This window comes from Actinoplanes rectilineatus, from assembly GCF_000962825.1.
GTDB lineage: Bacteria > Actinomycetota > Actinomycetes > Mycobacteriales > Micromonosporaceae > Actinoplanes > Actinoplanes rectilineatus.
In genome coordinates this window covers 1-57,671 of record NZ_JZKF01000048.1, presented here as the reverse complement: position 1 = coordinate 57,671, position 57,671 = coordinate 1, and the positions used below count along the sequence as shown (strand labels likewise).

The window sequence follows — 57,671 nt, the reverse complement described above, 5'->3', positions numbered from 1 at the left end:
CCCGGGTGGTCGCGGACGCCTCCGGCACCCCGGTGGTCTTCTCCACGGTCACCGACCCGCAGCTGTCCCGCGAGGTCACCGCGTTCGCCGGCGACCTGCGCGACTCCGGCATCCGGCACGTCGTCCTGGAGACGTCGCTCGGCGGCGGCCAGGTCGACCGGCAGATGCTCGGCTCGCCGTGGGGTGCGGACGCACACCGCGAGGCGGGCAAGCCGGTCCCGGTGTTCCTGCAGCGCTCGGCGGACGGCACCGGCTTCTCGATCAGTTCCCCGGACGGCACCCCCCGCGTCGTCCAGCCCCGGGACCTGGCCCGGCACCTGAACGCCGACCCCGCTTTCCGGTCGCTGGACCGGTCCGGGTTCAACCGGCCGCTGGTGCTGGTGGTGCTCGGCCCGAACGGCGGTCTCACCCAGGCCGAGGCCGACGCGGTCCTCGAGGGTCAGATCGAGGCCGGCGGCTACCGGCGGATCTTCTACCCGCGCGGCGCCGGCGTCGCGGTACGCGTCGGCGTCCGGCCGTCACACGGCACCGTCCTGACCGTCAGCGAGGGCGCGTTCGGCCTGGCCCGCCCACCGCTGCTGAGCGACGTCGAGGTGTCCGGCCTGCCCGGCGACCGCGGTGTGCGGCTGCCGAGCGGGCAGCCCGGCGACACCACGGCCGACGCCGCCGTCCACACCGGAGCCCGCGACGGCAAGGACTTCGGCATCGCAGTCGACGGCGACGGCACCCGGGTGCGGGTCAAGCCGCCGGGCGGCCGCACGGTCGAACTGACCGGTTCCGAACTGGGCCTGATGCTGGCCGACCACCCCGCGGTCAGCCGGGTGGTGGCGACCGAACCGGATACCGGGTTCGTCCTGCTCTCCCCCGACGCCGGCCGCGTCGACCTGCCCGGCAACGTGGGACGTGACCTGGCCGACGCCCTGCCGATCGACCCGGAGATCCGTGCCGTCTGGGCGATCCCCGGCGACGTGCGGTGGCCTGCCAGCGGCCGGCTCGACGTCTCCGGTGCCGGCCGCCCGGTCCGGATGGCCGCCGGACGGTTCGGCGGCGACAGCGGCACCACCGACTTCGACGCCCGGCCGTCGTACTCGGCGCCGCCGCCACCGGTCGCCCCGCAGCCCGCCGCTCCCGCCGTGACCCCGGTCGTCCCGTTCGAGGCCCGTCAGCTGCGCGACCGGGACGGCACCACGGTCGCGTACTCGGCGGTCACCGGTGACCGGCACGCCGAGGTCGCCGCGTTCACCCGCAGCCAGCGGGCCGGTGGGCTGAACTCGTACCTTCGCGACAACCGGCTCGTCGGCGCAGCCTGGTCGCTGAACGCCGACCGACCGGGTGGACGGCCGATCACCGTCTTCGTGGAACGCTCCGCGGACGGCCGGGACTTCCTGGTCCCCGATCCGGACGGGAACACCCGGCGGGTCGCGGCGGCCGACCTGATGCGGACCCTGCACCGGGAGACCGGGCTGCCCGCGATCGACGACGCGGCCTGGGCCAGCCCGATCGTGCTGGTCGTGCTCGGCTCCCCGGCCGGGCTCACCGACCGCGAGATCACCGACATCACCGCCGGCCAGTCCGAGGAGGGTTACCGCCCGATCTACGCGCCGACCGGCGACCGTGCCCGGATCACCCTGACATCCGGCTCCTCGATGCAGCTGACCGGCGGCGAGTTCACCCTGCTGGCCGAGCCGGCCCGGCCGGACCTGGTGATGCATCCGCTGCCCGGCGGGCGTGGTCTCGCCATGCCGCTGCACCGGCACGTCGGCGACATGGTCCCGATGGCCATGGTGTCCGGCACCGACCGGGGCAACGCGCCGTTCTCCATCGCGGTGAACGGTGACGGTGTCCGGGTCTGGGTGATGACCCACGGCAACCGCAAGCTGGAGATGACCGGTTCCGACTTCGGTCAGCTCCTCGCCCAGCACCCGGCGCTGCGCAAGGCCCTCCGGAACGACCCGTCCCTGCGGGTCCTGCTCGCCTCGCCGGAGTCGTCGCGGACCGGGCTGGGCCGGCACTTCGCCCAGGGTCTGGGCCTGGCCCCGTCCCATCAGGTCCTCGGCCTGCCCGGACCGGTCTTCTGGGACGAGAACGGTCACCTGGACGACGACCCGGAACTGGCGCCCGTCCCGGTCGACGGCAGCACCGCAACGCCTACACCGCCCCGCCCGGCGACCCCGCCGGCGCCCGCTCCGGCGCCGACCGTCGACACCGTGCCGTCGCCGGAGCCGGACTCGGTTCCGTTCTCCGGGGACAGCCAGGACCTGCTCCCGCCGCTCGAACTGCGCGACTCCACCGGGCGCGTCTTCGGCATCAGCTACGCGCAGAGCCGGACAGTCCGCGACCAGGTCGCGGCCTGGGCCCGCAGCCAACCGGTCGAAGCCCTCGGCAAGGTCGACACGTACGACGCGGAGATCGGCGCGGGCACCCCGTCGCGGCACACCGCCGGCTGGGCGCCGAGCCGCGGGCGACGGCCGTTCGTCGTCCACTTCGACCAGTCGGACGGCGTCGAGGCGTACGCCCCGACCGTCGGCGGCGACAGCCGGACGCTCTCCGCCGACGACATCATCACCAGGATCAACGACACCGGGCTGTTCGACGTCCGGGGTGCCGGCACGGACGCGTCACTGGTGCTGCTGTCGCCGTTCCCCGGCTCGCACACCACCCCGGGCAACCTGGGCCACGACCTGATGGCCGCCGCCCAGCGCCGCTACGGCTACCGCGGTGATCTGTACGCCCCGCAGACCGCCCCGTCGTTCACCGGCGGCAAGCTCGCGCTCGACTTCGGCGGCGACTTCGCGCACTTCTTCGCGGGCCCGGCCGGGATGTCGTTCGACGACGACGCCTCGGACAGCGACTCGGCGGCGCCCGCCCCGGCACCGAAGCCCGACCCGGAACCCGAACAGGCCGACGAGGAGGCGGAACTCCGCGCGAGCCGGGAGATGCACGACGAGGAAGTCATGTTCGACCCGCCGTTGCGCACCCCGGCGGACTTCCAGGACCCGCTGCAGGGCAAGCCCCCGGCGCCGCCGAAGTCCAGGATCGCCGAGGCCCGGCCGGTTCTCGACCCGCTCGGTGAGGTCTTCGGCATCTCCCTGCTGTCCAAGAGCGAGGACCGGGACCGGCTGCGCCAGTTCGCCGAGGACACCAGCTATTTCGCACTGGACATGGTGCACTCCACCGTGGACGGCAAGGACAAGGCCCGAGCCGCGCCGTGGGCCCGGGACTCGAAGCGCGAGGGCGGCCGTCCGCTCTTCGTCTTCGCCCGCAACGGCTTCAACAGCCAGGAGATCGAACTGCCCCGGCGGGACGGCACCGACGACCGGATCCACCCCCGGGACCTGGCTCGTGAACTGGCCAGGAACCCGGACTGGCAGAAGGTCGACAGCGGGCCGTTCAACCGGCCGATCGTCCTGGTCCTCATCGGCGCGATGGGCGCTCCCGTGCCGAAGCAGGTCGCCGAGGACGTCCTGGACGGCATGATCGCCACCAGCGGTTACCGCAAGGTCTACTACGCGGCCGGGCAGTCGTGGCTGCCGAAGAACAAGACGGCCAGCTATCTCTATCTGGACAACGGCAACTACGAGCTGGTCCGTGGCCCCCGGGCGTCGGATCTCACCGTCGAGGCGCTGCCGGACGGCCGGGGTGTCGTGCTGCCGTTGCCCGGCGACGCCGCCGACGTGGCCCCGGCGGTGCGGTCCTCCTCGGCCACCGCGCACGGCGGGACCTTCCTCGTCGGCGTGGCCGGTGACGGCCACCGGATCTGGGCGGCCACCGGCAACGGCGGCCGCCGGGTCGAGCTCGACGGCGACACCTTCGCCAAGGCGCTCGCCCAGCACCCCGACGTCAGCCCGGCCCTGGCCAAGCCACCCGCCGGTGGCATCAAGCTCGTCTCGCCGCTGGCCGGGGCGCGCAACGAGGCCGACTCCGCCGGGTACGACTTCGCCAACGGTCTGGGCGTGGACACCAGTGATGTCCGGGTCACCGCGACCGTCGGTGTTCTGCCGGCCAGTGGGCCGTCACAGCGGATGGCCGAGGTCAAGTTCGAGGACGTTCGGGCCATCAGCCTCACCAGCAAGCAGTCCTACACCGGGCCGGTCGGCGCCTTCTTCCCGTCCCCGAACGACTACCAGTACATCCTGCCGACCGAGACCGATCAGTGGCTGGAGCGCGTCAGCGACTACAGCATGGAATCGTGGGCGGACGAGAGCGGTTTCGTCTCCGACAAGAAGACGCCGTGGGGCACCGCCCTGCCCGCAGTCCTCAAGCTCGGCTCGACCGACAACCAGACCATCGCGCTGCGCGACGAGAACGACAGCGAACGGAAGATCACCATCGCGCCCGGTGACGTGGGGCGGCTGGCCCTGGCCTCCAAGGCATTCCTCGAAGCCGCCGCCGAGGACAACGGTCACCTGATCACCAGTGCCTCGGCGACCGGCGCGAACCTCCGCGAGATCCTGGTGCTGCTGCCGGCCGGGTTCTCCGAGACCGCCGCCGCACAGGTGGCCGACAGCGTGCGCGACGACATGCGGCGGCACGGGTTCTACCGGACGGTGCACACCGCCGTCGGCACCCGGATGACCGAGTTCGGCCGGCTCACTCTGCCGACCTGGATGCGCACCGACCGGCCGAGCCCGCTGACACCGCGGGACGTCGAAATGCGCCCGCTCTACTACGCCGACCGGCAGCTTGCCGGTGTCTCCCTGCCCGCCAGCCTGGACGACCCCGGCCTGGACCGGCAGTTCGTCTTCAACACCCTCCCCGGCGGCCCGCTGAAGTACACCAGTTACATCGGCGAGAGTTCGTCCGGCGCACCCGAGTACGACCTGCGCCGCAAGGACGAGAAGTGGGACGCACTGATCCTGACCCACGGCATGAAGGCCGCGTTCTGGATCCGGATGCGCAACGGCAACCGCCCGGACCGGTTCGGGGTGAACGGTGACGTCCTCGCCGACCTGCTGAACAACGGCCGTTACCTGGCCAAGTTCACGCCGGACAAGTTCCGCGGCTACCTCGGCGTGGTCTGCCACATCGGCAACGAGCCCTGGCCGGACGGACCGGCCTCGGCCTTCGGGCGGCGGCTGCACGAACTCGGCGACAAACGCGGCATCACCGCCGGCAGCGACACCGTGTCGATGGGCTTCGTCCACGGCACCCTGGGTGTCTACCGGTCCGGCGTCTACACGGCGTTCCCGCCGGCCGGGGTGGTGCACCCGACCGACCCGTCCGGGCCGGGCATCCTGCCGTCGCTGCCGCCCACCACCCGGACCGGGCCGGCACCGGACAACCAGAACGGCACCGCACCGGCGCCCGAACCCGAGACGCCGGCCGTGCGGTGGCGCGACGGCCTCAAGATGTCCGAACTGCGGGTCGTCGCGTACGTCGACGCCACCGGGCGCATCAACGGGTACGGCTTCCCGATCGGCGACGACATGGCCCAGCGGTTCCGGAGCAACGCCCGGGGCGCGGAGGCGACGACGTACGAGTCGTACTCCGGCGGCTTCGGGGTAGGACGGGTGCAGACCCGGCAGGTGCCGTGGGCCGGGCAACAGCCGCACTTCTCGCTCTTCGTGCCGCCGACCCGCAACGACGCCGGTGTCCGGGTGATGCACCGCAAGGACGGGATCATCGAGATCCCCCGGGAACAGCTCAGCGCGATCATGGTCCGGGGCGGCCTGTTCAAGCTGCCCGGCGTCACCAGGTACACGCCGATCGTGGTGTGGACCTCCGCGGCGAACGCCGACCCGTCCGCCGGGCCGGTCCAGGAGATCGGCGACGCGCTGCGCACGCTGGGCCACCGGGGCCAGGTCTTCGGTCCGACGACGGACCTGCGGATGAGCCGGACCGGCGCGGCGCTCAGCGGTGGTGGGCGGATGCGGGCGTACGGCGACGCCCCGGGCGACGACGCGATCAACGGACCGGAATCGGTCATCATGCCGCAGGTGACCGCGACGGACGACGACACGGAGCAGGTCTACCCGTGGCGCGAGGACGCCGCATTCCGGCCGACGCCGGAACCCACTCCGGAGCCTTCGCCGGAGACGACGCCGGAACCCACGCCGGTGGCGACCCCGGTGCAGTCCGACGACGAGTCCGACAGCGACGACGACGCGGGCCACACCGGTCCCCAGGCCGACGAATCGGACAGCGATTCCGATGACGACGCTGGTGACGACGACGCGGCCGAGGAGAGCGACAGCGACGACGACCAGCCCACCTATCAGGACGAACCGCCCGCGCAGTCGATCAACTACAACCCGCCGCGCCCGCAGACGCCCCCGCAGGACGACAGCGACGACAGCGACGACGAGTCCGACGACTCCGGCAGTGAGAGCGACGACGAGAGCGACGACGACCAGCCCACGCCTCAGCCTGCCGCCCAGCCCGTCTACCAGGACGAACCGCCCGCACAGTCGATCAACTACAACCCGCCACGTCCGCAGACACCCCCGCAGGACGACAGCGACGACAGCAGCGAGAGCGAAAGCGAAAGCGACGAGAGCGAGGACGAGGCCACGCCTCAGCCCGCCGCCCAACCGGTCTACCAGGACGAACCGCCGGCCCAGTCGGTCAACTACAACCCGCTGCCGTCGCAGGCGCCCACCCCCGACGAGGACGACGTCATCGTCGTCATCGAGGAGAGCGAGAGCGAACCGGAGCCCGAACCCGAGCCGGAACCCGCTCCCGAGCCCGAGCCGGTGGTCACGCAGGTCCCGTACAGCATCGTGACCCTCGTCGACCGGCACGGCCGCACCTTCGGCTTCGGCATGCCGTACGCCGGTCGCACCAACGACGACGTCCAGGCGGACGTCAGCCGGATCAACAGCGGGAAGCACAGTTCCTACGCCCGCCTCGACCGGCACGGCCAGATGACCACCAGCAAGACGACCCCGTGGGGTGGCCGGGACATGGCCCGGCCGTTCTGGGTCGACACCCGGAACCTGCTGCGCGACAGCGACCCGGATCTGAACGTGGTGGCCAACTCGGCGAGCGGGGCGAAGGTCGCCGACCTGCTGATCAACACCGTTCCGGAATTGACCGGTGCCGATCAGCGCAAGCCGATGGTTCTGCTGGTCGGGAACATGGGCCACAAGGACGACGACCCCACGGCTCCGGCCCGGCGGTTCATCCGGCGGCTGCGGGAGCTGGGCTATCTCGGCACGGTCTACGGCCCCACCGGCGACCTGCGGTTCAAGCCGGAGTCCCGGTACGCGGAGAACTGGCTGCGCATCCAGGACGGCAGGTTCGTCCGTCTCGAGAAGGAACCGGCCCCGCCGCGCAGGACGAGAAGGTAGGAATCCGTGAAGGACGGGCAAGTGCCCCCGGCGTCCGGCCGTCCGGCCGCCGCGGTGTGGTCGAATACTTCCGGACGGAGCCGGGCGGGAGCGGGGGGAACGGTGAACGACGACGACGCCGTGGCGCGGTCGCACCGGATGCTCCTCGGGCTGGCCGGCCGGGTGCCGGACGACGTCCTGGCCGCCGCCCGTCTGCGGCTCGCCGACGGGATCCGGACGTCCCTGGCCGACCCGGTGGATCGGGCGCACTCGTTCTCCGCCTCCACCGATCCGGACGGCCCCGCCCTGCTGGACCTGACCGGGACCGAGCAGCCGGATCCGGTCGACCGTGTCGCCGTCGAGACCGTCGCCCGAGCATCCGGGGCGCGGGCCCTGTGGCGTTCGTGGCGGGCTCCGGCGCCCTGGGAACCGGCCGGGACCGCGCCGACCCGGGTCTACCTGCTCGAGGCGGCACTCGACGGCGCCCCGCTGGCCCGGCTGACCGCCGCCGCGATGCGGGTCCTCGTCACCGCGGGCCTGGAGTCGCCGCAGTTCGAGGCGTACCCCATCGGCTTTGATCTGGGCTCCTATCACCGTCTGGCCCGCAGCTCCTCCGCGCTGCTCTGGGCCCACGGTGATCGGCGGCCGCTGCGGCTGGCGCGGGTCTTCGATCGTGGCGGCGCGGCCGGCGTGGGTTTCGACGACAACCACGAGATCCTGTCCGCGACCGAGACCGATCAGATCGCGGGTTATCTGGAGGGCGGCGAGCCGATCCTGGTCACCACCCGGACCGCCGGCGATGTCCTCGCGCCGGACCGCGGGCCGGTCGTGCCCCTGAGTTTCCGCACCGACGGCCAGTGGATCTGGACCGAGACCGTTACCTACTACCTGCGGGAATACTCGCTGGCCCCGGACCGTGAGCTGCTCGGCCACATCCGGGCCAACGGGTACGCCGCCGTCGACGTCGACGCCGCCGCGGAGCACCGTGCGCTGGCCGTGCTGCTGACCCGTGCCTGATCGGAGAATCATGACTGACCAGCCGGACGAGACCTATCTCCTGCTGATGGACCCGGAGTGGCAGCGCCGCGAGGGGGACGAGACGCCGCCGATGCGGTCCGTGGTCGGCCTGTGGCCGTTGTCCGCGGACGGCGTGATGGGCCGGTTCCGCAGCAACCCGGAATACATCCCGCTGCGCCCGGAGTCGCCGACCGACCCGATCGACGCACTGCTGCGGCTGGCCATGCGCGGCGACGCGACGATGGAGCAGGTGCAGCTGGTCCTCCGGGACACCCTGCTCGACCTGGCGATGAACGGCGACGGCCGCCCGCTGGTGGTGCGTTCCCCCGACGACGTGCCGTGCGTGGTGGTGGCGACCTCGGCACAGCATCAGGCCCGCACGTTCGCGCCGGAGTGGCACCGGATCGAGCTGGACACGCTGATCGAGCGGCTCGCCGACGGCATCGACGTCATGATCAATCCGAACGGCCCGGCCTCGGTCCGGTTGACCGGCGACTTCCTGCGGCACACCGCCACCCTCAGCGCAGAGGAGGTCGCCGCGTTGCAGGCGACGTTCCGTGGCGAGGAGAGCGTGACGGTCGTGCCGTGGGAGATGGGCGCCCGATGACCACCGAGAACTACCTGCTGCTGATGGACCCGGACTGGCCGTCGGACGAACTCGCCATGAGTGCCGTCGTCGGCATCTGGCCGGTCGGCGCGGACGGGGTGGTCGGCGCGTTCCGCACCAACCCGGACTACCGTGCCCGCGACGCGGACGCGGTCGCCGACCCGGTCGACGCGCTGTTCCGGCTGGCCCTGCGCGGGCAGGTGCAGGCCGAGCAGATCCAGCTGGTGCTGCGCGACTCGCTCTTCGAGGTGGCCCTCAACGGTGACGGCCGTCCGCTGGTCATGCGCTCGCCGGACGACGTGCCGTGCATGGTGATCGCCACCAGTCAGCCGCGCCGGGAGCAGGCCAGCGCGCCGCAGTGGCGCCGCATCGACCTCACCGAGCTGGTGTCGCTGCTTCCGGACCGGGTGGACGTGCTGTTCAACCCGGGCAGCCCGGCGCCGTTCCGGCTGATCGGCGACTTCATCCGGGAGACGCTGATGATGAGCGACGAGGAGATCACCGAGGCGTACGAGGTGGTCCGCGAGTCCCTCGGTGAGCGGCAGCTCGAGGTCGTGCCGTGGACGCTGTGAACGACGATTTCCTGCTGCTGATCGACCCGGCCTGGGCGGACGAGGACGGTGATCCGCCGTTCGAGGCGGTGATCGGTATGTGGCCGGTCGAGGCGGACGGTGCGATGGGCCGGTTCCGCAGCAACCCGGAGTACTTCCCGCGGTTCGAGGACTCGCCGTCAGACCCGGTCGACGCGCTGCTGCGGCTGGCGCTGGACGGCGAGGTGGAGATGGCGCAGCTGCGCACGGTCCTGCGCGACTCGACGTTCGACCTGGCGATGAACGGGGACGGTAACCCGCTGGTGGACCGTTCGCCCGACGACGTGCGCTGCGTGATCGTCGCGACCAGCGCGCCGCACCGGCAGCGGGTGGCCGCACCGGACTGGCGCCTGGTGGACCTGGACCAGCTGCTGGTGATCACCGCGGACGAGGGTTACGACGCCCTGGTCAACCCGGGTGGCCCGGCACCGGTCCGGCTGGCCGCCGACTTCCTCCGGCAGACCGCGCGATCATGAGCGCCGGTCTGCTCCACCTGCTCTGTCTGCGTGCCGCCGGCCGGATCCCGGACGAGGAGCTGGCCGAGCTGCGATCGCTGGTCGCCGCCGGTGACGGGACTGCCTGCGCGGCGCGTCTGCTCGGCGCGTTCCCGCAGGCCGAGGAGGAGATCGCGGCACTGGCGACGCTGCTGCCGCCGGGCACGCCGCTGCCCGCGCCGGCCCCCGACGACGCGGTGGACGCGCCACCCACCACGCCGTTCATCCCGTTCCCCCCGGCTGACCTGCCGTTCTACGGCAAGAGCTCGCCCCTGGTGGTGGACGAGACGGTGGGCGGGATCGTCGACGTGTTCGACCAGGCGCTGCTCGGCACGCTCGACCAGCGGCGGACCACCGGGGTGTGGCGCAGCTGGCGGATCGACCTCGGCCCCGGCGACCAGGCGACCGCGGTCCGGGTCTACCTGGTCGAGACGATGCTGCCCAACGACGAGCTTCCGCAGGCCGCCGAGCGGGGGCACCGCGCGCTCGCGGCGGCCGGGCACGCGGGCCTGGTCGAGGTGTTCCTGCCCGGTCTGCCGCTGCCGGCGTTCCAGCGGGCGGCGTTGTCGCGGTCCGCGCTGATCTGGGCGCCATGGCCGGCCGGGGAGGTGCGGACGGCCGCCGGCGGTCCGGCCACCGCGGTCCTGGACGACGACGAGATCCTGCCGGTGGTCACCTATCTGCGGTCGGCCCAGCCGATGACCGCCGACCTGCGGACCGACGGCGCCTGGGTGTGGCCGTCGACGCTCGCCGACCGGGTGCTCGAGGAGGGCGCGATGACCGATTCCGATCTGCTGCGTCACGTGCGGGCGCGGCTGCTCGATCCGGAGGACCCGGCGGACACCGTCGCCGTCCACCGCGCACTCGCCTCTCTGGTACGCGCCGGAGCACTCCCGTGACCGCCACCCCGGTCCTTCCCCGCCTGCACGTGCTGCTGCTCCGGATGGCGGGCTGGACGCCCGACGACGTCGTCTGCCGGTTGCGTGCCCAGCTGGCCGAGGGCCGGCTGTCCGAGGTGGCCCGTTCGATCGTCGACGTCGTGCACCGGGAACGGGTGCCGGTCCACCCCGACGACGCCGGTCTCCTGGCCGCCGTCCTGTCCGGCGCCCCGGAGATCGCCCTGCTCGGCGGGGCCGTTCCGGCGTCCGGTGGGGTGCGACCCGCGCACGCCTTCACGGCCGGGCCCGCGTCCCCGTACGATGCGATCGCCGTGAATGCCCTCGAGCAGATCGACCGTCCGCTGGGTCTCTGGCGGTCGTGGCGTTCGACGGTCCCGGTCTACCTGCTGCACACCGGTGCGGAACCGGCCGCCCTGCCCGGCGCGACCGACTGGCTGCAGGGTGAACTGGCCCGTGCCGGTCTCGCCGAGCCGCAAGTCGAGGTGTGGGCGCCCGGCATCGCACTGCCGGACTACCAGGGTCTGGCCCTGGACCACGCCACCCTGCTGTGGGCCGCCGAGCCGGAACACCCGGTCACCGTGGCCCGGGTCTTCGACGGGTGGGATCCGGTGCAGGGCGGCCGGTTCGACGCCGACCATCCGGTGCTGTCGGCCGGCGACGAACTGGCCCGGGTGCTGCGCTACCTCGAACAGGGCCGGGTGCTGATGAGCACCCCGGTCCGGGAACCGGACGTCTTCGACCCGGACGCCGGCGGCCTGATCCCGATGACCTTCCGCACCGACGGCCGCTGGATCTGGACCGACGCGGTCATGCACTACCTGAGCATGTACGCGCTGAGCCCCGACCAGGAACTCCTCGACCACATCCGCGGCCGGGAGCACACCTTCACCGAGCCGTCCGAGGTGGCCACACACCGGGCTCTCCGCTCCTTGATATCCGTGCCCTCATGACGCGCCTTCATGAACGGGTAGGAAGATCGGTCCGTTGGGGCAGGAGACCCCCCGCGGTCTCTCTCCTCGATCACCGGCATGGTCGAATGCGGGGATGACCGACCAGGACCAGCTGCACACCGCCCTGTTGAACCTCGGCGGCCGGGTCCCCGACGCGATGCTGGCCGAGGCACGGCTGACGCTCGCCGACACCGGCACGGTGACGCTTCCCGCGCCGGAGAGCACGATCGAGCTGGCGTTCACCTTCACCGCCGCCAAGCCGGGCGAGCGGGCCTTCAGCAAGCAGGCGCCGCCGCTGACCGACCTGACCGGCCTGGACGGCCTGATGGACGAACCCGACCGGGTCGCCGCGGCCACCACCGCGCAGCTGACCGGCACGGTCGCCCTGTGGCGCAGCTGGCGGATCGCCCCCGAATGGGCGGCGCAGGTCATCCCGCCGGCCCCGCTGTACGTACTGGAGACGAACGGTCCGAAGGCGCAGGCCGCAGCCGCGGTGATGCGGGCACTGGCCGCGGCCGGGATCACCGCCCCGCTGGTCGAGGTGTACTCGTCCGGCGAGAAGCTTCCGGCGTACACCGCCGCGGCCCGCAACTCCAGCGCCCTGATCTGGACAGACCGGGACACCGGCCCGATCCGGCTGGCCCGGGTCTTCGACGTGGTCGACGCGGCCGGCGCCCGGTTCACCCCCGACCACGAACGCCTGACCGGCGACGACCTCGCGCAGGTCGCGGCCTACCTGGACGCCGGTTCGCCGGTGCTGGCCACCACGTCCCGGGTCGCCGACGTGGTCGAACCGGTCCGCGGTGACGTCGTCCCGATCTCGTACCGCACCGACGGCCACTGGCTCTGGCCCGAATCGGTCGGCTACTACCTGCAGGAGTACGGCCTGGCGCCGGAACCGGAATTCACCGCCCACATCCGGTCCAAGGGCAGGCTGTTCCCGTTCACCGACCCGGCCGACGAGCACCGCGCCATCGCCGTCCTCTTCCAGTCGCACGCGGTCTTCCCGGTCGCATGACGATCTTCGTGGCGATCGCGTCGTACCGCGACCGGGAACTCGTCCCGACGGTCCTGGACTGCCTCGCCAAAGCCGCGAAACCGGAGGAACTTCGGATCGCGGTCTGCTGGCAGCACCTCGGTGACGAGGACGTGTCGGCGATCCGGGACCTGCCGCAGGTCGACATCTACGAGTACGACGCCCGGGAGAGCCGGGGCGCCTGCTGGGCCCGGGACAAGACGTTCCAGCAGTACGGTGGCGAGGAGTGGCTGCTCCAGGTCGACAGCCACACCCGCTTCGCCCCGGACTGGGACGTCCGGCTGATCCGGATGGCCGCGGAGACCGGCGTGGAGAAGCCGATCCTCACCGCGTACCCGGCAAGCTACGAACCGGACCAGGAGTTCACCGGCGAAGGCGAACCCGCCGAGATCACCGTCAACACGTGGACCGACTTCGGGGTTCCCATCTTCGGCCAGCGCCTCATCGAAGGCGCGGAACCGGGCGTACCACCCAAACCGGCGATCTTCCTGGCCGCCGGTTTCCTCTTCGCACCCGGCTCGTTCGCGGTCGAAGTCCCCTACGACCCGAACATCTACTTCCACGGCGAGGAGATCACCCTCGCCCTGCGCGCCTTCACCTGGGGCTACGACCTGTTCCACCCGACCGAGGTGCTGACCTGGCACTATTACATCCGCGAGGACAAGCCCCGGCACTGGAGCGACCACGCGGCCGAGGACTGGGCCCGGCTCGAGGAACTGAGCCGCCGCCGCGTCCTCTACATGCTGCACAGCCCGCCGGTCGACCGGCTCGGCATCGGCCCGGTCCGCACCCTGCGCGAGTTCCTCGAACACTCGGGCTGCAATTTCGCCCGCCGTTCCTGGACCGACACCCTGGCCCAGGAACTCGTCCCGCTCTGACCCGTCACGGACCTGCGACGCACTCCGGCGCCCCGGAGAGGGCTCATCCACCGAGCCCGAAGTCATCAGCAATCGCGGCGTTGGTTTCCGGGGAGCCTCCGGTCACAGTTGTTTCGGATACAGCTGGAGCTGGAGGACGAGATGGCGCGTTCGAGCGTTTTGAGCGAAGCGACCCGCGTTGAGCCCACCTCCGACGATCGTGATCGTGCCGCCGAGATCAACCGCGCCGGGGCGGAACTCTCCCAGGCGATCCTCCGGCTCCCCAGCGGGCAGGAGATCGCGCTGTCCGAGTCCTTGGTGGCCGTGCTGATCGCGTCCGCAGGTCAGCTGTCGCAAGGGCATGGTGTCACCGTGCTCGCCACCGAAGTCTGCCTGACCCCCGCCGAGGCGGGCGAGCTGCTCGGATTGTCCCGCCCGTTCGTGGCCAGGCTGCTGGACGCCGGCGAGATCCCGTCGGAGCACCTTCCCGACAGTAAGCATCGCCTGGTGCGCCTGGTGGACGTGTTGGAGTTCCAAGCACGCAGAGAACGCCGACGGGCAGGCCGCCGACGCCTTGCCGACGCGGTTCAGGCCGCGGACCTTCCCCACTGAGCGCGGCGACCTCGACGGCCAGGGTCTTCTTTCTCAAGGACCAGACGCCTGAGCCGATCCTGGACACGCTCCGCTGGCTGTGCGGCATCGAAGCCAACCCTGCGGAGGTGGATGATGAGGCATCGCCTGGTGCTGAGCCATCCAGTTCCGACGACATCCCGGATGAGGACGAAGATTTTCCTTACCAGACGCTGCGGCCCGATCCCGACAGCTACCTGGCCGGCGGTGACGTCGCTCGGCTGCAACGCCAGGTCCGCGGCTTCAACCATGCTGGCGAGATCCGCGAGTGGGGTTCTACGCCCGTACCTTCATGCTCGATGACGACATGGGCGAGATCTACCGGATCCTCGAACTCATCGCGCCATACGTCTCCGACGACGGCTACGGCGGCCATGAGCGGGAGGAACATGACACCGAGCAGCTGTCCCTGTACCTCTTCAGCGGCGGCACAGTCTCGATCCGGCGATAGACGAGGCTGCTACTCGTTACCAACACCACGACCCAGGGCGCGTCCTGGTTTCGTTGGATTGGGTCCTGCGCTCGTCTTGGGGGTAGGTGTCCTCGCTTGCCCTTGCGGGAAGTAGTCTCCACAGGTCGGTAGCATGTGTGTAGAGTTTTTCCCGTGTCGGCGTGGAATGCTTCTGACGGTGGCGCCCTTCGAGGGCTTCCGGCCACGTTCACGTACTCGCAAGCGCGTGCGGGCGGACTGTCGAAGCGACAGATCTACCGGCTACGTGATGACGGGTTCATCGAGGCCATCAGCCGTGGCCTGTTCCGACGTATGGACACGGACGAGCTCGCCGACCCTGACCTGCTGGACATCGCCCGGCGAGCGCCTCTGGCCACGCTGTGCCTGACCAGCGCGCTGGCCCGGCATGGGCTGACTGACGAGATTCCCGCCACGATTGATGTCGCCCTACCCCGGGATAAGTATCGCCCCGCTGTCCAGGCACCCGTGACCTGGCATCACTTCGATCCTGACACCTTCGGGACCGGCCGGACCACAGTGCCGGTCGATAGCGAGACCTCCATCGGCCTGTACACCGCACCACGGTGCATCATCGATGTGGCCCGGCTTCGTTACCGGGAAGGCAACGAACTCTTCTACGGCGCACTGCGCCGTTGGCTGAGTCGCCGCGAGTCCTCGCCATCGGAACTGCTCGCGATGGCCCGGCTCTTCCCGCCGGCCGAACGGCCACTACGAGAGGCCATGGAGATCCTGCTGTGAACGATCGGCCGACCCGCGCCACCGTCGCCGGCCGGGCATATCTGGACCTACAGAATCTGGCACGCCGAACCAAACGTCCCACTGACGAACTGCATCAGCTCTACGCGCTGGAGGGCTTCCTAGCGCGGTTGGCCGAGTCCGAACATGCCGACCGACTCGTACTCAAAGGCGGGGTTCTGCTTGCCGCTCTTGATGTGCGACGTCCCACCCGCGATGTCGACTTCCAGGGCCAGCAGCTGTCCAACGAGGTCGAACACGTGCTTGCGACGGTGCAGAGCATCGCTAACACCACGATCGACGACGGCCTGGTCATGGACGCCGATGGAGCCACCGCGGAGATCATCCGCGATCAGGACGAGTACAGCGGTGTTCGGGTCACGCTCACCGCCCAACTGGCGGTGGCACGCCTGACCTTTCACGTCGACATCAACGTCGGCGATCCGATCTGGCCGGAACCCCAGGTGGTAGCGCTTCCTCGCCTGCTCGACGGCGTCATCCGGGTCACCGGCTACCCGCTCGCCATGGTGCACGCCGAGAAGCTGGTCACCGCTCTCCAACGCGGCGCCGCGAACACACGCTGGCGTGACTTCGTCGATATTTACACCCTCTCCCGGCGCCACGACATCGCCGGCGGCAAGCTGACAACAGCGGTCAGGACGGTAGCCGAGCATCGTGACGCGCGGCTCACGTCCTTGGCTGAGGCGCTGGGTGACTACGCGCTCCGGGCCCAATCGCGCTGGTCCGCCTGGCTACGCAAACAGCGCCTCACCGACGAAGTCCCCAGCGACTTCAGTCTGCTCCTCGACGCCATCGGTGAATTCGCCGACCCCGTCTTGCTGGGCAACGCAACCGGTTGGATCTGGGATGCGGCAACCTGCACCTGGATCCCTTCGAGGCACTGACCGAGTCCGCCGAACAGACGTCGCCCTCCGGAGCGAAAGCGCAGGTTCGAATCCTGCCGGGGGCACCCAAAAGATCTACGCCGGTGGCCAGGCGCTGCTGGTGACCGCTACCTACCCCCTGGGTTCGAGCGGTTGAGCGGTTCGCTGACACGGCTGTCGATCGCGGCTTACAGGTTCACGCCGTCGAGCGTTTGGATGAAAGTCGGCCGCCGGGCGTGCCGGACCCGAAGATTATTTACGCACTCGATGAAGGCATCCCGCTGACCTGCCGCCTGGTAGGCATCACGGAGAGCGGGAAGCAGTGCGATCAACAAGCGAACGGCTTCGCTGGTAGAGCTATGTGCCCCCGGCAGGAATCGGACCTGCGACCTGCGGTTTAGGAATGGGTGAGCCCAGGAAGCTTCTACCGGCCGCTCACCTGCGAGAAGTTCCAGTCAGCTCGGCTCTCCCACCCTCCCCTTTGCACTTCCTCTGCATCGTGTGGGAAGACCGGGCGGCTCGGCATGACCCCGGACCTACGGAGTCCTGCCGCCCGCTCACGGCGACCACCCAATCCAGTGGCAAGCCGCGAAGCGGCGCGGCAGCGATCGCCGGAAGCACGATGTACAGCAACCACCCACAGCGATCGTCACGATAGCGACCGCTGGGGATCGCCTAGTTAGATTGTTGGAGCCTGACTACGTCCTTGGTCAGTCAGCTTCCTTCGCGAACGTCGCCGTGCCCACATCTCTCGGATCCAATGAGGAAGACGCCGGAGCGTCCACTGATACCAAGGCAGCCAGTTGCGGGGATAGGCGTTCCGGCCTGGGCTGTACCAACGAACCCGACGGGTGGGGTGTCCCGGCCGAACGACCCATCGTTGTCCAGCGTTGTCCGAGACGAGTGCCCAGCGAATCTTGTAGCTCGCTCCGTCGATGATGTCGATTGCCGCCGCGTTAGGCGGTGCGAGATGGGCAATGTTCACTCGCTGTGGCTCAGCCTCGTCGGACCACGTCTCACCTGGAACGACTCGTAGCGGCCCGGCGTAGAAGCGCATCCGATCGGTCCCTGGGACGGACCCATACACGGGAAGATCGGGTCTCCACTGTTCGGGGTGCGGGACCATCCAACAGGTCTGTACGTCGTAGGCAATCTGCACGACATCGATAGGAAGCTCGCTGCCGTTGCGGACGAAGCGGGCGAGCGTGATCTCGTGGGCAAGTCCTTCACCAGGCATCTTTATATCCCAGGTCGGCTTCATCCAAAGCCCGAGAAGATTGACTTGCTGACGCTGCGTCGTAGTCCTGTCGCGTAGGAAGATCTTGAAGGCTAGGACGAAGGACACCGCGCCGACCCAAGCAGGGACGCTGCCCCAGTCGAGGTCTCGTAGCCAGTCTGCTGCGTCACTCATGGACATGCCGCGATTGTCCTTCACCAGCGCCAATGTGCGTTAAGAAAGGATTCTCATGGGGCACTGCGACCTTGGTCTCCGAAGGTAGCCAGCACGCCGGCCGATGCCGGCCGGAGGCCGCCAGCAGGCCGAGCGGGCTGGCTGCGACGCGCTTGCGCGGCGCCTTGATCCAGAAGAGACCAATTCAGCAATCCTCCACGTAGCATCTGCTGCCATCTAGTTGATGGCCAGAAATGAATGGTAGGCGGGATGGATTTGGAGCTGCTGCTTACCGGCATCAGGTTGGAGGCGTTTCGCTAGCGCTATGGCTCGACGTACATTTGGGCCGACGTCTGTATGGGTGAAAGAGCCCGGCGAAGTCTCCAGGCCAAAGAACGATGCGTCGATGAGCTTTTGGATAACTGCGTGAGCGCGATTGTCGGTAAATCCCGCCTCGGAAAGCAAAAGATTAGCCTTGCTTCGCGTGATTACTGAGTCAGCGCCAAGGAGTCCAAATAGTGCATCCTCTAGCTCGGGAATAGTGACACCGTTTTCCACGAGTAGTGCCTGATGTGCCTGCGTGGAATAAGTTTCAAGCGCTGCGGTGAAGTCTTCCGCTTCGACCCGATTATGTCGTCGGTTGATGGCTCTACCGACCGCTTCATTGCAGTAGAATACGATGTCGCGCGGTCTGGGGAGAACGTATCTGGAAATAAAATCTTTTGTGCTTAATCCTTGAACTTCTTGGCAGAAGTATCTATTCCAGAGGTCGTTGCGCGACCGATTCTCTGTGGCTCCAGTGACGAATCTTTCCTCGATTAGCGAATACAGTGTCTCCTTGTCTTGCCAGTCGATACTGGAGATTGGAAGCTTGTCTGGCTCCCTCGCCTCCTCGTGGAGATAGCGATAGATGTCGCTGCGAAGAAATATTGCCATGGTCAATTTTACCTTGTGTCGCCACCAGTCATGACGTTCGAACTCTCGGATAACCCGGCCCTTAGCAGATAGCAAGCCAAGGATTAGGCGAGCTATGAGCTTGAAATCGGCGCCCTTCTGCCAGCCCTTGTCAAGGTTGTCAACGAATATCGCAACACGTTTTTTCCCGTTGAGGATTTTTCCGAGTTCCGCGCGAAGGTCGCTCAAGTGGCGATCGTGGAATGCCTCGTTAATTAGGCTTCTGCTTTTATCAGCAGTTGTTGCGTTGTCAACAGAGGCAATCAGGTTATCTAAGGCTTGATCTAGGCGAGTCGTTATGTCGCCTGTTATATCGAAGGGTGCTGTAGTTGCATAGGTAAGGAACTCCTGCTCCACCTTATCGAGGGGCACGCCTATTGTCCGTTTCGAGAGTTGCAGAAAAACGGACGATGCCATCTCGGTTTGAATGACAAATCGCCAGAGTGAGTCGAAAAAGTAGTCATGCTGAAATTCTGGAAGTTTTTCTATAATTGCCAGAAGTGCAGGAAACTCAAAGCCGGGCGGCTTTATTAAAACGCCCATGTTTGTCTTGTTGCTTGATACGGTCTCGAATGCTTGGATCGCGTTAGCGGTCTTACCGGTCCCTCGTTGGCCTACAAAAATTGTGTCACGCGCAGCGACTACATCTTCGAAAGCGGCTGTCTGAATGAAATAGTCTGAAAGCTCTTGTAGCTCATTTTCGGCTACGTGCTGTCCGAATCTTAATCCCGACAAAGGCGATCTTGTACTTGTGCTTCGGGAGGTCCACTGGAATCCGTGAAAATCGATATTGCTAAGCCATTCTTCAGCAATGCTTACGCATTGCGCGGCGCTGGAGTATTTTTTCATTACTGTTACAAGATCGAACGGCACATTGTAGTCGTCTTCGGCCAGTAAAAGAACCTGAGACTCAAGGCCGTGAGCCAGCCCTGCAATGAATGCGTTTCGCCGGTTATGTAGGCTAGCTTTTCTCCGGCTCCGTCCGGCGAAGTGAATCAGGGATCCGGCAGATCGAGCCAAGGTCGGCGCAATCCATGTTATGGGGTCTAGTGCTGACTCCCGAGGGTCGGAGACGAGTAAGCTTAGCCCGCTTTGTCGTCGTCTATCTAGAAAGCTAGAGAGCCTATTGGATGCCTCGAATGATTCGAAGGTCATGCTGTAGTAAAGTGAATCCTGATGAGGGTCATCGGGCAAATTAGGGTCAATTAGATCGTCATACACTGGAGTCAGTGTTGCTATTGGATTTTCGCTGAGAAACCTATTTCTCAGATCTTTGCTATTCGAGTATGGCACTAAGCCAATCGGGCTAAGGATGGCAAAGGAGTTGATCTTTTTTCTTGCATTTGCGACAGTTTGGTCAAACGTTAACCACAGCGGCTTGCCGCGAGCTGCGGCATAGCCGGCTTCAAAGAGGACATTTTCGTTAAGATCGGTAAGGTCAAAAACGCACATTGACGCTGAGTCGATTGCTTCAAATATGCGATTAATGATGACCGCCCCATCTACTCTCATGTCCTGCCAAAGGACAGAGTCGACGCCGATCTCGCTAGCGATTGATGAGGCAGCGGAGCGAATGGTCTCAACTCTGCCTTTGTTGTCTGACGCGTATCCGAAGAAGACTGAGAGCATGCTGCCTCCAGAGCGTTCCGCAGTAGCACGAGATACTCTAGCTTGCGCATGCGTTGATCGGCATGGCTAGTTTGTGGCTGTTCCGTGCTCGGCGTAAACGGGGCAATCGGAAGACTTCGCTTTAATGGCGACCTGAACTCGTCGCTCCAGTCGTGCCGGAAGATACTGCTCCAAGTCGCTTACGCCAACGAGGCGCCACTCGGTTATCTCGTGATCGGAGAATGAGATGGACTCTTGAGTAGCAGTGGAGAGGACTCCGCCATCGAAGACGAAGAGAATTTTGTCGCCTTCTCTCTGGGCTGGCGCCCAGTCGACGACAAGATGACTTCCGATCGAGACTATTAGGCCAAGCTCTTCTCGAATTTCACGTATGCACGCTGCTCGCGGCGACTCTCCTGGCTCGACGTAGCCGCCCGGGATGTCCCATCCCTCCTTGTAAGAGGGCTTTACCAGGAGGACTCGTCCCTCCTCGTCGAAGAAGAGGGCGCCGGCGGCGACGCGGGGAGTGGCCATGGGGGGCGTCTCGGAAGTCGTCACACCGAGCAGGGTAGAGCGAGTGGATCAGTCCAGCACGTTGAGACGCCGTGCCAAGCCGACCAGGTCGGCGGACGGCTTGCCTCGCTGCTGGCGGATCCACGTCAGGACGAGCTGCCGCCCCAGGAAGTGGTGGCACACCTGTTCGGGTGCCATCTGTTCTGCGTCCAGCAGAGTTGAGAGCGCTTCGTCCTGGCGGTTCCATGAGCTGTACGCCCGCGACACCTCCAGTGCGTGCCGCACCCGTCGCTCCATCGGCAGCGCGGCGGTGTTCACGCGCGGGCCGAGGTCGACCGCCACTTGGACGTTTCCGAGTTCGCCGGCCGTCGCGACCCGGTGGATGGCGACGTTTGTCGGGCCGAAAGCGGTCCATAGGTGGTTGGCGTCTCCGCCGAGCCTCCGTGCTGCCTCGTCGGCGGAAGTCAGGAACGTCCGGGCCGTGCCAGCGTCGTTGGCGCGAGCAGCGGCGACTGATCCGCCGAGCAGAAGAGTCCCGTAGACGGATAGCAACTCCGGCCCGGCGTCGGTGAGGTGCTGGTCCAGGAAGTCGGCGGCGTCCGTGGTGAGCCGCACCGCGTCCTGATAGCGGCCGGTCGACAGGAGCGCGTGGCTGACGGACCGGAACAGGGATCCCGTGATGGCCGGGTCTCCGACGGGCCGGACGGCGGACAGGCCACGGTCGGCGGCGATCCACGCCAGATCGGTCTCGCCGAGCTTGGTGAGCTGGGTCGCCGCCAACTGATAGGTGAGCCCCAGGAGGCTCCGGGCCTCGTCCTGCTCCCGTCCGCGCAGCGAGTCGACGGCTTCCTGAGTCCGACGGAGCAGCTCAGGAAGATGTCCGGTGACGTACCCGAATCGGGATGCCTGGTAGGCGTCCCACAGCTTCCCGGTCGCCTTCCGCAGCACGCCCAGGTCCGGAGGCTCGGTGCCGGCACCCCGGACTCCGAGAGTGGTGATGGCCCGGTACTCCATGAGCGCCGACCGCAGAGCCGGCACCGTCTCCATCCCGCTGTCCGCGCTCCACTCCACCAGGGCTGGCTCCGCGAGCAGATCCCCGAGCGACACGTCCAGCACATCGGCAAGAGACTTGATGACCGACAACCGATCCAGCTCGATCCGGTTGTTCTCGATCTTTCCGAGCCAGTCCGCGGTGCGCCCGACCAACCCGGCGAGCACTTCCTGGGACAGGCCGCGTCGACGCCGGTACCAGGCGACTCGTTCGCCGATCGTCAGATTCATGGTCGTGCCGCGCATCCGCTGACCCTCCCCGTACGGAGATCGTCGACCCCGGAATGATTTTCCGGGTTCCTGGGCGGTTTTGGCCACAACCTGTCTCCATGGCCGTTCCCACCGCTCCCGCCCCGGCCGTCACCTGCCGCTCGTGTGCGGGCGTGGGCTGGAAGTACACGACCCACCGGACTGCCGTGCGAATGGTGGCGCAGTCCTGCGGAGGCGGGCGGCTGATGGCCCGCCGGTCGTGCATGGACTGCGGCGGCCGTGGCACCGCGCCCGTGACGGTCTCGTAGGCCGGCGCCGGGACGGGTGCCGGCGGTCTGGCCCGCCCGTCTCGGTGTCCTTCCAGGGGAGGGCTCGTGATTCCGCGTTCCGGTGACGTCCTGGTCGTCGACAGCCAGGCGTCGGTGCAGTTCGCCGGCTCGCGGCAGCTCGTCTTCCGGGTGATCTTCGTGCGTAAGTGGACGACCTATGACGGCTGGTTGTGGCTCCACGGATACGTCCTGGACGGCGCGGGCAACGCGTGCGAACGCAGGGAGATCTTCGTCCGTCATGAGGGCTTGCGGCTTCTCCAGCCTCGGCCTGGCGGCCCGACTGGGAGGAACAGGAAAGCCAAGTGACCGTCTTCCTGACCGCTGCGGCGCGGGAGCAGGTGGAGTACGCCCAATCCCAGCTTGACCGCCATATCGCACCCAGTGCCGACGGCCGTTGCTCGGTCTGCGGCGAAGAGGACCCGTGCAGCCTTCGACGAGTCGCGCTGCGGGTCTTCGGCCGCTACGGCATCCTTCCCCGCCGCTGGCCGGGCGCCTCACGACCGGAACAGGTCGGCGTCCCGAAGACCTGGTCCGGCTGGCTCGGTGACGTCACCCCGAGAGACTGACTCATCTTGTTCAGTCGTGCTGACAAGCCTTATCGTCCTGTAACGACATGTTGTGATCGTTCCCTGAGCCGAGTGGGTGGACCCCGATGGCGTACGAGATCCCGACGCCGAAGTACATGCGCGTCTTGAACGCGCTGCGCGGCCGTATCGAGGACGGCACCTACGCGCCCGGCGCCGGCCTGCCGTCCGAGAGTCAGCTCTGCGACGAGTTCGACGTCTCCCGCCCGACCGTGCTCAAGGCGTTGGGCATCCTCAAGCAGGACGGCTGGATCGAGTCGCAGCAGGGCAAGGGAAGCTTCGTCCGGGGCCGCCCGCCGTCCGGCCGGACCTCACCGCAGTACGCGCGGGACGCCATCGACCTGGACGAGACGGCCGAGACGGAGATCCTGCACGTCGGCCCGGTCCTGGCTGCCCCGTGGGTGTCGGCCGCGCTGGGCATCCCGGAGGGCACTCCCGTATACGAGCGCCGGCGGCGAACCGTCTCCACCTCCGGCCCGATCGACCTGATCGCGACGTTCGTACCGGTGGACATCGCGGTGGGCACCGACGTGATCAGGCCGGAGCCGATCGCCGGCGGCCTGCTGGAGCACATCAAGGCCAAGAAGCGCCTGCGCGCCGACTACGCGACCGAGCGGCTGACCGCCCGCCGCATCGACGACGCCGAGATCGCCGCTCTGGAGGTCCCCGCCGACGAGGCTGTCCTCTCCGTGGTCGTCACGGCTCACCAGTCGTCCGGCGCACCCATCATGACCTCGCTGATCGTGATGCCCGGGAGCCGGCACGAGATCGAGGACTCCTACCCGCTGTCCTGAGTGGCCGCTGCGCCATTTGAAGATCAGATATACACCCTTGCCTGTCTTTACATGCTGACCTAACTTGTAAGCATAAGCGAATGTCGTGTTGACGTTCGTGCGATCAGGAGGTCAGGCCCGGATGGTTCCGCTGACGTTGAAGGTCCCCGTCCCGTTCGACTACGTGTTCCCGGTCGGCGTGCTCTGCCTCGGCGTGGAGGCCGCGGTGGACTTCGACCACCGCCACGACCCCGACAACCAGGTCCGCGACAAGGAGACCGGCGAGCGGGTCTGGGTGGTCCGGGTGCTCGACCTCGCCGCCGGCAAGTTCGGCCGCACCACCGAGGTCAAGGTGAAGATCTGCGCGCCGCAGCAGCCGGTGCCGCCCGCCTCGGCCGTGCCGGGCTACCCGCCGGCCGTCGAGTTCGACGGGCTCACCCTCACGCCCTATGTGGACTCCCAGCGCTGCAAGAGCGCCGGCGCGTGCAAGGCCCGGATGGCGTACTCGCTGCGGGCCTCGTCGATCCGCCCGGCTGTCGTCGCTGTCTGAAGCCGTTGGTACGCGGGCGGGCCGTTTCCCCGCCAAGAGTCCCGGCCTGTCCCGCGCGGCGACCCACTCCTCACCCGAATCACCAGATGAAGGAGGGCCCGGTGCCCACCGTAGTTCAGCCTGCCCTGCCCGGCGGCGGAGCATGAACGCCCGCCGCGTCGACCACCGCCTCAGCCGTGTCTCCGTCCGGCTCGTCCTGGTACTGCGCCGGATCACCGGCCGCACCGACCTGTCCGTGGTCCGGGCCTACCTCTGCCCGTGGTGCGACCTCTGGGTCGCCCCGCGACGCTTCGACCGCGTACACATGGCCTGCCGCGAGTGCGTCCGCTCGCTCGGCCGCCCTACCCGCCTCGGCCACGGGTGGCGCGGATGCCGCTGATCAACGTCCCCGCTCCGAACGTCGCCGAGCATGCTGAGCACTCCGTAGACGTTTTGCTCAAGGTCTACGCCAAGTGCCTCGACGACGATCGGGAACGCTTCAACGCCCGGATCGAGCTTGCACTCGCGGCCTGAAATCCGAACCCTGGCCTGCGGAAACAAGGCCAAGATCCATTGCACGTATTTTGCACGACCACCGACAAACGGCCGCTTTCGGGGACGCACGGCTGCACACAGCGACACATCGAGGATCAAGCATTCGCCCAGCTCAACGGCTGTTTGAGGAGATCAAGTGGGTGCCCCCGGCAGGAATCGAACCTGCGACCTGCGGTTTAGGAAACCGTTGCTCTATCCCCTGAGCTACGAGGGCGCGAAGCCACATGTTACCCGACTCACGAGTGAGCAGCGCTGACCGGCACGGCCCGCGCGCGCCCACCGGCAGCCGGCAGGCTGACCAGCGCCGATGGGCGGCGACAAAGCGCGCGGAGCAGAGTGTCAGCGGTTGCCGGCCGCCGCGGCGATCGCGTCCAGGACCTCGGCGGCGCGGATCGCGTCGGCCAGGGTCGCGCCGTGCGGGGCTCCCGAGGTGATCGAGCGCAGGAACAGCCCCGCCTCGATCACCTTGAGGTCGTCGTAGCTCATCGCGATCCCCGCGCCCGGCTGGAACGCCGCGAAATCGCCGTGACCAGGCTCCGCGAAGACCGTCCGGCCGTTCACGATCAGTTCGCCCATGCGGCGGAAGTCCCAGCTCAGCGTGCCGCCGGTGCCGTGGATCTCGAAACCGTACGCGTTCGGCTCGCCGACCGCGACCCGGCTCGCCTCGACGGTCACGCGGGCTCCGCCGTCGAGGCGGAGCAGTGCCGTGAACCAGTCCTCGTTCTCGACCGGGCCGGGTTCGCCGGTGCCGCGTTCGTGGCCGGAGGTGGCGCCGGTGGGGCGAGGGCGGGACGGGATGAAGATCGCGGTGTCTGCCGCCACCACGTCGGTGATCTCGCCGAGCAGGTGGCGGATCATGTCGACGGCGTGGGAGCCGAGGTCGCCGAGGACCCCGTTGCCGCCGCGTTCGCGCTGGAATCGCCAGCTCAGGGCGCCGTCGGGGGCGGCCGCGTAGTCGCTGAACCAGGTGAACCGGGCATTGGTGACGGTTCCGATGCCGCCGTCGGCCAGGATCGTTCCGGCCAGCGCCACCGCCGGCGCGTGCCGGTAGTTGAAGCCGACCGTGACGTGGCCGTCGCCGGTGATCGCGCGGGCGTCGTCGGCGGTCAGCCCGACCGGCTTCTCGATCCAGATGTGTTTGCCGGCCGCGGCGAATGCGACGCCCATCTCGCGGTGCAGGAAGTTCGGTGCGGTGATGCTGACGGCGGCGATCCGCGGGTCGGTGACGAGGTCCCGCCAGTCGGTCGCCGCCGTGTGGAAGCCGTAGAGGCCGGCGGCTTCGGCGGCCCGGCCGGGTACCTCGTCGGCGACGGCGATCAGTTGCGGCGCCGGCAGGTCCGGGTAGTGCCAGCGCACCCGCGCGTACGCCTGGGTGTGTACCCGCCCCATCCAACCGAGACCTACTACCGCCACGCCTACCGAATCCGAGCTCATGACCTTGGAGCCTGCGTGATTGCGGCGAGACGACTGGGTACAACGTGATCGAAATCACCGACATGGAGGTATACCCATGACGCAAGATCTGGGGACCATCCGGAGCCTGATACCCGCTCGGATCGACCGTCTCGATTGGTCCCCGTTCCACACCCGCGTCATCCTCGCCCTCGGCACCGCCTGGGTCCTCGACGGACTCGAGATCACGGTGGCCAGCGCGGTCGGGCCGGTACTGTCCGAACAGGAGACACTGAATCTGAGTTCCGCGCAGGTCGGCCTGATCGCCACGGTCTACCTGCTCGGCGAGGTGTTCGGCGCGTTGTTCTTCGGCCGGCTCTCCGATGCCCTCGGCCGCAGGAACCTGTTCATCGTCACCCTCGGCGTCTACCTCGGCGGCAACGCGCTCACCGCGTTGACCTGGGGCAACGGAACAGCCGCGCTCGTCTTCCTCTATCTGACGAGATTCATCGCCGGCGCCGGAATCGGCGGCGAGTACGCCGCGATCAACTCGGCGATCGACGAGATGATGCCGGCGAAGTACCGCGGCCGGGTGGACATCGGCGTCAACGGCACCTACTGGGGTGGCGCGATCATCGGCACCATCGGCACGTACGTCCTGCTCAACACAGTGGACCTGAACTGGGCGTGGCGGATCGGCTTCCTGCTCGGACCGATCATCGGCCTGGCTATCTGGGGACTGCGGCGGCATCTGCCGGAGAGCCCGCGCTGGCTGATCATGCACGGCCGCCAGGCCGAGGCCGAGGAGAACATCGCCGTGATCGAGCGGGCCGCCGAGGCCCACGGTCAGACTCTGCCGCCGCTCGACGACTCGCGGGCGATCGAGATCCGGCCCACCCGCGCGCACGGCTACCTGTCCCTGCTGCGGGTGCTGTTCCGGCAGTACCCGTCCCGGTCCACGCTCGGCGCCACCCTGATGATCACGCAGTCGTTCCTGTACAACGCGATCTTCTTCACGTACACGCTGGTTCTGACGAAGTTCTACGGGGTGGAGGAGGAGGCGGCGCCGCTTTACCTGGTGGCGTTCGCGCTCGGCAATCTGATCGGTCCGCTGACCATCGGCCGGCTCTTCGACACCGTCGGGCGCCGCAAGATGATCTCCGGAACGTATCTGCTCTCCGGCCTGCTGCTGGCGATCACGGCGTTCCTGTTCGACGCGGGCGTGCTGAACGTGATCACGCAGACGATCGCGTGGAGCGTCATCTTCTTCTTCGCGTCGGCCGGGGCCAGTGCGGCGTACCTGACGGTGAGTGAGATCTTCCCGCTGGAGATCCGGGCCCAGGCGATCGCGGTGTTCTTCGCCATCGCCCAGTGTTTCGGCGCGATCGGCCCGGTCTTCTACGGCTCGCTGATCGGTGAGGGCGACGACCCGGGCAAGTTGTTCATCGGCTATCTGATCGGCGCCGCGGTGATGGCGGTCGGCGGCATCGTCGAGCTGGTGATCGGCATCGACGCTGAGGGGAAGTCCCTGGAGGATGTGGCGACACCGCTCTCCGTGGTCACGCGCTGACCATGAGAACGGCGCCGCGCCCGGGAACCCGGGGCGGCGCCGTTCTTCGACGAGAAGCGACGAGAAGAGAGGGATCAGACCAGACCGGCGCTTCCGGCGAGGGCCGCGGCCTCGGTCCGGCTGGAGACCTGCAGCTTGCGCAGCAACGAGGCGGTCAGGCGTTTCACCGTACGCTCGGAGACGTGCAGCAACCCGGCGATGTCGTTCGTCGAGGACCCGTTCGCGATCAGGCGCAGCAGGCGCCGGTCCTGCTCGCTGAGCTCGGCCGTCGCCGGGTGCTCGATGTGCCGGCGGCTCTGCTCGACCAGCGCGGTGAGCAGCGGCGTCGGCATGACCGCCCAGCCCTCCAGTGCGGCGAGCAGCGGCTTGAGCATGTCGGCCGGCTCGCCGGTCTTGGGCAGGAACCCGGCCGCGCCGGCCCGCAGCGCGTCCACCGCGACCATCGGGTCCTGGTCGCCGGACATGGCGAGGATCCGGGCCCGGGGTGCGGCCTCGCGGATCGCGGCGATCGCCTTGAGGCCGTCCGCCGGGTCCACGTGGACTTCGACCAGCACCACGTCAGGCATCGTGTCCCGGATGACGGCAACCGCGTCCGCCGTGTCGCCGGTCGTGGCGACGACGGTGGCCCGGCCGCCGCTCACCTCGGGGAGCAGATGCTCCAGTCCGCGGACGAAGGGGGTGTGATCGTCCACGACGGCTACCCGGATCCCGTTCTGCATGCAGGTCGGATGCCCCCTTCGGGCCGAGTCATGCATGTTCTCGGCAAACCCGTCGACGGTAATCGGGTTGATCCAGGTCAGCGGGGGTGTGCCGCCACGAAATCAGCGATGTACGCGTCCAGCCGGCGCTGCGGCGCCCAGCCCAGACCGGCCGCCTTGGTGGTGTCGGCCTGCCCGCGGGTGCGTTCGCCCCGCAGTTCCGGGATGAGCACGTGTTCGACGCCGAACATGCCGGCGACCTCGGCGAGCGGCCACTCCCGGCCGGTGCCGAGCAGGTATCCGTCGCCGGAACCCGAGCGGGAGACCAGCACCAGGCCACGGACGATGTCCTCGATGTGGGTGAAGTCGCGGGTCTGGGTGCCCGGGGCCACCACGGTCAGCGGCCGGCCGGCGAGGTACTGCCGTTCGAAGATGCCGATGACCGTCGCGTACTTGCCCTCGGTGATCTGTCCCGGGCCGTACACGTTGTAGAAGTAGGTGATCGCGTAGTCCAGGCCGTACCAGTTCGCGTAGTTCTTGATGTACTCGATGTTCTTGGCCTTGGTCCACGCATACGGGTTGAGGTTCTCGTCCTCGCCGTCGTTGCCGAACTTCGAGCTGGACCCGGCGTAGATCAGTTTCGCGCCGTGCCCGGCCGAGAACTTCACCACCTCCTTGGTGCCCAGCAGGTTGAAGTCCCAGGTGAGGTCGTGGTCCTCGAACGACTGGACGATCCGCGAGTACTCACCGAGGTGGAAGACGATCTCGGGGGCTCCCAGGCCGTGGTCGGCCCAGATCTTCGCGATGTCCACCGTCGAACCGTCCAGGTACGTCACCCGGGGGTCGTTGACGTGGTTCGCCGGGGTCCCGGTGAAGTAGTTGTCCAGCGAGACGACCGCCGCGTCGGGGAACTCGGTCAGCAACGCCTTGACCAGGGCGGCGCCGACGAATCCGGCACCACCGGTGACCAGCAGGGTTCGGCTCAACATACTTCCCATCTCGAGGGCTCGAAGCGCCGACCAGGCTACCAAGAGCACACGCCCCGACCAGTGCTCACGCCCGGATCGGCACGTAGGCGGGAGTATCACCGGGCGGGGGTGACTAATGTCAGCTCGTGCGCGTTGTATCCCGTCAGACCGAAACCGGCATCGAGGTCTTCGACGCCGTCGTCGAGTCGTCCCATCTGTTCCCCGCCCCCGGCATGGAGCACGGCGAGAGTTTCGCCGTGTCCGCGTCCCGTGAGTTCGTCGTCTGGACCGGCCCCGACGCGGTGGTCTGCGTCGGGCGCGACGGCGCCGAACTCTGGCGGCTGCCGGCCCCGCGGCCGCCGAAGCCCGCCGATGCCGCCGGTTCCGGGTTCTCCGGGATCGCCCTGGCGTTCTCCACCGACGACCGGACGGTCGGGGTGTTCCTCCCCGGCGATCCGGACGAGTGGCTCATGCTGGACGCCGCGACCGGGAAGCCCGAGGTCCGGTACCCGCTGCCCACCTCGGGCGCGGGCGGCCACCGGCTGTTCGCCCTCGCGGACGGCCGGATGCTGCTCGGCGTGACCACCGAGGACGACTCGCTGGTCCTGCTGCTCGGCGCGGAGGACGCCGTCGCCCATCCGGAGAACGACCGGATGCTGATCGACGTCGCGCCCGGTCTCGACGGCTTCATGACCGGTAACAACGACGACGCCGACCTGGACGACGTCACCTTCCACGCGCTGCCGGACGGCGCGGTGATCGCCCGGACCACGGCGGCCCGGCTCGCCGCCGAGGGCGAGGACGCGGAGCAGTGCATCGTGCACTGGGCCGGCGGTTACCTCGACGCCGATACCGCGATCGTGGTGGTCAGTGGCGAGCACCCCGAGCACAGCGAGGAGTGGCGGCATCACCGGGTGGACGTCCGTACCGGTGAGGTCCTCGGTGACCTGTTCGTCACCACGATCGACGAGTACGACCTGCAAGCGCTCGGTGACGGAACGTACGTGATAACCGACACCGACGGAACACTCCGGCGGATGTGATCTTGCGGTCAGCGGGCTAAAGTGGTTCCCGGCCCACCGAGAGGCGCTGCAACGGGTCCCTCCTCGATCGAGTTCTGCTCCATCGAGCGGGATCCGCCACGCTCGGCCCGGCCTCGATGCAGACAAGGGCGCCTCCTGAGAGGGAGGAGCCCTCTTTTCATGAGCGACAAACTTCGATCCGTCAATGGCCTGGACTTCGCGGTCGCCGATCTGAGCCTGGCCGAGGCCGGCCGGCACCAGCTCCGTCTCGCCGAGCACGAGATGCCCGGCCTGATGTCGCTGCGCAAGGAGTTCGGCGACACCAAGCCGCTGCGCGGCGCCCGGATCGCCGGCTCGCTGCACATGACCGTGCAGACCGCGGTGCTGATCGAGACGCTGATCGCGCTGGGCGCCGAGGTCCGCTGGGTCTCCTGCAACATCTTCTCCACCCAGGACGAGGCGGCCGCCGCGGTCGTCGTCGGCCCGACCGGCACCGTCGAGGCCCCGGCCGGCGTCCCGGTCTTCGCCTGGAAGGGCGAGTCGCTGGAGGAGTACTGGTGGGCCACCATGCGGCTCTTCGAGTTCAGTGACGGCCAGGGTCCCAACATGATCCTGGACGACGGCGGCGACGCCACCCTGCTGGTGCACAAGGGTGTCGAGTTCGAGGCGGCCGGCGCGGTCCCGCAGACCACCGCCGACGACAACCACGAATACTCGATCATCCTGGAGACCCTGCGCGGCAGCCTGGCCGCCGACAAGCAGCGGTTCACCAAGATCGCCGCGGAGATCAAGGGCGTCACCGAGGAGACCACCACCGGTGTGGCCCGGCTCTACAAGCTGGCCAAGGAGGGCACCCTCCTCTTCCCGGCGATCAACGTCAACGACGCGGTCACCAAGAGCAAGTTCGACAACAAGTACGGCATCCGGCACTCGCTGGTCGACGGCCTCAACCGGGCCACCGACGTGATGCTGGGCGGCAAGCTGGCCGTGGTCTGCGGTTACGGCGACGTCGGCAAGGGTTCCGCCGAGACGCTGCGCGGCCAGGGCGCCCGTGTCGTGGTCACCGAGGTCGACCCGATCTGCGCGCTGCAGGCGGCGATGGACGGCATGCAGGTCGTCCGCCTCGAGGACGTGGTCGGCGAGGCCGACATCTTCGTCACCACCACCGGCGGCACCGACATCATCCGGGTCGAGCACCTGACCGCGATGAAGCACAACGCGATCGTCGGCAACGTCGGTCACTTCGACGACGAGATCGACATGGCCGGGCTCGCCAACGTCCCGGGCATCGAGAAGGTCGAGATCAAGCCGCAGGTGCACGAGTGGCGCTTCCCGGACGGCCACGCGGTGATCATCCTTTCCGAGGGTCGCCTGATGAACCTGGGCAACGCCACCGGCCACCCGAGCTTCGTCATGTCGAACTCCTTCACCAACCAGGTGATGGCCCAGATCGAACTCTGGACCAAGCCCGGTGAGTACGACAAGCAGGTCTACGTCCTGCCGAAGCACCTGGACGAGAAGGTCGCCCGGCTGCACCTGGACGCGCTCGGTGTCCGCCTGACCACGCTCTCCAAGAAGCAGGCGGAGTACCTGGGCGTCGACATCGAGGGTCCGTACAAGCCGGAGCACTACCGGTACTGATCCCGGCGGTTCCACGAAAGGGGTCACCCGCACTCGGGGGTGGCCCCTTTTGCATGACCCTCTTGCCCGTTTTATGCATCTATAATGTAATTATGCCTTTACGTAGCGCTATCCTTGCTCTGGCCGTCGTCGCCGCTCTGATCGCCCCGGCGACCACGGCCACCGCCCGCCCGATCAGCCCGGACGCCGACTACCTGATCTCCGCCCACCAGGGCAATCTCACCCAGATCCTCGCCGGCCGGACCGCCGCCGGTAAGGCCCTCAAACCCGAGGTCCGCAAGATGGGCGCCACCATGGCGACCTATCACGCGAAGCTCGACCTCGAGGTCCAGCAGACCGCACGCACCCTGGACGTCAAGCTTCCCGCCCAGCCCAACTCCGAGCAGCTCGCCCTGATCGAGCAGTACCGCATCGCGCCGGCCGCCGTGTTCGACAAGCTCTACCTGGACACCCAGATCCCGGCGCACGACCACGCCCTCAAGATCACCCGAATTCTGCTGGCCACCGGCACCGACCCGGCCGTCCGCCGGATCGCCGAGACCGCGTCCCCGATCATTCAGCAACATCGTGATGCTCTGGCTGCCGTGACATCGACGATCCCTGTCAAAACGGCGAATCCGAAACGTCACACATAGTTGCCGACCTCACTGAGCCACGGAACCGAGCACCAGGAAGAATGATCGAATGCATCATCCCGAGGAGATCCTGCTTTTCGCCCTGTGTGCGGTCGCCGTGATCGTCGGAGTCCGCTGGGTCACCGAGAAGACCGGCCTCCCCGCGGCCGTGCTTCTGACCCTGGTCGGCATCCTCTATGCCTACCTGCCCGGCCCGAACGTGGAGCTGGATCCCGAGCTCATCCTCACGTTCGTACTGCCGCCCCTGCTCTACAACGCGGCACTGGACTCCTCACTGCTGGACATCCGGCGCAACATGCGTACGGTCATCAGCCTCTCGGTGGCCCTGGTGCTGGCCACCGCGCTGCTCGTCGGCTTCGGATTCTCCCTCTGGGTCACCGGCGCCACCCTCGCCGCCGGTGTCGCCCTGGGAGCGGCGGTCGCCCCGCCCGACCCGGTCGCCTCACTCGCGGTCGGCAAGAAGGCCGGCCTGCCCGGCAAGCTGATCACCCTGATCCAGGGTGAGGGCCTGCTCAACGACGCGACCGCGCTGACCATCTTCACCGTGGCGGTGGCCGCCCAGACCAACGGCGACTTCTCGTTCTCCTCCTCGATCGGCACGTTCCTGGTGATGGCGGTCGGCGGTGTGGTGGTCGGTGTCGCCGTGGCGTACGCGGTCCGCCTCCTCAAGCCGCTGCGGGGCGAGCCGCTGATGGCCAACGCCCTCTCGCTGATCACCCCGATGGCGGCGTACCTGCTGGGCGAGCACATCCACGTCTCCGGTGTCCTGGCCGTCGTGGTGGCCGGCCTGATCGTCGGCCACGACACCCCGCGCTACACCACCGGTGCCAGCCGCCTGCAGACCAGCGCCGTCTGGCACCTGGTCGACTTCCTGCTCGAGGGCGTCGTCTTCCTGCTGATCGGCCTGCAGCTCAAGAACATCCTCGAGGAGATGGACCAGTACTCGGCCGGCACGATCGCCGCCGCCCTGGCCGTCACGCTCGGCGTGGTGCTGCTGCTCCGCCCGCTCTGGCTGATCGTCACCCAGCTGCTGCCCCGCTCGCTGCACACCCGCCTGGGCGGCCAGCAGGACGACGACGACCCGGCCCAGAACACCGGCAAGGAATCGCCGCTCTCCGGCAAGGAGGTGACCGCGCTGAGCTGGGCGGGCACCCGCGGCGTCATCACCCTGGCCGCGATCTTCGCGGTGCCGGCGGACTTCCCGAACCGGGAGCTGCTGCTGCTCTGCGCCATCGCCGTGGTGCTGGTGACGCTGGTCGGCCAGGGCCTGACGTTCGCGCCGCTGGTACGGATGATGGGCCTGCGCGCCAACCAGACCGACAAGGCCCGGATGCGCAACGAGGCCCGGTCGGCTGCGGTCCGCGCCGCCCTGGACCGGCTCGACGACATCCAGGGCGAGCAGCACGACAACGTCGAGGACGCGGCCATCGAGACGATGCGCAAGCAGCTGCAGGTGCGCCTGGACCGCTACCAGCGGCGCCTCGACCTGCTGGAGCAGAACGAATCGTCCGACCTGCCGCAGTCCCCGCAGTACGAGGCGGCTCTGATGGTCCGTCAGGCGGTCATCGACGCCGAGCGTGAGGAACTGCTGCGCTGGCGGGACGCGGGCCGTCTCAGCGACGACAACCTGCGGGTCCTCAACCGGGAACTGGACCACGAAGAGCTCGTCCTGCCGAAACGCCCGGGCACCGGCGGGCACTGACGGCACGGTGAGGCGCGGACCACGGCGACGTGGTCCGCGCCTTCTCCATCTACAACGGCAGGTCCCGCCGGCGCAGGCCGGTGGTCCCCACCCCCGCGAGGACGGCGGCGACCACCGTCAGGACCGCCAGCGGCAGGACGGTGAAGTCCGCCCCCGGCAGCTGCGGCACATGGGTGAACGGCGACAGATCCATCACCCACTGGTCGAACCTGAGCAGCGGCCCGGCCAGCATCAGCAGCAGCGCCCCGCCGAGCACCGCCCAGGACAACCCGGTCAGCCGCGGCAGGAAGCCGGTGAGCAGCAGGGCCACCCCGGCCGGCACCCAGACCGCCGGCAGCTGGACCATGGTCGCCGCGAGCACCGGGCCCACGTCCCCGTGCACCAGCCCGGACGCCAGGCCCTCGGCCAGCAGCACGACGGCCGGTCCGAGCAGACCGAACAGCAGGTGGCTGCCGGCGAACGCATACCGGCTGACACCGGTGCTCAGCAGCGCCTCCGCGTGCCCGTTCTGCTCCTCGTCGCGCATCCGCAGCGTCGCCTGCACGGCGTAGCAGGCGGCGATCACCCCGCACAGTGCGGCCACGATCCCGAAGTAGCCGTCGACGATCTCGTCGGTGCCGCCCATCCGGGTGAAGATGTCGTCGACGCCGCCGGAGTCCTCGGCGATCTGCGCCACGCTGCCGGCCACCCCGCCGAAGACCAGGCCGAGCGCCGTGAACCCCAGGGTCCAGCCCAGCAGCAGACCCCGGTGCAGCCGCCAGGCGAGGGCCACGGGCGAACGCAGACCCGCGGCCGCGGTGGGCGGTCCGAGCCGTGCGGCGAGCAGGCCACCGCCCAGATCACGCTTGGTCATCAGGTACGCGGAGAGCCCGGTGACCGCCACCGCGGCCACGATCGACAGCACCGCGGGAAGGTGGTCGTTCGCTCCGTAGGGGAAGACCCGGTGCGCCCAGCCGACCGGCGACAGCCACGACAGCCAGGCCAGGTTCCCGTCGCCCATCGCCGAGATGTCCCCGCCGAGGCGCAGCACGTACGCCCCGCCGAGCACGCCGATCGCGATGCCCCGGGCACCGCGGGCGGTCTCGGTGATCTGGGCGGCGGCCGCTCCCACCGCGGCGAACACCCAGGCGTCCAGCGTGTACACCACGCCCAGTGCGATCGACCCGGCGACCGGTTCGCCCGCCGCGACGGTGGTGGCCGTGGCCAGCAGGCCCAGTAGCAGGCCACCGAGGCCGGTCAGCAGCAGGGCCGCGGCGAGCTGGGCCCAGCGGCCGACGACCGCGGCCCGGATCAGCTCGGTGCGCCCGGCCTCCTCGTCGGTGCGGGTGTGCCGGATGACGCTGAGCAGCGCGGCCAGCCCGATGAGCACGGGCTGGAAGCCGCCGCGCCAGACCGTCAGCTCGCCGAGGCTGTCGCCCTGCAGCGGGCCGTAGAGGCCGACGAACCCGACGTTGTCCGCGCTGATCCGGGCGTAGTCGATGCGTTCCTGGTCGGTGGCGAACAACGTCTGGAAGCCGGTGAGGTAGACGTACGGCAGGATGCCCAGGCAGAACACCCATAACGGCAGTACGACACGGTCGCGGCGCAGGGCGAGCCGCAGCAGGGTGCCGACGCCGGTCACCGGTCGCTCCCGCTCGCCGCGTGCTCCGGCCGTCGGTCGCCGCCGTCCTTCGCGTAGTGCCGCAGGAACAGTTCTTCAAGCGACGGCGGCTGGCTGACCAGGCTGCGCACCCCGGCCGTGACCAGTGCCTTCAGCGCCGGCTCCAGGGCTTCGGCGTCGACGTCGAAGGACACCCGGCCGTCGTCACCGGTCAGGTCGTGCACCCCGGCGATGGCGGCGAGGCCGTTGACCGGGCCGGCCAGTTCGGCCCGGATCGTGGTGCGGGTCAGGTGCCGCAGGTCGTCGAGGGTGCCGGTCTCCACCGCCCGCCCGGACCGGATGATCGTCAGACGGTCGCAGAGCGCCTCGACCTCGCTCAGGATGTGGCTGGAGAGCAGCACCGTACGGTCGCCGCGGCTCTTCTCCTGAAGGATGACCTCGCGGAAGACCTCCTCCATCAGCGGGTCGAGCCCCGAGGTCGGCTCGTCGAGGATGAGCAGTTCGACGTCGGAGGCGAGGGCCGCGATCAGCCCCACCTTCTGCCGGTTGCCCTTGGAGTAGGCCCGGCCCTTCTTGCGCGGGTCCAGCTCGAAACGCTCGATCAGGTCGTCGCGCCGGCGCCGGTCGAGTCCGCCGCGCAGCCGGCCGAGCAGGTCGATGATCTCGCCGCCGGTCAGGCTCGGCCAGAAGGTGACGTCACCGGGCACGTACGCCAGACGGCGGTGCAGCGCGGTGGCAGCGGTCCACGGGTCGCCGCCGAGGAGACAGGCGGTGCCGCCGTCGTGGCGCATCAGCCCGAGCAGGATCCGGATCGTGGTGGTCTTGCCGGCTCCGTTCGGCCCGAGGAAGCCGTGCACCTCACCGGTCCGGACGTGCAGGTCCAGCCGGTCCAGGGCGGTCACCGCACCGAATCGTTTGACCAGTCCTTCCACATCGATGGCCTCTGTCATCGACCTCTCCCGTCATGGGTTGTCGAACCGACCCAGGTATTCGGCTGCCTGGTCGGCCTGCTCAGGGGTGAGTAGCGGCTGCGAGAAGATCTCGATGGAGGCCCGGATCATGCGCTGGTAGCCCGGCTGCACGCCCACGTCGGTCCCGAGGACCTCGGAGATCTGCTCGCGCATCAGGAACATGCCCATCTTCATCGCGGCCAGGACGGCGATGTAGGCCCGGGCGTCCTCGGTCTTCACGTCGGTGGTGGCCAGCCAGCGCTCGCCGTGCGTCACGGCCTGCTCGAACATGGCCGAGCCTCGCGGTGAGCCGTCCATCAGGGTGCGGGTCAGGTATTGCTGGAGCGCGACGAGCTCCGGCCCGATCGGCCCGATCACCTGGGACTGGCTGAACTGGATCTGGTATTGCGTGATCTGCCCCATCGCGAACTCGTCGCAGGCGTCCCGCAGCCCCTCCTTGGAGCCGAAGTGGTGCCGCAACAGCCCCGAGGAGACCCCGGCGGCCTCCGCGATGTCGCGAATGGTGGCGCCGGCGACTCCCCGCTCGGTGAAGAGCGTGATGGCGGCGTCCCGGATCCGGGCTCGGGCGGTCAGGTCCTCGTTGCTACTCACGTGTGTAGCTTACTGCACAAGCGTGTAGTGGCAATGCCCGTCGATGTCGGGCACCCGACCCTTTTCAGCAAGCCCGGAGCCGGATCCCGGCAGAGCGTCCGACGGCCGGCGGGGGCTTTTCGGCGTACCCGCGCCGAGGTCCCCGTCATTGAAGAATCATGAAACGGGACCGCTGGTCGATGAGGGAGACGTGCCCAGGTCGTTTACCTGGCGGTGGTACCTGTGCGTCTGCGCGGTGATCGCCGCCGTCTACAACGTGGTGCCGTGGGATCCGGCGAAGGCGGTCATCGCGACCGTCGTGAACGGGTCGGCGGTTCCGGCGATCATCGTCGGGGTGCGGCGGTTGCGCCCGGCAGTGCGCTGGCCCTGGTACGCGCTCGCGGTACAGGTGGCACTCTTCACGGCGGGGGACATCACCTACTGGGTGCAGACCGTGGTGCTGCGGCGCGACGTGTTCCCGTCGGTGGCGGACCTCTTCTACCTGCCGTGCAACATGCTGCTGATCGCGGCGCTGCTCGGGTTCGTGCGGGCCCGGCGCCGCGGATGGGACCGGGCCGGGCTGCTCGACGCCGCGATCCTGTCGACCGGCGCGGGCATGCTGGCCTGGCTGTATCTGATCGTGCCCTACGCGCGCGAGGGCGACCTCACGCTGCTCGGCCGGGCGGTGTCGCTGGCCTATCCGCTGCTGGACCTGCTGGCCCTGGCGATGCTGCTGCGCCTGACCATCGGCTCGGGACGCAAACCACCCGCCTACCGGCTGCTGGTCGTCGGAACGGTCACGCTGCTGGTCACCGATGTCGCCTACACGCTGCTGGAACTCGCCGGCAACTACGCGGCCGGCGGCGTGATGGACGTGGGCTGGATGGTGGCGCACACCATGATGGGCGCCACCGCCCTGCACCCGACGATGGCCGGTGTCTCGCAGACCGCCGCGGCAGCACCCGCCGGGATGATCGGCACCCGCCGGATGCTGGCCCTGGCCGGGGCGAGCCTGATGGCGCCACTGGTGCTGACGATCGAATGGCTGCGCGGCGACAACCTCGACGTGCCGGTGATCGTGGGCGGCTGCGTCGTGCTGTTCCTGCTGGTGATGGCCCGCCTGCAGGGGGTGGTGCAACTACTCGCGGCGGCGCTGGACACCGCGCAGACGCAGGCCCGCACCGACCAGCTGACCGGACTGGCGAACCGGCGGCTCTTCCACAGCCGCTGGGAACGGGAACTCGGCGACGAGGGTGGCCCGACGGCGCTGCTCTACGTCGACCTGGACGGCTTCAAGGCGGTCAACGACACGCTCGGCCACGAGACCGGCGACGCCGTGCTGGAGGCGGTGGCCGACCGGATCCGGCAGATCGTGCGCGCCGGCGACCTGGTGGCGCGGCTCGGCGGCGACGAGTTCGCGGTGATCCTGCCGGGAGCCGGCGACGAGGACGCGGGCCGGGTCGCCACCCGCATCGTCGAGGCCGTCGCCGAACCGATCCCGGTGCGCGGGGTGCCGGTGGCGGTCGGGGCGAGCGTGGGCGTGATCGTCGCGCCGCCGGGTGCCGACCCGGAGATCGAGATGAAACGGGCGGACACCGCGATGTACGCCGCGAAGGCCGCCGGCCGCGGACGCGTCAGCCACGCCGCGGCACCGTGACCGCTCCTACAACGCCCTCAAGCCTCCGGGATCTCCCTGTTCGGGGACCGGTCATCGGGGTGTCGACGGTGTCGATACGGAGGGCCGGTCCACGCGGCGATCAGCTCGGGGCGGTGGCCGGCCGGCCCACCTGACAGGGGTGTCAGCGCCGCGGGTCGATGTGGACCTTCGGCGCTGGGCCGCAACGGTCACCGGCGAGCACGGCGGGCGCCTCGGACAAGGCCACGGTGGTGGCGACCAGCGGGCGCGGGTCGACGGTGCGGTCCGCGTACCGCGCAATGGTCTCCTCGAGGCCGCCGGACGCGCTCAGGATGCCCACCGCGGTGAGGTCCTTGAGGGTGAGCCGGCGGGTGTCGACCGTCGCCGGGTCGGCGGCGATGCCGATGCAGACCACCGTGCCACCCGGCTCGACCAGCTCGATCGCCCGCGCCGGGAGGGCCGGTGCGGTGGCCGCGTCGATCGCCGCCTGGAACGGGACGTCCGGCAGTGTGGCGGCCGTCCACACGTTGGCGAAACCGAGCGTCCGGGCGAAGTCCAGCGACTCCGGCGTGACGCCGAGCAGGTGCACGTCGGCGCCGTCGGCGGCGGCGAACATGGCCGCGAGCAGACCGATCGTTCCCGGTCCGATGATCAGGACGGGGTCGCCTTGCCGAAGGCCTGCGGCCCGCACCGCGCGCAGGGCGTTGCCGCCGGGCTCGACCATCGCCCCGGCCACCGGATCCACGGCCTCCGGCAGGGACAGGAGAGCCTTCGCGGGTACGCGCAACCGCTCCGCGAGCGCACCGGGCCAGCCCCGCCGGATCCCGATCTCGTAGCGCTCGGCGCAGAGGTGCTGGCGTCCCCGCCGGCAGCGCGGGCAGTGGCCGCAGCCGAGCATGGTGTCCCCGGTGACCCGGCGCCCGATCCAGCCCGGGTCGACGCCGTCGCCGACCGCGCTGACCCGGCCGCACCACTCGTGCCCGATCCGCATCGGGTAGTGGGCTTCGCCGCTGCGCAGGTAGGCCATCTCGCCGGAGAGGAACTCCAGGTCGGTGCCGCAGACGCCGGCCCGCTCGACGTCGACGACCACCTCACCGGCCCCGGCGACCGGGTCCTCGACCTCGACGACCACGGCGTCGCCGGGGCCCTGGATCACGAGTGCACGCATGATCCATACCTTACGGCCGCGGGCTGTGCGGCCGGACTGCATCCGTTACGACGCAACGGTTCCGGCTCGCCCGATCGGCCGATCTCCATTCGATGATCTTCAACTGAGAAGGCCCGGCCGTCTCCCCTCAAAGACGGCCGGGCCTCCTCGCTTTCGCGGGCGGGTTACGCCGGGTCCAGCGCCAGTGCGTCGAAGACGAAGTTCGGGCTGAGGAACGTGTCGCCGCTGCTGCCGCTGAGCACCGACAGGGACAGCGTGTTACTGCCCTTCTTCAGCGCGCTCGCCGGGATGGTGAACGTGTACGTGGTGTTGTTGCCGCGCCAGGTGCCGCGGGTGACGCCGCGCGAGTTGAGGTTCACCGGGGTCGGGGAGGCCGACGCCGGCGAGGTGTAGCCGCCGATCGTGACGGCGGGACGACCGCCGGCGAAGTTCGACGTGGTGGCGATTCGCAGTTTGGCGCCGTTCGCCGGGACCGAGGTCAGGTCGAAGCTCAGCGCGAGCGGCGAGTTGACCGACTTGAACTCGGCCATCGGGAAACCGGACGCGCCGGAGGCGACGGCCACGGTGCCGGGCTTCCACGACGACATCCGCGAGTCCGACGGGTGCATCGTCTCGATCTTGTCGGCGTTGCGGAAGCCGGCCGGGGTGCCGTCGAACGTGCCGAGCTGGAACAGCGTGCCGGCGGCCGGGACGCTGCCGGTCATCGCCAGCGACGCGGTGCCGCCGGCGGTGACGGTGACCGTCTTGGTGGCGCCGACCGCGAGCTCACCGGCGTACAGGGTGGCGGTGTAGGTGCCCGGCTTGACGTGGCCGATCACGAACTGGCCGGACTTGACCTGACCCCAGTACTGCCCGTTGGTGCCGGCCAGGGCGACGGTGGCCTTCAGCCCGTTCCAGCTGCCGCTCGCGGTGCCGCTGACACCGCCGCGCTGCGCGTTGGAGAGCATTCCGGGGATGAACGACGCGAGGAAGTCCATGCTGCGGGCGGCGGGCGCCGCGCCGTCGGTCAGGGCGAGGGCGTACGGGCCGTGCAGGCCGAGCCGCAGGGCCTCGGTCTGCTGGTGCCCGCTGAACATGTAGTGCGTGATGTTGACGGCACTACCGGTGTCGTTGACCTCGATGTCGCGGAAGAACGGCCCGCCCGAGGTCATGTCGGTGTACGCCGGGATGATGTACGCCCCGTGCCCGTTGCCGCTCGCCCCGAACGGCTGCTGCGCGATCAGCCGCTGCGAGCTGAAGAACTTCGACGCCGTCTGCCCGTTGCCGAACGCGAACACGTCCGACCCCTCGACCGTGGTGGTCGCGCCGCCGGTCTTGGCGGCCGTGGGTGAGGTGGTCAGCACCGACGGCTTGAGCCGGGTGATGAACCGGGCCTCGCCGGGGTTGAGGGCCTTGGTGATGTTCGTGGCCATGTAGATCGTGTTGTCGTTCTTGCGGGCGAAGTAGTACTGGGTGACGCCGATCGACGTCTCCGTCGCGCTGATCAGGATCGAGCTGCCGTTGTTGAACGTCGTGCCGGTGACCGTCGCGGTCTTCCAGCCGGACTCGAACTGGCCGGCCGCGTACCCGGAGGCGGTGAGTTCGGTGCCGTTGTGCTTGAGCGTGGTCATGTTGCCGTTGGTGCCGTCGACGGTGAAGGTCAGGCCGGTCCCGGTGTCGAAGCTGACGTTCGCCGCCGCGCTCGCCCAGGGCTGGCCGACGCCGAGCAGGCCGACACCGGCCAGCACCGCCGTGGTGGCCAGGCCACCGGCCAGGGCCTTGCGCCGTTTCCGGACGGATTTCCGATCGGGTTGGGACATGGGACCACCTATGAGCGAGCCGTCGGGGACATGTGGAGGTGTTCCGGCGGGCTGGAAAGGTTGCTCGCGTCGGAGATCTTTTTTCCGGGCCGCTCTCCTCCGGCCGCTTCTGCGGCCGATTCGGGGCTCGAGCGCCCGAATATGCGGTTGATATCCCTGACCACGGGTAGCAGTTGCGATTGACTAGGGTGATCGATGTGACGGTTTTCCAGATCGGCGAGGCGGCTGAGCTGCTCGGGGTCAGCACGGACACGGTCCGCCGCTGGGTCGACGCCGGGCGCCTCCCGGCGTCCCGCGACGAGCACGGTCGCCGGGTGATCGACGGCGTGGAGCTGGCCGGGTTCGTCCGTGCCCAGGCCGCCGAGCCGGACGGGCGGGCCGACGCGTCGTCGGCGCGCAACCGGCTGCGCGGCATCGTCACCGCGGTGGTCAAGGACACCGTGATGGCTCAGGTGGACATCCAGGCCGGGCCGTTCCGGCTGGTGTCGCTGATGAGCCGGGAAGCCGTGGACGAGCTCGACCTGCGGGTCGGTTCGGTCGCGGTCGCCGTCATCAAGTCGACCACGGTGGTCGTGGAACGTGCCCAGTTGGGGAGGAACCCATGAGGCTTCGCGCTGCTGCCCTGGCAGCCCTGGTCCTATTGTCCGGATGCGGCTCGACATCTGACGACGAGGCGACTCCAGCGGAGAGCGGCGGTGTCACCGGCACCGTCACCGTCTTCGCCGCCGCCTCGCTCACCGAGTCGTTCACCACGATCGGCGAGCAGTTCGAGCAGAAGAACCCCGGCACCACGGTGACGTTCAGCTTCGCCGGCAGCTCGGCCCTGGCCACCCAGATCAACGAGGGCGCCCCGGCCGACGTGTTCGCCTCGGCCGCGCCGAAGAACATGGACGCCGTCACCTCGGCCGTCACGCCCACCACGTTCGCCAAGAACCAGCTGGTCATCGCGGTCGCCAAGGGCAACCCGAAGGGCATCACCGGCCTGGCCGGCCTGACCGGGGCCGACCTCAAAGTGGCGCTCTGCGCCGAAGCGGTGCCGTGCGGCGCGGCCGCCGAGACCGCCACCGAGGCGGCCGGTGTGACGATCACCCCGGTCACCCTGGAACAGGACGTCAAGGCGGCACTGTCCAAGGTGAAGCTCGGCGAGGTTGACGCGTCGCTGGTCTACCGCACCGACGCCAAGGCAGCCGCGGCCGACGTCGACGCGGTCGAGTTCCCCGAGTCGGAGAAGGCGATCAACGACTACCCGATCGCGGTGCTCAAGGAGGCGAAGAACCCGGTCGGCGCACAGGCGTTCGTCGCGTACATCGGCACCGACGAGGCCAAGGCGGTCCTGACCGAAGCCGGGTTCCAGGCGCCATGACCCGGCGCACCAGGGTCCCGGTGCCCCTGCTCGTGCCCGCGGCCCTGGGCCTGGTCTTCCTGGTCCTGCCGTTGGTGGGGCTGCTGGCGCGTACGCCGTGGTCGACCCTGCCGCAGCGCCTCGCCGAGCCCGAGGTGGCGATGGCGCTGCGGCTGTCGATGCTCACCTCCACCCTGGCGACCCTGCTCTGCCTGGTGTTCGGCGTGCCGCTGGCCTGGATGCTGGCCCGCGTCGAGTTCCCCGGCCGGCGACTGGTCCGCGCGCTGATCACCGTGCCGCTGGTGCTGCCGCCGGTGGTCGGCGGCATCGCCCTGCTGCTGGCCCTCGGGCGCCGGGGGTTGGTCGGGTCCTGGCTCGACGAGAACTTCGGGTTCAGCCTGCCGTTCACCACGGCCGGGGTGGTCGTCGCCGAGGCCTTCGTCGCCCTGCCCTTCCTGGTGATCTCGGTCGAGGGCGCCCTGCGCGGAGCCGACACCCGGTACGAGGAGGCCGCGGCGACCCTCGGCGCGACCCGCTGGATCAGCTTCACCCACGTCACGTTGCCGCTCGTCGCGCCGGGCATCGCGGCCGGCGGGGTGCTCTGCTGGGCGCGGGCCCTCGGCGAGTTCGGCGCGACGATCACCTTCGCCGGCAACTTCCCGGGAGTGACACAGACCATGCCGCTGGCGGTCTACCAGACCATGGAGAGCGGGGACCTCGAAGGCGCCGTGGTGCTCAGCCTGATCCTGCTCGCCGTCTCGGTCACCATCCTCGCCGCCCTCCGCGACCGCTGGCTGACCACGCCGTGACCGGGCACCTGGTCGACGCCCGGCTGCAGGTCCGGCGCGGCACCTTCGCACTCGACATCGCCCTGCGCATCCAGCCGGGCGAGACGGTCGCGCTGCTCGGCCCCAACGGCGCGGGCAAGACGACGGCACTGCGGGCACTCGCCGGCCTGACGCCGCTCTCCGGCGGGCACCTGACCGTGGACGGGCACGACCTGGACCACCCGGAGAAGAAGACCTGGGTTCCCCCGGAGCAGCGCCCGATCGGTGTGGTGTTCCAGGACTACCTGCTGTTCCCGCACCTCAGCGCCCGCGACAACGTGGCGTTCGGCCCGCGCCGGCACGGCGTGGACCGCCGGACCGCCCACGCAACCGCCGACCGGTGGCTGGAGCGGGTGGGCCTGGCCGACCACGGCCGGCGCAAACCACGGCAGCTCTCCGGCGGTCAGGCACAGCGGGTCGCGCTGGCCCGGGCACTGGCCCTGGACCCGGCGCTGCTGCTGCTCGACGAGCCACTGGCGGCGCTCGACGCGCGTACCCGGCTGGAGACCCGGGCCGAACTGAACCGGCACCTGACCGCGCACCCCGGGGCGGCGCTACTGGTCACCCACGATCCGCTCGACGCGCTGGTCCTCGCCGACCGGCTGGTGATCGTCGAGGACGGCCGGGTGGTGCAGGAGGGCGACGCGGCCACCATCACCGCACGACCGCGGACCGACTACGTGGCCCGGCTGGTCGGGCTGAACCTGTACCGGGGACGCGGCGACGGGCACACCGTCGAGGTGGCCGGCGGGTTCGCACTGACCACCACGGACACGGTGCACGGCGAGGCGTTCGTGGCGTTCCCGCCCTCGGCCGTCGCGCTGCACCCCCACCGTCCCGACGGTTCGCCGCGCAACACCTGGTCGGCGACGCTCACCGACATCCAACGGCACGGCGACAACCTGCGGGTCCGCCTGGACGGGCCGATCAACGTGGCCGCGGACATCACCCCGGCGGCGGCCGCCCACCTCGAACTGGAACCGGGCCGCGAACTGTGGGTGGCCGTCAAAGCAGCCGAGACCCGGGCTTACACGGCGTAGCGAACGTTGCGGACTCTCTGCACGGCTGCCGCGACCGCCGTCCGGGGACTCGACAGCACCGGGACCCCGGGCAGCAGGCCGGCGGCCGGCGTCATGCTCGCCTGCGCCAACACCGTCACGTCCACGTCACCGGCCGTCGTCCGGATCCGATCGGCGATCGTCCGGTGATACCGCGGCAGGTCACCGGCCTCGAAAAACGGCCAGGCCGACAGGCACGGCACCGGCGTCAGCGTCACCTCCCGTCCGGCCCGGACGGCACTGTCGCGGATCAGCGCGCCGGTCGTCGCCCACGTCGACTCCAGAGCGAACGCGACCGCGATGCGCCCACCGGCAGCGACGGCGGCATCGGCCATCGGACGATCAACACGCATCAGGGGTACGCCGAAAGCACCGTCCAGCCCCTCCGCGGCGGCACCGATCGTCGAGCACGTGCAGACGATCACGTCCGCGCCACTCAGTTCGGACAGCCGCGCCCGGAGCGCCGCCACGACCTCCGGGGTGACGCCGTCGACCCGGGCGCGGGCCAGCAGCGACTCGTCGACCACGTGCCGGTCGTCCCAGTCCGGTGCGAGCTCCGCGCAGAGGTCGCGGAAGGTCGCGACGTGCACCTCAGCGGTGTGCAGAAAGCCGATCACGGTCACTCGCCGTACGCTACCTCCGCCACCGTCCCGCCCGGTGCCGGCTGTCGTCAGGTGCGCCGTCGGTAACGCCGGGAGGCCACGTTCTGCCGGTACTCGCGGCGGGCGCCGACCTGGCCCGCCACGAACTCCCACGTGTCCAGCCTTGTCGACCCGTACGGGCCCTCCTGGTGGATGGGCGGGTCACCGGACAGCCAGAACCCGCACCGGCGGGCCACGGACGTGCTGGCGGTGTTGTCCGGGTCGATCCGCAACAACAACCGGCGCAGGCCGAGGGCTTCCCGTGCGTACCCCGCGAGGGTGGAGAGCGCGGCGGCAGCGAGGCCTCGGCGCCGATGAGGGCGACCCACCAGATAGCCGATCTCGGCCGTGAGGTCGGTGGTCACGCCGAAGAGCGACACCTCACCCAGCGGGTGGCCACCCTCCTCGGTGATCGCGAGCTGGATCCGGGAACCGTTCACCCGGCCCTGGCGGGCACGCCTGAGGTAGGCGACACCGGCCTCGGCGTCGAACGGCGACGGCATCGGCGTCCAGCGCGCGATGTCCGGCTCGTCGAGCAGCGCAACCAGATCGTCCAGGTCGTCGGCACCCCACTCGCGGAGGACGATGCCGGGTCCCGTCAACGTCAGCGGGTAGGGCAGCGGGCTGGCGGTCACTCTCAAAATCCTGCCCATATGGACCCGGTTCCTGCTAGTAGCGCTCGAAATGAAACATGCTCCTGGTCGGATTACCGATACGGCGCTTGACCTGCGGAGAAGTCGAATTAGGACTCTTTTGTGAGATCTTGCATGCGTCGTGCAGGATTACTCCATGTCGTCCTCACACTGGGCCGCCTACAACGCACGGCAGGCGGCACGACCGGTCCGCGAGCTGTGCCGTCGCGTGATCGACCTGGCCGGCCCGGGACGCGCCCGGACCGCCGTCGACCTCGGATGCGGCGCCGGACGGGAGACCCGGGCGCTGCTCGACGCCGGCTGGCGGGTGATCGCCCTCGACGGCGAACCCGGCACCCCACAGCGCGTCACCCGGACCATCGGCGGGCGGCACCCGGCGCTGGAAATCCGCGTCCAGGACTTCACGGAGATCCGCGAGCTGCCCGACGCCGATCTGATCTATGCGGGGTACGCGCTGCCACACCAGCCACCCGCCTCCTTCGACCGGGTGTGGGCGGCGGCACGGGCGGCACTCCGGCCCGGCGGGTGGCTCGCCGCGGACCTCTTCGGCGACCGGGACTCGTGGGCGGGCAACCCGCAGCTGACCTTCCTCAAAGAGGGTGAGCTGCGGGAACGCCTTCACGGACTGGAGATCGTGCACTGGCGGGAGGAGGACGCGCCGGGGCCCGCATTCAGTGGGCCCAAGCACTGGCACGTCTTCGAGGTCATCGGCACCTCACCGGCCGGCGGGGTGGACCGTGATCTCGACGCCGGCCGCCCGTAGCCGGTCGACCAGGGCATCGCCGAGAGCCGTGGCGGGAGTCAGCACCCCACCCTCGGACTCGGGAAGCCTGTCCCGGTCGAGGACGAGCGCGAGAGCGGACTCGCCGAGCATGACGGCGGTCGCCGCGTACCCCGGATCGCCTTTCGCCCGGAACCGGGCACGATAGCGCTCACCCTCCACCGTCGTGGTGAAGATGTCCACCGTGAAATGCCCGTTACGCCGGGTCTTCTCATCCGGGCCGGTCCCGGGTCTCGGCAGGATCCGGTCCAGCAGAAAACGCGTCGGCGGCACGGCCAGACCGAGGAAGAGACCGGTCAGGCCCATCTTGAGTCCGAAAGCGAACACCGGCGACAGCGGGGAGGCACCGACACTCACCGCCTCCCGGTAGCGGAACCGGCGACCGTAGGCGTGACCGCGCAGAGCGTTGCTGCGCCGCACCACCCGGGTGTTGTAGGAGGCCATCACGAACGGCGCCAACTGCCCGCGCAGACTCGGATCCACATCGGAGGCGGGCACCGAGACCATGTCCGGCTGGCGGCCCAGGTCCGGCTCGGCGTCGCGATCAGGAGTCAAGGAGTACGGGCTGGCGGCGGCCCGTCGCAGCGCGGGATCACTGCGTACCGCGTCCACCTGACCGCGCATCGAGTCGATCGTCCCGCCGCTGATACCCCCGGACAGACTCGTGACCACGAGCGTGGTGTCGGTGAGTTCGCTCCGGACATGCTTGTGGAGCACGTGAACGCCGATGTCGGACGGGATCGAGTCGAAACCGCACGAGTGCACGATCCGGGCACCGGTCCGCCGCGCCGTCTCATGATTCGCAGCGATGCTGTCCCGGACGAACAGCACCTCACCGCTCAGATCCAGATAGTCGGTGCCGGCCTCGGCACACGCGTTGACCAGCGGAAGACCGTGCCGCGCATAGGGGCCGACGGTCGTGACCACCACCCGCGTGCGGGCGGCCATGGTGGTCAACGCGTCCCGATCACCGGCGTCCGCAACGATCACGGGCCAGTCGACGCCCAGCCGTGCGCGTACCGACTCCAGTTTCTCCGGTGAACGGCCGGCCAGTGCAATTTGTGTTTCTGGTGGAGCATTCTCGGCCAGGTGTTGCGCCACCAGCGCACCGACGAAACCGGAAGCACCGTAGACGATCACATCGAAGTCGCGGCTCATGGCTGCCGATTGTGCACCCTGGGTGGAGGGTCGGCTACTGGCAGGTAGTTGGTGGTTATCCCGCAAAGGCCGACCAAAGCGTCTAATTTACGAGAAGGCGCCACCTGCCAGCCTCCGGGTTGGTGCACCATCACCGTGCTTCACACGCCGGTGAGCAGCACCGCGCCGGCCTTGCATGCCGGTGGCAGCATCGCGGCCGGCTTTTGTGCGCCGGTGGCGGCACGACACCGGCTCTTGCATGCACGGTGGCAGCACGACACCGGCTCTGCACGCCGGTGACAACACCATCCGGCGGCCCGTACGCGGGCACCGTGGCCGGAACGCCGAATCCTTGCCGCCGGCCACGGACACGAACCCAGGCAGGGAGCGGGGGACCCACACGTTCCTCGGCGCTGACACGCGCCTCGGGGTGAAGCCGCACACGACGCGACCGGGCACCTCTGCCCGAACCCGACAGCTGACCTCGCAGGCGTGGAGGAAGCTCAGATGCATCACATACGTAAGCAGGCCGTTGTCGGACTCACCGGCACGATGGTCGCGTTCTCGCTGCTGGGCACCGAGTCGGCGGCTTTCGGGGCCGAGGTCAACTGGGATGCGGTAGCCCGCTGCGAATCAGGCGGCAACTGGCGGATCAACACCGGCAACGGCTACTACGGGGGCCTGCAGTTCACGCGTGGCACGTGGCGCGCCTACGGCGGGTCGAAGTTCGCCGGGACCGCGAACCGGGCCAGCAAGAGCGAACAGATCCACGTGGCGGAGCGGGTGCTCCGCGGCCAGGGCATCGGCGCGTGGCCGACATGCGGCAAACACGGCCGCCGGGGTGTCTCGTCCGCCGCGGCCCGCAAGGCGGCAGCCGAACGCAGAGCAGCCGCAGCGGCCCGCGCGGAAGCCCGAGCGCAGGCCAGAGCGGAAGCCCGCAGGCAAGCCGCCCAGCGCAGAACAGCCGCCCGCCAGGCCTTGGCACAACGCCAGGCGGAGGCCCGCCGACGCGCAGCGCTGCGAGCCACCGAGATCCGCGAGAGGGCGATCCGCGAGAGGGCCCTGCGAGAGGCCGAAGCCCGCGAGTTCGCCGCCCGAGACGCCGCAGCCCGCGAGGCAGCCGCCCAGGCGGACGCAACCCGTAAGACGGCCGCTCAGGAAGCGACAGTCCAGACCGCTGATGTACGTGCGGGTCAGAACACGGATGTACGTGCGGGTCAGAACACGGATGTGCGGACAGGGAAGAGCACGGCCGGCTCTGACGACACGAGCCGGAAGACGGCATCTCAGACAGCCGAAGTGCGCACAGGCAGAGACCCCGGCAGCGCCGGCAGCGCCGCCCAGAAGGCGACGGCCCCATCCGCCGGTGTGCGTGCGGGCAAGAACACCGGCGGCGTCGGCAGCGCCGCTCAGAAGGCGCCGGCCAAGACCGCTGAGGTACGCGGGGGCGGGGGCTCATCGCGCGGCAGCTCGGAAGAGCGACGTTTGGCGCGACCCGGGACGCAGGTCCGCGACGGGAGCGAGGTAACCCCGTCAGACAGCGCGTCGCGCGAAGTGGCCTCTGAACAGAATCGGATCATGCATGAGGCCGCGGCATGGGAGAGAGTCACCCGGCTGCGGGTTCTTCGGCTGACGGCTCAAAAACGCCCCGCCGGGGCCGCCACCGCTCAAGCTCAGACCGGTAGCGCGGTGGGCGACGGAAAGCGCCTCGATCCGACTGGACAACGACAGCGGCCAGCAGGACCGGGCACGGCAGAGCGAACGACAGCCGGACTTGGGGCAGCGGAGCAGGGGACGGCTGAGCGGGAGACGGCTGAGCGGGAGACGGCTGAGCGGGAGACGAAGGGGCGGGGGAGGATTCGTAGTGCGGTGCGAGTGGTCCTGGAAACGCGCCAAGGCCGTGAAATGCGGCTGGCCGCGACGCGGGCGGACGCGATCCGGCGGCAGATCGAACGGGCTGCGGCCGAGCGGAAGGCCTCGCTCAAAGCGGTAACCGCCTTCTCCGGTGCGGCAAGCGTGAGCGCGATCAGCCTGGTGCGCGGTGGCGGCACGCTGCTGCCGCGGAACCTGGCTGGTCCGACGCCTCCCGCGGGCGCCCCTCCTGCGGGGGCCCCTCCCGTATTGGCGATTCCTGACGTCGCCGCCTCGGGATGGACCACACCGAGTCCGACCGCCTCCGGGGCGATGGCTCCGGGACCGTTCGTGCCCGGGCCGATCACGCCGGGCGTGGACCTCCCGAGCCCGGTGCCGGTGCGCGCCGAATCAGCGACATCGGGATCGACCGGCACCACACAGGGCAGCACGAGTTCGACCGGAACAGGGCTGACCGCGACGATGATGGCGGCTGTGGTGCGGGACCTGCGGGCTGACGACGCCAGCCGGACCCGAGCCGTCCGGATGAACCAGGTCGCGATGGCCAGTGCGGCCAAGCCGTTCCTACGGCCCATCCCCGGACGACCAGTCGGGGGACGGCCGGTTGCCGGACGACCCGCCGGAGGACGGCCGGTTGCCGGACGACCCGCCGGAGAACGGCCCAGCACTGGCGGAACTGGCCGAACCGGCGGAACGGTGCGGAAGGGTGGAGTAGGAATAAGCGTCCACGTCGTGCGCCACGGTGACACACTGACCTCCATCGCGGCTCAGCACGACATCACGGGCGGCTGGCGTCATCTTTATCGCCTGAATGATGAGCTTCTGCGTAGCCCTCACCTGCTTTACCCCGGCCAGCGCATCACGCTGTGACCGTGGCGATCCGGCCGTCCCCGAACTCGCGGGACGGCCGGATCCATGCCCGCCGCGGCCCCGAAGGCCACAGCGAGCACAGCGACGCGCCTCATGACGGGCACGACAGCACCCCTTACAGCGGACACGGCAGCACGCGTCGCAGCGGACACGGCGAAACACGTCGCAGCGGACACGGCAGCACGCGTCACAGCGAGCACGACAGCAGCGTGTTTCACGGCCACGCGGTCACGGGGTGGGGTCGACGAACTCGGGCTGGTCGAGGACTCGCAACCAGGTGCCATCAGGCTGCCGGCGGACGACCTGGGCTCGCGCGCCGGAACCGTCCTTCGGTGGCGTCGAGGTGAGCGCCAGGTCTCCGCTGATCAGAGTGGGCAGCGGCTGCTCGGGCTCGAACTGTGGCATCCGGGGAAGCAGTTCCTCCCACAGCTTGCGGATCGCGGCGCGACCGCGGGTCTGCGAGCCGGGCGGGAAAGCCATCACGGCGTCCTCCTCGTAGAGCAGCGACAGGCCCTCGGCATCCTTGGCGTTGGCGCGCTCGACGAAGAGACGCGTCAGGTCTTCGGGCTGGTGAGCCTTGGCGTGTTCGGTCATGCCTCCACTCTTCCCCTCCCCCGATGACAAGTCCAACGCATACTTCTCATGACAACTACAATCCTGACTCATGGATCTGCGTCAGCTCGAGTACTTCGTCGCGGTCGCCGAGACCGCCAGTTTCACGCGGGCGGCGGAACGCGTACACATCACGCAATCCGGGGTCAGCGCGCAGATCAAGGCCTTGGAGCATGAGCTCGGTGCCCGGCTCTTCGACCGCAGCGGCCGGTCCGCCCAGCTCACCGAGGCGGGGTCGGCGGCTCTCCGGTACGCCCGTGCCGCGCTCGACGCCGCCGCCGATCTCCGTGACTCCATCGACGACGTGTTCGGGCTGGTCCGGGGGCGGCTCGCGGTGGGCATGGTGGTGGGCTGCGAGGTGACCCCGCTCTTCGACGCGCTCGCCGCATTTCATCACGCGCACCCGGACATCGAATTGGAGTTGCAGGAGGCGAACTCCGATCTGCTCGTCGCCCGCGTACGCACGGGCAGCCTCGACATCGCACTCGTCGGCACCGCCGGCGAACCGCCGGAACACCTCGAGAGCCACGTGATCGTGAAGGAACCGTTGGTGGCGTTGACTCCGCCGGACAGCGAACTCGCCACGGTGGGGCGGCTCTCGGTGACCGGGCTTTCCGCGTACCCGATGATCTCGCTCCCGAAAGGCACCGGAATCCGCGACGTGCTCGATCAGGCCTGTGCCGCGCAGCGTGTCACGCCCGACATCGCGCTGGTCGCGACCTCACCGAACACGGTTGCCGGACTGGCGCGGCGCGGACTGGGCGTGGCGGTGCTGAGCGAGTCGATGGCGGCCGCATACCCGGATCTGACAGCCGTTCCGATAGACGGCATGGACATCCCGGCGCTGCTCGCATTGGTGTGGCAGGAACGGAGCAGCCCCGCACTGGCCGTCTTTCTCGAGCATTGCCGGACGGCATTCGCCTGACGGACACCGGGCGCGTCACTCGTCGGCATCCGGTGGGGGTGCGGCGCCGGTCATGATGGCCACCGCGTCGGACATCGAGTGGGAGCGCGGGGTGACGACCGCGATGCGGCGGCCCAGTCGCTGGATGTGGATGCGGTCGGCGACCTCGAAGACGTGCGGCATGTTGTGGCTGATCAGGATCACCGGCAGGCCCCGGTCACGGACGTCGCGGATCAGCTGCAGGACCCGGTTGCCCTCCTTCACGCCCAGGGCCGCGGTCGGCTCGTCGAGGATCACCACCTTGCTGCCGAACGCCGCGGAGCGGGCCACCGCCACCGCCTGGCGCTGGCCCCCGGAGAGCGACTCCACGGCCTGGCCGATGTTCTGCAGGGTCGCCACGCCGAGCTCGCTCATGTGCCGGGCGGCCTCCGACCGCATGTGCCCGCGGTCCAGCATCCGGAAGACCGATCCGAGCAGCCCGGGCCGGCGCTCCTCCCGGCCGAGGAACAGGTTGTCGGCGATGTCCAGACCCGGGGCGACCGCCAGCGTCTGGTGGACCGTCTCGATGCCGGCCGCCCGCGCCTCCAGCGGATTGCGGAACCGCACCGGCTCGCCGTCCAGCAGGATCTCGCCGCTGTCCGGGACGATCGCACCGGACAGCGCCTTGATCAGGCTGGACTTGCCGGCACCGTTGTCGCCGATCACCGCCAGGATCTCGCCGGGCAACAGCTCCAGATCGCTGCCGTCGATGGCGACGACCCGGCCGTACCGCTTGGTCAGGCCGGTGGCCTGCAGCACCGGGGTGGTCACGTCCGCACCCTCCTGATCCACTGATCCAGCGAGACGGCGGTCAGCACCAGCAGGCCGATCGCGAACCCCTGCCAGACCACCTCGACCCCGGCGAGCTGCAGGCCGTTGCGGAACACCCCGACGATCAGCGCGCCGATCAGGGTGCCGATGACACCGCCCCGGCCACCGAACAGGCTGGTGCCGCCGAGCACGACGGCGGTGATCGAGTCCAGGTTGTACTCGGTGCCGACGTTCGGGCTGGCCGAGGCGAGACGTCCGATGAGGATCCAGCCGGCCACCGCGTACAGCAGGCCCGCGGTGGTGTAGACCGAGAACAGCACCCGGCCGGTACGGATGCCGGCCAGGCGGGCCGCCTCCCCGTCGTCGCCGGTCGCGTACACGTGTTTGCCCCAGGCGGTCCAGGTCAGGGCGTACCAGAAGAACCCGAACAGGATCAGCATGATGATCGAGCCGTAGCTCAGCTGGAAACCACCGATCCCGATCGCCTCGCCGGTCCAGGTCATCAGGCCCGGCATGTCCGTGCCACGGACCGTCTCACTGTTGCTGACCACGGCGTTCAGCGAGAAGAAGATGGTCAGCGTGCCGAGAGTGACGATGAACGGCGGCAGCTTGATCCGGGTGACCAGCAGACCGTTGAACGCGCCCATCGCGGTTCCGCAGACCAGGCCGAGCAGCAGCGCGATCGGTCCGGGCATCCCCGACCGCACGCAGAACGCCGCCATCAGCACCGACGAGAACACCGCGATCGCCCCGGCCGCCAGGTCGATCCCCGCGGTCAGGATGATCAAGGTCTGTCCCAGTGCCAGCGTGGCGATCACGGTGACCTGCAGCAGCACCAGGGACAGGTTGGCTGCGGAGAAGAACCGGGCGTTGACGATCGAGAACGCGACGATCGCCACCAGCAGGACGGCCAGTGGGCCCAGCACCGGGTTGGCGTGCAGCAGATGCTGAACACGCGCCGGCAGCGAGTCGTGCTGACGGCTCTCGAAGTCGGCGGCGGTCGTGGTCGCCATGTCAGCCCCAGCAGTTCTGCTTGCCCCACGTGGAGTCCTTCGCCTCCACGCCGGCCTGCGGCTGATCGGTGATCAGTTGTACGCCGGTGTCCACGAAACTCTTGCCGGCGGTGTTCTGCGGGCGGGTGCCGTCCTGCGCGTACCGGTTGATCGCCTCGATGCCCAGCTCGGCCATCTTGACCGGGAACTGCATCGAGGTGGCGCCGATGACACCGCTCGCCACGTTGTCGACACCCGGGCAGCCGCCGTCGACCGACACGATCGTGACGTCCTGCGCCTTGCCGGCCGCTTTCAGGGCCTCGTACGCCCCCGCCGCGGCAGGCTCGTTGATGGTGTAGACCAGGTTGATCGACGGGTCCTTCTGCAAGAGGTTCTCCATCGCGGTGCGCCCACCCTCCTCGTTGCCGTCGGTGACGTCGTGCCCGGCGATCCGCGGGTCGTTCTCGTCGCCGATCCGGCCCGGGTCGCCGTTCGGAATGCCGAAACCGTCCAGGAAACCCTGGTCCCGCTGGACGTCGACGGACACCTGATTGGGGTTGAGGTCGAGCATCGCGATCCGCGCCTCGGTCCCGCCGGCCGCGAACTTCGCCTTCGCCCACTGCCCGATCAGACGGCCGGCCTCGTAGTTGTCGGTGGCGAACGTGGCGTCCACCGCGTCCGGCGGGTCGACCGGGGTGTCCAGCGCGATGACCAGCATGTCGGCCTTCCGCGCCCGGTCGATGGACGGCACGATCGCCTTCGAGTCGTTCGGGGTGATCAGGAAGCCCTCGGCGCCGAACGAGATCAGGTTTTCGATCGCCTGGACCTGGGCCTCGTTGTCGCCGTCCTGACGGCCGGCGAAGGACTGCAGCTCCAGCCTGTGCTGCCCGGCGGCGCGTTCGGCGCCCTTCTTCATGGTGACGAAGAACGGGTTGGTGTCGGTCTTGGTCACCAGGCCGACCACCGGTTCGCCGGTGCCCCGGTTGCAGGCGGCGCCGGCGAGCGCCAGCGCGACACAGCCGGTAACCGCGAGAAGCCTGCGCATGTCACCTCCCGACGACGACGCTGTCTGGAGTAGACGCCCGCACCACCGGAGTGTCAACAACAAGTTTCGATGTGATTGCCGTGGGTGATCATCGCCTGATGATCGACTCCGGAAACGACACTGCCCCCGCCGGCACGAGGCAGGCGGGGGCAGTGCTGCGAACGGTCAGGCTCAGAGGCCCAGGTCCACCGACGGGTAGAGCGGGAACGGGGCGAGCAGCTCGGAAGCCTGCTTGTGCACCCGCTCGGACAGCGCCGGGTCGAGGGTGAACTTGGCCTTGGAACCCTCAGCCGGGGTGGTGTTGCTGAGAACCGTGTAGATCAGCTCGGCGATCTGGTCCATCTCGGCGGTGTCGAGGCCCCGGCTGGTCAGAGCCGGGGTGCCGACGCGGATGCCCGAGGTGTACCAGGCGCCGTTCGGGTCGTTGGGGATCGCGTTGCGGTTCGTGACGATGCCGGAGTCGAGCAGGGCCTGCTCGGCCTGCCGGCCGGTGATGCCGTACGGGTGGACGTCGAGCAGCACCAGGTGGTTGTCGGTGCCACCGGACACCACCTGCACGCCCCGCTTGAGCAGCCCCTCGGCGAGCGCCTGGCTGTTGGTGACGATCTGCTGGGCGTAGGTGGCGAACTCGGGCCGGCGTGCCTCCGCGAACGCGATCGCCTTGGCGGCCATCACGTGCGGCAGCGGGCCACCGAGAACCATCGGGCAACCCCGGTCGACCTGCGACGACAGCTCCGGCTGGCAGAACACGGCGCCACCGCGCGGGCCGCGAAGGCTCTTGTGGGTGGTGGTGGTGACGATGTGCGCGTGCGGGATGGGGTTGTAGTCCCCGGTGAACACGCCACCCGCGACCAGACCGGCGAAGTGCGCCATGTCGACCATGAAGGTCGCGCCCACCGCGTCGGCGATCTCCCGCATCTTCGCGAAATTCACCTTCCGCGGGTACGCCGAATAGCCGCCGACGATGACGGCGGGCTTGAACTCCTTGGCCGTCTCCAGCAGCTGCGCGTAGTCGATCTGACCGGTGGCCGGGTCGACACCGTAGCTGCGCTGGTCGAACATCTTGCCGGAGATGTTCGGACGGAACCCGTGGGTGAGGTGGCCGCCCGCGTCGAGGGACATGCCCAGCAGACGCTGGTTGCCGAACGCCTGCCGCAGCTCGGACCACTCGGCGTCGGTCAGGTCGTTGATCTGCCGCTTCTCGAACTTCTTGAGGTAGGGCACCTCGACCCGGTCGGCGAGGATCGCCCAGTAGGCGACGAGGTTGGCGTCGATGCCGGAGTGCGGCTGCACATAGGCGTAGGGCGCGTCGAACAGCGCCTTGGCGTGCTCGACGGCCACCGACTCGACGGTGTCGACGTTCTGGCAGCCGGCGTAGAACCGGCGCCCGATGGTGCCCTCCGCGTACTTGTCGGAGAGCCAGTTGCCCATGGCCAGCAGCACGGCCGGCGAGGCGTAGTTCTCAGAGGCGATGAGCTTCAGCGACTCGCGCTGGTCGCCCAGCTCCTTGACGATCGCGTCAGCGATGCGCGGCTCGACGGATCGCACCACTTCGAGCGCGGACCGGAACGCAGTCGATTCAGCATTGAGCTCAGACACGGGACCTCCCAATCGGGTTAGCGAAGAGGCCCAGGCGCACGGCATGTTCGTCATCTCGACGAGGCCGCTCCCCGATGGTCAACCCATCCGAACGCGCCAGTCACGGCCTGAGAAAGAGCATACAACGAAGAAAGGCCCACCCCGAAGGGTGGGCCTTTCTCAACGTTAAGTCCGGCGGCGTCCTACTCTCCCACACCCTCCCGAGTGCAGTACCATCGGCGC

General features: G+C 68.9%; 51 protein-coding genes, 1 tRNA gene and 2 riboswitches (1 of these 54 running past the window's edge). Of the genes, 32 read left to right on the top strand and 20 right to left on the bottom strand.

Annotation, left to right across the window (positions count from 1 at the left end):
- The 13 genes from WH85_RS51765 to WH85_RS29880 all read left to right on the top strand — a co-directional run.
- A protein-coding gene (locus tag WH85_RS51765; protein WP_211275487.1) for a hypothetical protein crosses the window boundary here: on the top strand, positions 1 to 7,289 show its 3' portion. The gene continues 13,570 nt to the left of window position 1, outside the view; 7,289 of the gene's 20,859 nt are visible here — the last part of the coding sequence; the start codon falls outside the window, past its left edge; its stop codon occupies positions 7,287 to 7,289.
- Positions 7,290 to 7,391: 102 nt separating this feature from the next.
- Positions 7,392 to 8,285, top strand: coding sequence for a hypothetical protein (locus tag WH85_RS29935; RefSeq protein ID WP_052720897.1), 894 nt, complete (start codon positions 7,392 to 7,394; stop codon positions 8,283 to 8,285).
- Between the two features lie 10 nt (positions 8,286 to 8,295).
- Positions 8,296 to 8,892 (top strand): type VII secretion system-associated protein, encoded by a 597-nt coding sequence (locus WH85_RS29930; RefSeq protein WP_045745379.1) that lies wholly within the window; start codon positions 8,296 to 8,298, stop codon positions 8,890 to 8,892.
- Entirely contained in the window at positions 8,889 to 9,464 is a 576-nt protein-coding gene (locus WH85_RS29925; RefSeq protein WP_045745378.1) for a type VII secretion system-associated protein, read from the top strand. Before WH85_RS29930 ends, WH85_RS29925 begins: the two co-directional genes overlap by 4 nt.
- Complete coding sequence (locus WH85_RS29920) at positions 9,452 to 9,958, top strand: type VII secretion system-associated protein (RefSeq protein WP_211275486.1); 507 nt, start codon at positions 9,452 to 9,454, stop codon at positions 9,956 to 9,958. Before WH85_RS29925 ends, WH85_RS29920 begins: the two co-directional genes overlap by 13 nt.
- Positions 9,955 to 10,875: a hypothetical protein gene (locus WH85_RS29915; RefSeq protein ID WP_045745376.1), complete on the top strand. Its 921-nt coding sequence runs from the start codon at positions 9,955 to 9,957 to the stop codon at positions 10,873 to 10,875. Before WH85_RS29920 ends, WH85_RS29915 begins: the two co-directional genes overlap by 4 nt.
- Entirely contained in the window at positions 10,872 to 11,825 is a 954-nt protein-coding gene (locus WH85_RS29910) for a hypothetical protein (RefSeq protein ID WP_052720896.1), read from the top strand. Before WH85_RS29915 ends, WH85_RS29910 begins: the two co-directional genes overlap by 4 nt.
- Positions 11,826 to 11,919: 94 nt before the next feature.
- Positions 11,920 to 12,843: a hypothetical protein gene (locus WH85_RS29905; protein ID WP_045745375.1), complete on the top strand. Its 924-nt coding sequence runs from the start codon at positions 11,920 to 11,922 to the stop codon at positions 12,841 to 12,843.
- Positions 12,840 to 13,739: a GlcNAc-transferase family protein gene (locus WH85_RS29900; RefSeq protein WP_045745374.1), complete on the top strand. Its 900-nt coding sequence runs from the start codon at positions 12,840 to 12,842 to the stop codon at positions 13,737 to 13,739. Before WH85_RS29905 ends, WH85_RS29900 begins: the two co-directional genes overlap by 4 nt.
- Before the next feature lie 141 nt (positions 13,740 to 13,880).
- Positions 13,881 to 14,330, top strand: a complete 450-nt coding sequence (locus WH85_RS29895; protein WP_045745388.1) for a helix-turn-helix domain-containing protein — start codon at positions 13,881 to 13,883, stop codon at positions 14,328 to 14,330.
- Positions 14,331 to 14,640: 310 nt separating this feature from the next.
- Positions 14,641 to 14,799, top strand: coding sequence for a hypothetical protein (locus WH85_RS29890; RefSeq protein ID WP_169792497.1), 159 nt, complete (start codon positions 14,641 to 14,643; stop codon positions 14,797 to 14,799).
- Positions 14,800 to 14,952: 153 nt separating this feature from the next.
- On the top strand, positions 14,953 to 15,558 hold the full coding sequence (locus WH85_RS29885) for a type IV toxin-antitoxin system AbiEi family antitoxin domain-containing protein (RefSeq protein WP_045745372.1): 606 nt from the start codon (positions 14,953 to 14,955) through the stop codon (positions 15,556 to 15,558).
- Positions 15,555 to 16,460, top strand: a complete 906-nt coding sequence (locus WH85_RS29880) for a nucleotidyl transferase AbiEii/AbiGii toxin family protein (protein WP_045745371.1) — start codon at positions 15,555 to 15,557, stop codon at positions 16,458 to 16,460. Before WH85_RS29885 ends, WH85_RS29880 begins: the two co-directional genes overlap by 4 nt.
- A 1,606-nt stretch (positions 16,461 to 18,066) precedes the next feature.
- Here the strand turns inward: WH85_RS29880 and WH85_RS50810 are convergent.
- The 3 genes from WH85_RS50810 to WH85_RS29875 all read right to left on the bottom strand — a co-directional run bounded on the left by WH85_RS50810 (position 18,067) and on the right by WH85_RS29875 (position 22,200).
- Positions 18,067 to 20,412 (bottom strand): P-loop ATPase, Sll1717 family, encoded by a 2,346-nt coding sequence (locus WH85_RS50810; RefSeq protein WP_157411292.1) that lies wholly within the window; start codon positions 20,410 to 20,412, stop codon positions 18,067 to 18,069.
- A 66-nt stretch (positions 20,413 to 20,478) separates the two neighbouring features.
- Complete coding sequence (locus WH85_RS49130; protein WP_245674148.1) at positions 20,479 to 20,949, bottom strand: NUDIX domain-containing protein; 471 nt, start codon at positions 20,947 to 20,949, stop codon at positions 20,479 to 20,481.
- A gap of 24 nt (positions 20,950 to 20,973) precedes the next feature.
- Positions 20,974 to 22,200, bottom strand: coding sequence for a helix-turn-helix domain-containing protein (locus tag WH85_RS29875; protein WP_045745370.1), 1,227 nt, complete (start codon positions 22,198 to 22,200; stop codon positions 20,974 to 20,976).
- 338 nt (positions 22,201 to 22,538) lie between these two features.
- Here WH85_RS29875 and WH85_RS29870 point away from each other — a divergent pair, with 338 nt between their 5' ends.
- The 6 genes from WH85_RS29870 (at position 22,539) to WH85_RS29845 (ending at position 24,913) form a co-directional block, all read left to right on the top strand.
- Positions 22,539 to 22,799: a hypothetical protein gene (locus WH85_RS29870; protein WP_045745369.1), complete on the top strand. Its 261-nt coding sequence runs from the start codon at positions 22,539 to 22,541 to the stop codon at positions 22,797 to 22,799.
- Complete coding sequence (locus tag WH85_RS29865; RefSeq protein WP_045745368.1) at positions 22,796 to 23,059, top strand: hypothetical protein; 264 nt, start codon at positions 22,796 to 22,798, stop codon at positions 23,057 to 23,059. The genes WH85_RS29870 and WH85_RS29865 overlap by 4 nt, the downstream gene beginning before the upstream one ends.
- A gap of 86 nt (positions 23,060 to 23,145) precedes the next feature.
- Entirely contained in the window at positions 23,146 to 23,871 is a 726-nt protein-coding gene (locus tag WH85_RS29860; protein ID WP_045745367.1) for a GntR family transcriptional regulator, read from the top strand.
- 121 nt (positions 23,872 to 23,992) lie between these two features.
- Positions 23,993 to 24,400 (top strand): hypothetical protein, encoded by a 408-nt coding sequence (locus WH85_RS29855; RefSeq protein WP_045745366.1) that lies wholly within the window; start codon positions 23,993 to 23,995, stop codon positions 24,398 to 24,400.
- 142 nt (positions 24,401 to 24,542) lie between these two features.
- Entirely contained in the window at positions 24,543 to 24,779 is a 237-nt protein-coding gene (locus WH85_RS29850) for a hypothetical protein (protein WP_045745365.1), read from the top strand.
- Positions 24,770 to 24,913, top strand: coding sequence for a hypothetical protein (locus WH85_RS29845; protein WP_211275485.1), 144 nt, complete (start codon positions 24,770 to 24,772; stop codon positions 24,911 to 24,913). The genes WH85_RS29850 and WH85_RS29845 overlap by 10 nt, the downstream gene beginning before the upstream one ends.
- A 162-nt stretch (positions 24,914 to 25,075) precedes the next feature.
- Here WH85_RS29845 and WH85_RS29840 read toward each other — a convergent pair.
- Positions 25,076 to 25,148, bottom strand: a tRNA-Arg gene (locus WH85_RS29840).
- A gap of 125 nt (positions 25,149 to 25,273) precedes the next feature.
- Positions 25,274 to 26,368, bottom strand: a complete 1,095-nt coding sequence (locus tag WH85_RS29835) for a Gfo/Idh/MocA family protein (protein ID WP_045745364.1) — start codon at positions 26,366 to 26,368, stop codon at positions 25,274 to 25,276.
- Between the two features lie 76 nt (positions 26,369 to 26,444).
- Between WH85_RS29835 and WH85_RS29830 the strand changes: the two genes are divergently transcribed.
- Entirely contained in the window at positions 26,445 to 27,896 is a 1,452-nt protein-coding gene (locus tag WH85_RS29830) for an MFS transporter (RefSeq protein ID WP_045745363.1), read from the top strand.
- Positions 27,897 to 27,970: 74 nt separating this feature from the next.
- On the opposite strand, the gene WH85_RS29825 is transcribed toward WH85_RS29830, so the two are convergent.
- Both WH85_RS29825 and WH85_RS29820 read right to left on the bottom strand, forming a co-directional pair.
- Positions 27,971 to 28,588 carry a response regulator gene (locus WH85_RS29825; protein ID WP_245674146.1) on the bottom strand — a complete coding sequence of 206 codons (618 nt, stop codon included), beginning with the start codon at positions 28,586 to 28,588 and terminating at the stop codon, positions 27,971 to 27,973.
- Positions 28,589 to 28,692: 104 nt separating this feature from the next.
- A complete protein-coding gene (locus tag WH85_RS29820) occupies positions 28,693 to 29,583 on the bottom strand; it encodes an NAD-dependent epimerase/dehydratase family protein (RefSeq protein WP_045745361.1) in 891 nt (296 codons plus the stop codon).
- 125 nt (positions 29,584 to 29,708) lie between these two features.
- Between WH85_RS29820 and WH85_RS29815 the strand changes: the two genes are divergently transcribed.
- From WH85_RS29815 to WH85_RS29800, 4 genes are all read left to right on the top strand, one after another.
- Entirely contained in the window at positions 29,709 to 30,605 is an 897-nt protein-coding gene (locus WH85_RS29815) for a hypothetical protein (protein ID WP_045745360.1), read from the top strand.
- Positions 30,606 to 30,764: 159 nt separating this feature from the next.
- The gene (ahcY, locus tag WH85_RS29810; protein ID WP_045745359.1) at positions 30,765 to 32,225 is read left to right on the top strand and encodes an adenosylhomocysteinase; all 1,461 of its coding nucleotides are present in this window, start codon (positions 30,765 to 30,767) and stop codon (positions 32,223 to 32,225) included.
- Positions 32,226 to 32,317: 92 nt separating this feature from the next.
- Complete coding sequence (locus tag WH85_RS29805) at positions 32,318 to 32,860, top strand: DUF4142 domain-containing protein (protein WP_045745358.1); 543 nt, start codon at positions 32,318 to 32,320, stop codon at positions 32,858 to 32,860.
- A 49-nt stretch (positions 32,861 to 32,909) separates the two neighbouring features.
- Complete coding sequence (locus WH85_RS29800; RefSeq protein ID WP_045745357.1) at positions 32,910 to 34,562, top strand: Na+/H+ antiporter; 1,653 nt, start codon at positions 32,910 to 32,912, stop codon at positions 34,560 to 34,562.
- Positions 34,563 to 34,611: 49 nt separating this feature from the next.
- On the opposite strand, the gene WH85_RS29795 is transcribed toward WH85_RS29800, so the two are convergent.
- Genes WH85_RS29795 through WH85_RS29785 form a run of 3 tightly spaced genes read right to left on the bottom strand, consistent with a single transcriptional unit; the run spans position 34,612 to position 37,724 of the window.
- Positions 34,612 to 36,183, bottom strand: coding sequence for an ABC transporter permease (locus tag WH85_RS29795; RefSeq protein WP_045745356.1), 1,572 nt, complete (start codon positions 36,181 to 36,183; stop codon positions 34,612 to 34,614).
- Positions 36,180 to 37,112, bottom strand: coding sequence for an ABC transporter ATP-binding protein (locus WH85_RS29790; protein ID WP_045745355.1), 933 nt, complete (start codon positions 37,110 to 37,112; stop codon positions 36,180 to 36,182). The genes WH85_RS29795 and WH85_RS29790 overlap by 4 nt, the downstream gene beginning before the upstream one ends.
- Positions 37,113 to 37,124: 12 nt before the next feature.
- A complete protein-coding gene (locus tag WH85_RS29785; RefSeq protein WP_045745354.1) occupies positions 37,125 to 37,724 on the bottom strand; it encodes a TetR/AcrR family transcriptional regulator in 600 nt (199 codons plus the stop codon).
- Positions 37,725 to 37,914: 190 nt separating this feature from the next.
- Between WH85_RS29785 and WH85_RS29780 the strand changes: the two genes are divergently transcribed.
- Entirely contained in the window at positions 37,915 to 39,360 is a 1,446-nt protein-coding gene (locus tag WH85_RS29780) for a GGDEF domain-containing protein (RefSeq protein ID WP_169792496.1), read from the top strand.
- Positions 39,361 to 39,502: 142 nt separating this feature from the next.
- Here the strand turns inward: WH85_RS29780 and WH85_RS29775 are convergent, their stop codons facing one another.
- Entirely contained in the window at positions 39,503 to 40,507 is a 1,005-nt protein-coding gene (locus WH85_RS29775; protein WP_045745386.1) for a zinc-dependent alcohol dehydrogenase, read from the bottom strand.
- 164 nt (positions 40,508 to 40,671) lie between these two features.
- Positions 40,672 to 42,306: a rhamnogalacturonan lyase B N-terminal domain-containing protein gene (locus WH85_RS29770; protein WP_052720895.1), complete on the bottom strand. Its 1,635-nt coding sequence runs from the start codon at positions 42,304 to 42,306 to the stop codon at positions 40,672 to 40,674.
- 197 nt (positions 42,307 to 42,503) lie between these two features.
- Between WH85_RS29770 and WH85_RS29765 the strand changes: the two genes are divergently transcribed.
- From WH85_RS29765 to WH85_RS29750, 4 genes are read left to right on the top strand one after another with little or no spacing between them, the layout of a single operon-like run.
- Positions 42,504 to 42,911 (top strand): TOBE domain-containing protein, encoded by a 408-nt coding sequence (locus WH85_RS29765; RefSeq protein ID WP_045745352.1) that lies wholly within the window; start codon positions 42,504 to 42,506, stop codon positions 42,909 to 42,911.
- Positions 42,908 to 43,669: a molybdate ABC transporter substrate-binding protein gene (gene modA / locus WH85_RS29760; protein ID WP_045745351.1), complete on the top strand. Its 762-nt coding sequence runs from the start codon at positions 42,908 to 42,910 to the stop codon at positions 43,667 to 43,669. The genes WH85_RS29765 and modA overlap by 4 nt, the downstream gene beginning before the upstream one ends.
- Positions 43,666 to 44,457: an ABC transporter permease gene (locus WH85_RS29755; protein WP_045745350.1), complete on the top strand. Its 792-nt coding sequence runs from the start codon at positions 43,666 to 43,668 to the stop codon at positions 44,455 to 44,457. Before modA ends, WH85_RS29755 begins: the two co-directional genes overlap by 4 nt.
- A complete protein-coding gene (locus tag WH85_RS29750; protein ID WP_083449359.1) occupies positions 44,439 to 45,515 on the top strand; it encodes an ABC transporter ATP-binding protein in 1,077 nt (358 codons plus the stop codon). Before WH85_RS29755 ends, WH85_RS29750 begins: the two co-directional genes overlap by 19 nt.
- Here the strand turns inward: WH85_RS29750 and WH85_RS29745 are convergent.
- Together WH85_RS29745 and WH85_RS29740 are read right to left on the bottom strand one after the other, a co-directional pair.
- Positions 45,503 to 46,156, bottom strand: coding sequence for an aspartate/glutamate racemase family protein (locus WH85_RS29745; RefSeq protein ID WP_157411290.1), 654 nt, complete (start codon positions 46,154 to 46,156; stop codon positions 45,503 to 45,505). The two genes, WH85_RS29750 and WH85_RS29745, sit on opposite strands and share 13 nt — an antisense overlap.
- Positions 46,157 to 46,203: 47 nt before the next feature.
- Positions 46,204 to 46,809 carry a GNAT family N-acetyltransferase gene (locus WH85_RS29740; RefSeq protein ID WP_052720894.1) on the bottom strand — a complete coding sequence of 202 codons (606 nt, stop codon included), beginning with the start codon at positions 46,807 to 46,809 and terminating at the stop codon, positions 46,204 to 46,206.
- 154 nt (positions 46,810 to 46,963) lie between these two features.
- Here WH85_RS29740 and WH85_RS29735 point away from each other — a divergent pair, with 154 nt between their 5' ends.
- The gene (locus WH85_RS29735) at positions 46,964 to 47,590 is read left to right on the top strand and encodes a class I SAM-dependent methyltransferase (protein ID WP_052720893.1); all 627 of its coding nucleotides are present in this window, start codon (positions 46,964 to 46,966) and stop codon (positions 47,588 to 47,590) included.
- Here the strand turns inward: WH85_RS29735 and WH85_RS29730 are convergent.
- Entirely contained in the window at positions 47,543 to 48,766 is a 1,224-nt protein-coding gene (locus WH85_RS29730; RefSeq protein ID WP_045745347.1) for a saccharopine dehydrogenase family protein, read from the bottom strand. The genes WH85_RS29735 and WH85_RS29730 overlap by 48 nt on opposite strands.
- 311 nt (positions 48,767 to 49,077) lie before the next feature.
- A riboswitch (cyclic di-AMP (ydaO/yuaA leader) is annotated at positions 49,078 to 49,252 on the top strand.
- Between WH85_RS29730 and WH85_RS54010 the strand changes: the two genes are divergently transcribed.
- Complete coding sequence (locus WH85_RS54010; protein WP_157411289.1) at positions 49,253 to 51,487, top strand: transglycosylase family protein; 2,235 nt, start codon at positions 49,253 to 49,255, stop codon at positions 51,485 to 51,487.
- A 228-nt stretch (positions 51,488 to 51,715) separates the two neighbouring features.
- Here WH85_RS54010 and WH85_RS29725 read toward each other — a convergent pair whose 3' ends face one another.
- On the bottom strand, positions 51,716 to 52,081 hold the full coding sequence (locus tag WH85_RS29725; RefSeq protein WP_045745346.1) for a YybH family protein: 366 nt from the start codon (positions 52,079 to 52,081) through the stop codon (positions 51,716 to 51,718).
- Between the two features lie 70 nt (positions 52,082 to 52,151).
- Between WH85_RS29725 and WH85_RS29720 the strand changes: the two genes are divergently transcribed.
- Positions 52,152 to 53,024 (top strand): LysR family transcriptional regulator, encoded by an 873-nt coding sequence (locus WH85_RS29720; protein ID WP_045745345.1) that lies wholly within the window; start codon positions 52,152 to 52,154, stop codon positions 53,022 to 53,024.
- A gap of 15 nt (positions 53,025 to 53,039) precedes the next feature.
- Here the strand turns inward: WH85_RS29720 and WH85_RS29715 are convergent, their stop codons facing one another.
- The 4 genes from WH85_RS29715 to WH85_RS29700 all read right to left on the bottom strand — a co-directional run bounded on the left by WH85_RS29715 (position 53,040) and on the right by WH85_RS29700 (position 57,449).
- Positions 53,040 to 53,813 (bottom strand): ATP-binding cassette domain-containing protein, encoded by a 774-nt coding sequence (locus WH85_RS29715; RefSeq protein WP_045745382.1) that lies wholly within the window; start codon positions 53,811 to 53,813, stop codon positions 53,040 to 53,042.
- Entirely contained in the window at positions 53,810 to 54,826 is a 1,017-nt protein-coding gene (locus WH85_RS29710) for an ABC transporter permease (RefSeq protein WP_045745344.1), read from the bottom strand. Before WH85_RS29710 ends, WH85_RS29715 begins: the two co-directional genes overlap by 4 nt.
- A 1-nt stretch (position 54,827) precedes the next feature.
- Complete coding sequence (locus tag WH85_RS29705; RefSeq protein WP_045745343.1) at positions 54,828 to 55,850, bottom strand: sugar ABC transporter substrate-binding protein; 1,023 nt, start codon at positions 55,848 to 55,850, stop codon at positions 54,828 to 54,830.
- Between the two features lie 171 nt (positions 55,851 to 56,021).
- Positions 56,022 to 57,449: a glycine hydroxymethyltransferase gene (locus WH85_RS29700; protein WP_245674145.1), complete on the bottom strand. Its 1,428-nt coding sequence runs from the start codon at positions 57,447 to 57,449 to the stop codon at positions 56,022 to 56,024.
- 21 nt (positions 57,450 to 57,470) lie between these two features.
- Positions 57,471 to 57,563: riboswitch (ZMP/ZTP riboswitch) on the bottom strand.
- Positions 57,564 to 57,671 lie beyond the last annotated feature (108 nt).

What these genes read in the sequence shown, in the direction of transcription:
- WH85_RS29900 (WP_045745374.1), top strand. Translation starts at nt 12,840, where the DNA reads ATGACGATCTTCGTGGCGATCGCGTCGTACCGCGACCGGGAACTCGTC.
- WH85_RS29855 (WP_045745366.1), top strand. Translation starts at nt 23,993, where the DNA reads ATGGTTCCGCTGACGTTGAAGGTCCCCGTCCCGTTCGACTACGTGTTC.
- WH85_RS29915 (WP_045745376.1), top strand. Translation starts at nt 9,955, where the DNA reads ATGAGCGCCGGTCTGCTCCACCTGCTCTGTCTGCGTGCCGCCGGCCGG.
- WH85_RS29820 (WP_045745361.1), bottom strand. Translation starts at nt 29,583, where the DNA reads ATGTTGAGCCGAACCCTGCTGGTCACCGGTGGTGCCGGATTCGTCGGC.
- WH85_RS29925 (WP_045745378.1), top strand. Translation starts at nt 8,889, where the DNA reads ATGACCACCGAGAACTACCTGCTGCTGATGGACCCGGACTGGCCGTCG.
- WH85_RS29705 (WP_045745343.1), bottom strand. Translation starts at nt 55,850, where the DNA reads ATGCGCAGGCTTCTCGCGGTTACCGGCTGTGTCGCGCTGGCGCTCGCC.
- WH85_RS29735 (WP_052720893.1), top strand. Translation starts at nt 46,964, where the DNA reads ATGTCGTCCTCACACTGGGCCGCCTACAACGCACGGCAGGCGGCACGA.
- modA (WP_045745351.1), top strand. Translation starts at nt 42,908, where the DNA reads ATGAGGCTTCGCGCTGCTGCCCTGGCAGCCCTGGTCCTATTGTCCGGA.
- WH85_RS29710 (WP_045745344.1), bottom strand. Translation starts at nt 54,826, where the DNA reads ATGGCGACCACGACCGCCGCCGACTTCGAGAGCCGTCAGCACGACTCG.
- WH85_RS29875 (WP_045745370.1), bottom strand. Translation starts at nt 22,200, where the DNA reads ATGCGCGGCACGACCATGAATCTGACGATCGGCGAACGAGTCGCCTGG.
- WH85_RS29800 (WP_045745357.1), top strand. Translation starts at nt 32,910, where the DNA reads ATGCATCATCCCGAGGAGATCCTGCTTTTCGCCCTGTGTGCGGTCGCC.
- WH85_RS29775 (WP_045745386.1), bottom strand. Translation starts at nt 40,507, where the DNA reads ATGCGTGCACTCGTGATCCAGGGCCCCGGCGACGCCGTGGTCGTCGAG.
- WH85_RS29850 (WP_045745365.1), top strand. Translation starts at nt 24,543, where the DNA reads ATGAACGCCCGCCGCGTCGACCACCGCCTCAGCCGTGTCTCCGTCCGG.
- WH85_RS50810 (WP_157411292.1), bottom strand. Translation starts at nt 20,412, where the DNA reads ATGCTCTCAGTCTTCTTCGGATACGCGTCAGACAACAAAGGCAGAGTT.
- WH85_RS29805 (WP_045745358.1), top strand. Translation starts at nt 32,318, where the DNA reads ATGCCTTTACGTAGCGCTATCCTTGCTCTGGCCGTCGTCGCCGCTCTG.
- WH85_RS54010 (WP_157411289.1), top strand. Translation starts at nt 49,253, where the DNA reads ATGCATCACATACGTAAGCAGGCCGTTGTCGGACTCACCGGCACGATG.
- WH85_RS29790 (WP_045745355.1), bottom strand. Translation starts at nt 37,112, where the DNA reads ATGACAGAGGCCATCGATGTGGAAGGACTGGTCAAACGATTCGGTGCG.
- WH85_RS29730 (WP_045745347.1), bottom strand. Translation starts at nt 48,766, where the DNA reads ATGAGCCGCGACTTCGATGTGATCGTCTACGGTGCTTCCGGTTTCGTC.
- WH85_RS29895 (WP_045745388.1), top strand. Translation starts at nt 13,881, where the DNA reads ATGGCGCGTTCGAGCGTTTTGAGCGAAGCGACCCGCGTTGAGCCCACC.
- WH85_RS29720 (WP_045745345.1), top strand. Translation starts at nt 52,152, where the DNA reads ATGGATCTGCGTCAGCTCGAGTACTTCGTCGCGGTCGCCGAGACCGCC.
- WH85_RS29930 (WP_045745379.1), top strand. Translation starts at nt 8,296, where the DNA reads ATGACTGACCAGCCGGACGAGACCTATCTCCTGCTGATGGACCCGGAG.
- WH85_RS29860 (WP_045745367.1), top strand. Translation starts at nt 23,146, where the DNA reads ATGGCGTACGAGATCCCGACGCCGAAGTACATGCGCGTCTTGAACGCG.
- WH85_RS29890 (WP_169792497.1), top strand. Translation starts at nt 14,641, where the DNA reads ATGCTCGATGACGACATGGGCGAGATCTACCGGATCCTCGAACTCATC.
- WH85_RS29725 (WP_045745346.1), bottom strand. Translation starts at nt 52,081, where the DNA reads ATGACCGAACACGCCAAGGCTCACCAGCCCGAAGACCTGACGCGTCTC.
- WH85_RS29845 (WP_211275485.1), top strand. Translation starts at nt 24,770, where the DNA reads ATGCCGCTGATCAACGTCCCCGCTCCGAACGTCGCCGAGCATGCTGAG.
- ahcY (WP_045745359.1), top strand. Translation starts at nt 30,765, where the DNA reads ATGAGCGACAAACTTCGATCCGTCAATGGCCTGGACTTCGCGGTCGCC.
- WH85_RS29905 (WP_045745375.1), top strand. Translation starts at nt 11,920, where the DNA reads ATGACCGACCAGGACCAGCTGCACACCGCCCTGTTGAACCTCGGCGGC.
- WH85_RS29835 (WP_045745364.1), bottom strand. Translation starts at nt 26,368, where the DNA reads ATGAGCTCGGATTCGGTAGGCGTGGCGGTAGTAGGTCTCGGTTGGATG.
- WH85_RS29755 (WP_045745350.1), top strand. Translation starts at nt 43,666, where the DNA reads ATGACCCGGCGCACCAGGGTCCCGGTGCCCCTGCTCGTGCCCGCGGCC.
- WH85_RS29770 (WP_052720895.1), bottom strand. Translation starts at nt 42,306, where the DNA reads ATGTCCCAACCCGATCGGAAATCCGTCCGGAAACGGCGCAAGGCCCTG.
- WH85_RS29830 (WP_045745363.1), top strand. Translation starts at nt 26,445, where the DNA reads ATGACGCAAGATCTGGGGACCATCCGGAGCCTGATACCCGCTCGGATC.